At 64.5% G+C, this 56951-nt stretch carries 53 protein-coding genes (2 of these 53 running past the window's edge); 22 read left to right on the top strand and 31 right to left on the bottom strand.

Annotation, left to right across the window (positions count from 1 at the left end):
* The 4 genes from FIV34_RS04400 to FIV34_RS04385 all read right to left on the bottom strand — a co-directional run.
* Positions 1 to 100, bottom strand: partial view of a glycosyltransferase gene (locus FIV34_RS04400; protein ID WP_139980057.1) — the 5' portion only. Its footprint begins 3509 nt before the window's first position; the window shows 100 of its 3609 coding nt (coding positions 1–100); the start codon lies at positions 98 to 100; its stop codon lies off the left edge, out of view.
* On the bottom strand, positions 48 to 800 hold the full coding sequence (locus tag FIV34_RS04395) for an ABC transporter ATP-binding protein (RefSeq protein ID WP_139980055.1): 753 nt from the start codon (positions 798 to 800) through the stop codon (positions 48 to 50). The genes FIV34_RS04400 and FIV34_RS04395 overlap by 53 nt, the downstream gene beginning before the upstream one ends.
* A gap of 9 nt (positions 801 to 809) precedes the next feature.
* A complete protein-coding gene (locus FIV34_RS04390) occupies positions 810 to 1592 on the bottom strand; it encodes an ABC transporter permease (RefSeq protein ID WP_139980053.1) in 783 nt (260 codons plus the stop codon).
* Between the two features lie 144 nt (positions 1593 to 1736).
* Complete coding sequence (locus FIV34_RS04385) at positions 1737 to 2903, bottom strand: trans-sulfuration enzyme family protein (protein ID WP_139980051.1); 1167 nt, start codon at positions 2901 to 2903, stop codon at positions 1737 to 1739.
* Between the two features lie 178 nt (positions 2904 to 3081).
* Here FIV34_RS04385 and rfbB point away from each other — a divergent pair, with 178 nt between their 5' ends.
* Genes rfbB through FIV34_RS04355 form a run of 6 tightly spaced genes read left to right on the top strand, consistent with a single transcriptional unit; the run spans position 3082 to position 9192 of the window.
* Complete coding sequence (gene rfbB / locus FIV34_RS04380) at positions 3082 to 4131, top strand: dTDP-glucose 4,6-dehydratase (protein WP_139980049.1); 1050 nt, start codon at positions 3082 to 3084, stop codon at positions 4129 to 4131.
* Positions 4128 to 5012 (top strand): glucose-1-phosphate thymidylyltransferase RfbA, encoded by an 885-nt coding sequence (gene rfbA, locus FIV34_RS04375; protein ID WP_139980047.1) that lies wholly within the window; start codon positions 4128 to 4130, stop codon positions 5010 to 5012. The genes rfbB and rfbA overlap by 4 nt, the downstream gene beginning before the upstream one ends.
* Positions 5009 to 5566, top strand: coding sequence for a dTDP-4-dehydrorhamnose 3,5-epimerase (gene rfbC, locus FIV34_RS04370; protein WP_139980045.1), 558 nt, complete (start codon positions 5009 to 5011; stop codon positions 5564 to 5566). The genes rfbA and rfbC overlap by 4 nt, the downstream gene beginning before the upstream one ends.
* Positions 5563 to 6483 carry a dTDP-4-dehydrorhamnose reductase gene (gene rfbD / locus FIV34_RS04365; protein WP_139980043.1) on the top strand — a complete coding sequence of 307 codons (921 nt, stop codon included), beginning with the start codon at positions 5563 to 5565 and terminating at the stop codon, positions 6481 to 6483. Before rfbC ends, rfbD begins: the two co-directional genes overlap by 4 nt.
* 7 nt (positions 6484 to 6490) lie before the next feature.
* The gene (locus tag FIV34_RS04360) at positions 6491 to 7903 is read left to right on the top strand and encodes a mannose-1-phosphate guanylyltransferase/mannose-6-phosphate isomerase (protein WP_139985680.1); all 1413 of its coding nucleotides are present in this window, start codon (positions 6491 to 6493) and stop codon (positions 7901 to 7903) included.
* 56 nt (positions 7904 to 7959) lie between these two features.
* Entirely contained in the window at positions 7960 to 9192 is a 1233-nt protein-coding gene (locus tag FIV34_RS04355) for an acyltransferase family protein (RefSeq protein ID WP_139980041.1), read from the top strand.
* A 33-nt stretch (positions 9193 to 9225) separates the two neighbouring features.
* Here FIV34_RS04355 and FIV34_RS04350 read toward each other — a convergent pair whose 3' ends face one another.
* The 7 genes from FIV34_RS04350 to FIV34_RS04320 form a co-directional block, all read right to left on the bottom strand.
* On the bottom strand, positions 9226 to 9612 hold the full coding sequence (locus FIV34_RS04350) for a GtrA family protein (protein ID WP_139980039.1): 387 nt from the start codon (positions 9610 to 9612) through the stop codon (positions 9226 to 9228).
* Positions 9609 to 10970: a phosphohexomutase domain-containing protein gene (locus FIV34_RS04345; RefSeq protein ID WP_139980037.1), complete on the bottom strand. Its 1362-nt coding sequence runs from the start codon at positions 10968 to 10970 to the stop codon at positions 9609 to 9611. Before FIV34_RS04345 ends, FIV34_RS04350 begins: the two co-directional genes overlap by 4 nt.
* Positions 10967 to 12796 carry a glutamine--fructose-6-phosphate transaminase (isomerizing) gene (glmS, locus tag FIV34_RS04340; RefSeq protein WP_139980035.1) on the bottom strand — a complete coding sequence of 610 codons (1830 nt, stop codon included), beginning with the start codon at positions 12794 to 12796 and terminating at the stop codon, positions 10967 to 10969. The genes FIV34_RS04345 and glmS overlap by 4 nt, the downstream gene beginning before the upstream one ends.
* Positions 12797 to 12812: 16 nt before the next feature.
* Entirely contained in the window at positions 12813 to 14183 is a 1371-nt protein-coding gene (locus tag FIV34_RS04335) for a pyridoxal-phosphate dependent enzyme (protein WP_139980032.1), read from the bottom strand.
* Between the two features lie 184 nt (positions 14184 to 14367).
* The gene (locus FIV34_RS04330) at positions 14368 to 14598 is read right to left on the bottom strand and encodes an HP1242/YdcH family protein (protein WP_139980029.1); all 231 of its coding nucleotides are present in this window, start codon (positions 14596 to 14598) and stop codon (positions 14368 to 14370) included.
* Positions 14599 to 14862: 264 nt separating this feature from the next.
* On the bottom strand, positions 14863 to 15528 hold the full coding sequence (locus tag FIV34_RS04325; RefSeq protein WP_170207514.1) for a DUF4398 domain-containing protein: 666 nt from the start codon (positions 15526 to 15528) through the stop codon (positions 14863 to 14865).
* Complete coding sequence (locus FIV34_RS04320) at positions 15528 to 16103, bottom strand: DUF4398 domain-containing protein (protein ID WP_139980027.1); 576 nt, start codon at positions 16101 to 16103, stop codon at positions 15528 to 15530. Before FIV34_RS04320 ends, FIV34_RS04325 begins: the two co-directional genes overlap by 1 nt.
* A gap of 93 nt (positions 16104 to 16196) precedes the next feature.
* Between FIV34_RS04320 and FIV34_RS04315 the strand changes: the two genes are divergently transcribed.
* On the top strand, positions 16197 to 17306 hold the full coding sequence (locus FIV34_RS04315; RefSeq protein WP_139980025.1) for a PilT/PilU family type 4a pilus ATPase: 1110 nt from the start codon (positions 16197 to 16199) through the stop codon (positions 17304 to 17306).
* Positions 17307 to 17387: 81 nt separating this feature from the next.
* On the opposite strand, the gene maiA is transcribed toward FIV34_RS04315, so the two are convergent.
* Positions 17388 to 18035, bottom strand: coding sequence for a maleylacetoacetate isomerase (gene maiA, locus FIV34_RS04310; RefSeq protein WP_211352709.1), 648 nt, complete (start codon positions 18033 to 18035; stop codon positions 17388 to 17390).
* A gap of 95 nt (positions 18036 to 18130) precedes the next feature.
* Between maiA and FIV34_RS04305 the strand changes: the two genes are divergently transcribed.
* The 5 genes from FIV34_RS04305 to FIV34_RS04285 all read left to right on the top strand — a co-directional run bounded on the left by FIV34_RS04305 (position 18131) and on the right by FIV34_RS04285 (position 22955).
* Positions 18131 to 19297: a phosphoglycerate kinase gene (locus tag FIV34_RS04305; protein ID WP_425462917.1), complete on the top strand. Its 1167-nt coding sequence runs from the start codon at positions 18131 to 18133 to the stop codon at positions 19295 to 19297.
* On the top strand, positions 19297 to 19929 hold the full coding sequence (locus FIV34_RS04300) for an HAD hydrolase-like protein (protein ID WP_139980018.1): 633 nt from the start codon (positions 19297 to 19299) through the stop codon (positions 19927 to 19929). The genes FIV34_RS04305 and FIV34_RS04300 overlap by 1 nt, the downstream gene beginning before the upstream one ends.
* A 62-nt stretch (positions 19930 to 19991) precedes the next feature.
* Complete coding sequence (locus tag FIV34_RS04295) at positions 19992 to 21197, top strand: glycosyltransferase family protein (protein ID WP_139980016.1); 1206 nt, start codon at positions 19992 to 19994, stop codon at positions 21195 to 21197.
* Between the two features lie 425 nt (positions 21198 to 21622).
* A complete protein-coding gene (locus FIV34_RS04290) occupies positions 21623 to 22153 on the top strand; it encodes a hypothetical protein (RefSeq protein ID WP_170207513.1) in 531 nt (176 codons plus the stop codon).
* 247 nt (positions 22154 to 22400) lie between these two features.
* Positions 22401 to 22955 carry a hypothetical protein gene (locus FIV34_RS04285; RefSeq protein ID WP_139980013.1) on the top strand — a complete coding sequence of 185 codons (555 nt, stop codon included), beginning with the start codon at positions 22401 to 22403 and terminating at the stop codon, positions 22953 to 22955.
* 13 nt (positions 22956 to 22968) lie between these two features.
* Here FIV34_RS04285 and FIV34_RS04280 read toward each other — a convergent pair whose 3' ends face one another.
* The gene (locus FIV34_RS04280) at positions 22969 to 24963 is read right to left on the bottom strand and encodes an acyltransferase family protein (RefSeq protein WP_139980010.1); all 1995 of its coding nucleotides are present in this window, start codon (positions 24961 to 24963) and stop codon (positions 22969 to 22971) included.
* Between the two features lie 278 nt (positions 24964 to 25241).
* On the opposite strand from FIV34_RS04280, the gene FIV34_RS04275 reads away from it, so the two are divergent.
* Positions 25242 to 25727 carry a hypothetical protein gene (locus FIV34_RS04275; protein ID WP_139980008.1) on the top strand — a complete coding sequence of 162 codons (486 nt, stop codon included), beginning with the start codon at positions 25242 to 25244 and terminating at the stop codon, positions 25725 to 25727.
* 80 nt (positions 25728 to 25807) lie between these two features.
* Here the strand turns inward: FIV34_RS04275 and tkt are convergent, their stop codons facing one another.
* Complete coding sequence (tkt, locus tag FIV34_RS04270; RefSeq protein WP_139980006.1) at positions 25808 to 27820, bottom strand: transketolase; 2013 nt, start codon at positions 27818 to 27820, stop codon at positions 25808 to 25810.
* Positions 27821 to 28046: 226 nt separating this feature from the next.
* Between tkt and FIV34_RS04265 the strand changes: the two genes are divergently transcribed.
* Positions 28047 to 28775: a porin family protein gene (locus FIV34_RS04265; protein ID WP_139980004.1), complete on the top strand. Its 729-nt coding sequence runs from the start codon at positions 28047 to 28049 to the stop codon at positions 28773 to 28775.
* Between the two features lie 174 nt (positions 28776 to 28949).
* On the top strand, positions 28950 to 29534 hold the full coding sequence (locus FIV34_RS04260) for a porin family protein (RefSeq protein ID WP_139980002.1): 585 nt from the start codon (positions 28950 to 28952) through the stop codon (positions 29532 to 29534).
* A gap of 57 nt (positions 29535 to 29591) precedes the next feature.
* Here the strand turns inward: FIV34_RS04260 and FIV34_RS04255 are convergent, their stop codons facing one another.
* The 4 genes from FIV34_RS04255 to FIV34_RS04240 all read right to left on the bottom strand — a co-directional run bounded on the left by FIV34_RS04255 (position 29592) and on the right by FIV34_RS04240 (position 33631).
* Positions 29592 to 30620 carry a class I fructose-bisphosphate aldolase gene (locus FIV34_RS04255; protein ID WP_139980000.1) on the bottom strand — a complete coding sequence of 343 codons (1029 nt, stop codon included), beginning with the start codon at positions 30618 to 30620 and terminating at the stop codon, positions 29592 to 29594.
* Positions 30621 to 30709: 89 nt separating this feature from the next.
* Positions 30710 to 31153 carry an energy transducer TonB gene (locus FIV34_RS04250; RefSeq protein WP_139979998.1) on the bottom strand — a complete coding sequence of 148 codons (444 nt, stop codon included), beginning with the start codon at positions 31151 to 31153 and terminating at the stop codon, positions 30710 to 30712.
* A gap of 139 nt (positions 31154 to 31292) precedes the next feature.
* Positions 31293 to 32762: a pyruvate kinase gene (gene pyk, locus FIV34_RS04245; protein ID WP_139979996.1), complete on the bottom strand. Its 1470-nt coding sequence runs from the start codon at positions 32760 to 32762 to the stop codon at positions 31293 to 31295.
* A gap of 44 nt (positions 32763 to 32806) precedes the next feature.
* On the bottom strand, positions 32807 to 33631 hold the full coding sequence (locus FIV34_RS04240) for a S1/P1 nuclease (protein ID WP_139979994.1): 825 nt from the start codon (positions 33629 to 33631) through the stop codon (positions 32807 to 32809).
* 220 nt (positions 33632 to 33851) lie between these two features.
* Between FIV34_RS04240 and gap the strand changes: the two genes are divergently transcribed.
* Positions 33852 to 34868 (top strand): type I glyceraldehyde-3-phosphate dehydrogenase, encoded by a 1017-nt coding sequence (gene gap / locus FIV34_RS04235; protein ID WP_139979992.1) that lies wholly within the window; start codon positions 33852 to 33854, stop codon positions 34866 to 34868.
* A gap of 69 nt (positions 34869 to 34937) precedes the next feature.
* Here the strand turns inward: gap and FIV34_RS04230 are convergent, their stop codons facing one another.
* The 3 genes from FIV34_RS04230 to hppD are packed head-to-tail and all read right to left on the bottom strand — an operon-like array spanning position 34938 to position 38360.
* Entirely contained in the window at positions 34938 to 35918 is a 981-nt protein-coding gene (locus FIV34_RS04230; protein ID WP_139979990.1) for a fumarylacetoacetate hydrolase family protein, read from the bottom strand.
* Between the two features lie 15 nt (positions 35919 to 35933).
* A complete protein-coding gene (gene hmgA, locus FIV34_RS04225; RefSeq protein ID WP_139979988.1) occupies positions 35934 to 37244 on the bottom strand; it encodes a homogentisate 1,2-dioxygenase in 1311 nt (436 codons plus the stop codon).
* Between the two features lie 27 nt (positions 37245 to 37271).
* On the bottom strand, positions 37272 to 38360 hold the full coding sequence (gene hppD, locus FIV34_RS04220; protein WP_139979986.1) for a 4-hydroxyphenylpyruvate dioxygenase: 1089 nt from the start codon (positions 38358 to 38360) through the stop codon (positions 37272 to 37274).
* A gap of 89 nt (positions 38361 to 38449) precedes the next feature.
* On the opposite strand from hppD, the gene FIV34_RS04215 reads away from it, so the two are divergent.
* Positions 38450 to 38896 (top strand): MarR family winged helix-turn-helix transcriptional regulator, encoded by a 447-nt coding sequence (locus FIV34_RS04215; RefSeq protein WP_139979984.1) that lies wholly within the window; start codon positions 38450 to 38452, stop codon positions 38894 to 38896.
* 15 nt (positions 38897 to 38911) lie between these two features.
* Here the strand turns inward: FIV34_RS04215 and FIV34_RS04210 are convergent, their stop codons facing one another.
* Together FIV34_RS04210 and FIV34_RS04205 are read right to left on the bottom strand one after the other, a co-directional pair.
* Positions 38912 to 40417 carry a peptide MFS transporter gene (locus FIV34_RS04210; RefSeq protein WP_139979982.1) on the bottom strand — a complete coding sequence of 502 codons (1506 nt, stop codon included), beginning with the start codon at positions 40415 to 40417 and terminating at the stop codon, positions 38912 to 38914.
* 61 nt (positions 40418 to 40478) lie between these two features.
* On the bottom strand, positions 40479 to 41327 hold the full coding sequence (locus FIV34_RS04205) for a tryptophan 2,3-dioxygenase (protein WP_139979979.1): 849 nt from the start codon (positions 41325 to 41327) through the stop codon (positions 40479 to 40481).
* A 224-nt stretch (positions 41328 to 41551) separates the two neighbouring features.
* On the opposite strand from FIV34_RS04205, the gene pdhA reads away from it, so the two are divergent.
* From pdhA to FIV34_RS04185, 4 genes are all read left to right on the top strand, one after another.
* Complete coding sequence (gene pdhA, locus FIV34_RS04200) at positions 41552 to 42631, top strand: pyruvate dehydrogenase (acetyl-transferring) E1 component subunit alpha (protein ID WP_139979977.1); 1080 nt, start codon at positions 41552 to 41554, stop codon at positions 42629 to 42631.
* Between the two features lie 12 nt (positions 42632 to 42643).
* Positions 42644 to 43624 carry an alpha-ketoacid dehydrogenase subunit beta gene (locus FIV34_RS04195; RefSeq protein ID WP_139979975.1) on the top strand — a complete coding sequence of 327 codons (981 nt, stop codon included), beginning with the start codon at positions 42644 to 42646 and terminating at the stop codon, positions 43622 to 43624.
* A gap of 13 nt (positions 43625 to 43637) precedes the next feature.
* Positions 43638 to 45026, top strand: a complete 1389-nt coding sequence (locus FIV34_RS04190) for a dihydrolipoamide acetyltransferase family protein (protein ID WP_139979973.1) — start codon at positions 43638 to 43640, stop codon at positions 45024 to 45026.
* 78 nt (positions 45027 to 45104) lie between these two features.
* Complete coding sequence (locus tag FIV34_RS04185) at positions 45105 to 45569, top strand: YehS family protein (RefSeq protein WP_139979971.1); 465 nt, start codon at positions 45105 to 45107, stop codon at positions 45567 to 45569.
* Here the strand turns inward: FIV34_RS04185 and FIV34_RS04180 are convergent.
* The 7 genes from FIV34_RS04180 to paoA all read right to left on the bottom strand — a co-directional run bounded on the left by FIV34_RS04180 (position 45538) and on the right by paoA (position 53170).
* The gene (locus tag FIV34_RS04180; RefSeq protein ID WP_139979969.1) at positions 45538 to 45891 is read right to left on the bottom strand and encodes a hypothetical protein; all 354 of its coding nucleotides are present in this window, start codon (positions 45889 to 45891) and stop codon (positions 45538 to 45540) included. The two genes, FIV34_RS04185 and FIV34_RS04180, sit on opposite strands and share 32 nt — an antisense overlap.
* Positions 45892 to 45895: 4 nt before the next feature.
* Positions 45896 to 47263 (bottom strand): tryptophan--tRNA ligase, encoded by a 1368-nt coding sequence (locus FIV34_RS04175; protein WP_139979967.1) that lies wholly within the window; start codon positions 47261 to 47263, stop codon positions 45896 to 45898.
* A gap of 47 nt (positions 47264 to 47310) precedes the next feature.
* Positions 47311 to 48231: an arginase gene (rocF, locus tag FIV34_RS04170; RefSeq protein WP_139979965.1), complete on the bottom strand. Its 921-nt coding sequence runs from the start codon at positions 48229 to 48231 to the stop codon at positions 47311 to 47313.
* Between the two features lie 76 nt (positions 48232 to 48307).
* Positions 48308 to 49324, bottom strand: coding sequence for an XdhC family protein (locus FIV34_RS04165; protein ID WP_139979963.1), 1017 nt, complete (start codon positions 49322 to 49324; stop codon positions 48308 to 48310).
* Positions 49324 to 51528 carry an aldehyde oxidoreductase molybdenum-binding subunit PaoC gene (paoC, locus tag FIV34_RS04160; protein ID WP_139979961.1) on the bottom strand — a complete coding sequence of 735 codons (2205 nt, stop codon included), beginning with the start codon at positions 51526 to 51528 and terminating at the stop codon, positions 49324 to 49326. Before paoC ends, FIV34_RS04165 begins: the two co-directional genes overlap by 1 nt.
* A complete protein-coding gene (locus FIV34_RS04155) occupies positions 51525 to 52481 on the bottom strand; it encodes an FAD binding domain-containing protein (RefSeq protein ID WP_139979959.1) in 957 nt (318 codons plus the stop codon). Before FIV34_RS04155 ends, paoC begins: the two co-directional genes overlap by 4 nt.
* On the bottom strand, positions 52478 to 53170 hold the full coding sequence (gene paoA, locus FIV34_RS04150; RefSeq protein WP_139985678.1) for an aldehyde dehydrogenase iron-sulfur subunit PaoA: 693 nt from the start codon (positions 53168 to 53170) through the stop codon (positions 52478 to 52480). Before paoA ends, FIV34_RS04155 begins: the two co-directional genes overlap by 4 nt.
* Positions 53171 to 53439: 269 nt before the next feature.
* On the opposite strand from paoA, the gene FIV34_RS04145 reads away from it, so the two are divergent.
* Positions 53440 to 54846, top strand: coding sequence for a tyrosine-type recombinase/integrase (locus FIV34_RS04145; RefSeq protein ID WP_170207512.1), 1407 nt, complete (start codon positions 53440 to 53442; stop codon positions 54844 to 54846).
* A 1-nt stretch (position 54847) separates the two neighbouring features.
* On the opposite strand, the gene FIV34_RS04140 is transcribed toward FIV34_RS04145, so the two are convergent.
* A protein-coding gene (locus FIV34_RS04140; protein ID WP_139979955.1) for a bifunctional DNA primase/polymerase crosses the window boundary here: on the bottom strand, positions 54848 to 56951 show its 3' portion. Its footprint extends 53 nt past the window's final position; 2104 of the gene's 2157 nt are visible here — the last part of the coding sequence; the start codon falls outside the window, past its right edge — the gene reads right to left on this strand; it ends in the stop codon at positions 54848 to 54850.

Raw genomic sequence — 56951 nt, 5'->3', positions numbered from 1 at the left:
TGTCGGCTGCCCGTGCCGCTGTATCCGCTCTGCTGCGTGTCGCTTCTTCAGGAACTGACGAAGGCCTCGTAGGCCGAGACGACCTCTTCCGTTGGCCCAAACATCCTGACGCCGCCGTTATCCATCCAAAGTACCTTGTTGCACGTACGCCTGATTTCGGCGTTCGAATGCATGGCCAGCACCACGATTTCCGACCGGCGGTGCAAGTCAGCCAGGCGCGCCTGCGCCTTGTGCATGAACGACGCGTCGCCCACGCCCATCACTTCATCCAAGAGCAGGATCTCGGCGTCCACCGCCGTGGAGATCGCAAACGCGAGGCGAACCCGCATGCCACTCGAATAGGTGCGGATCGGAAGGTCGAGGTAATCGCCCAGCTCGCAGAACTCAGCGATCTCCTGCTGTTTGGACTTGATCTCGCTGTCTGTCATGCCGAGCAGCAGCCCGCGCAGACGGATGTTCTGCAAGCCCGTCGAGTTGTCGTCCATGCCCAGGCTGATGTCGAGCAGGGGAACGACCTTGCCCTCCCGGGCAACCTCGCCCACCGTCGGGGCATAGATGCCTGCCATCACGCGAAGGATGGTGGACTTGCCGGCACCGTTGTGGCCAATAAGACCAATACGATCGCCGCTCTCGAATCGGACCGTCACATCGGAAAGCGCGCGTACCACGACGACGCCATCATTGCCTTCGGCAATGGCGTTCTTGCGTCCGAGGCGCATCATCTGGCGCTTCAGTGAGCGGCCGTGCACTTCGTAGATCGGCAGGTCGAGCGTGACGCCCGTGAGTTGGATGAAAGCCATGAACGTACCTCAAACCCAATAGGAGATGCGCTTCAGGTACCGATTGGTAACCGCAAGCGCGAAGAGCCAGCCGACAATAGCCATCGCAATGGTGACCATATAGGTATGGGTGCTGGGAATCTGCCCGAGCAACGGCTGCCGTACTACGTCCAGCAGGTACGCCAGAGGATTCCAGCGCACCAGGAACGAAAAGCGCGTGAGCGCCTCGGGGCGGTACATGATCGGGGTCACGTAGAATGCCACCTGCACCAGCGAGGCCACGATCTGCGGGAGGTCACGGAACCGGGCGGAGAACAGGCCCGTGAGCATCGCGATCCACGTCGCATTGAGCGCAAGGATGACCAGCCCCGGGACGAAAAGCGGCAGGGAGACCCAGCTGGGCACGCCGAAGATCGCCAGAAGCAACACGATGATGACGAAGTTATGCGCGAGGATCAGCAGGTTGCGCCAAGGCACCTGGAGCACGTAGATCAGCTTGGGCGTTGCCGCCTGGCGAATATAGGCAGCGTTCGCGATGTAGGCCGTACTGCCCTCCTGCACCGTACTCGCGAACATGCCCCACGTGACCAGGCTGGCGGCCAGGTAAGGGAGGTATTCACTCATCTTCTGGCCGAACAGCGTGCCGTACACCACGCCGATGGACGTGATGATGACGCCCATGCTGATGGTCAACCAGAAGGGTCCGACGCGCGAGCGTGCGTAGCGCTGCCGGATTTCAATCCAGCCAAGGAGCATCCAAAGCCGCCAGGAAGCGAGGCTCTGCTTCAGGTCGGTCGCGGCGAGTTTCAACATGTATGAGACCCTAGGTAAATCGAGAGGGGACCGTGCCAGCACCCGGCTGGCGACAACGACCGGGTAGTGTGCGGCACCCGTGCTGAATCGGCACGGCACCCGGCCACCGGTGGTGGCGCGGAGACCCAGTGATACGGGTGGATGTCACGCCGACAGGGCGGCGTCCAGTTCCCGGCGCAGATCGGCCAGGTCTTCCACACCGACGGACAGGCGGATGAGATTGTCGTCAATGCCCAGGCGCTTGCGCTGCGCGGGCGGAATCGACGCATGCGTCATGATGGCCGGGTGTTCGATCAGGCTCTCGACGCCGCCCAGCGACTCCGCCAGAGCGAAAAGTTCGCATCGTTCCAGCACGCGGCGCGCCTTACGCAGGCCGCCCTTCACGCGCATGGAAATGATGCCGCCGAACCCATCCATCTGCCGGCGCGCCAGGGCATGCTGGGGATGGCTCTTCAGGCCGGGGTAGATAACGTTCTCGACCACGGGGTGGCGTTCAAGCCAGCGGGCCAGGTCCAGCGCGCCCTCGCAATGCGCGCGCATGCGCAAATGGAGGGTCTTCAGGCCGCGCATGGCCAGGAACGAGTCGAACGGACCACCGACCGCGCCCACGCTGTTCTGCAGGAACGCCATCTGGCCGGCCATGTCGTCGTTACCGGCGACGACGATCCCGCCCACCATATCTGAATGGCCATTCAGGTACTTCGTCGCCGAATGCAGCACCAGGTCGGCTCCGTACTCGAGCGGACGCTGCACCATGGGCGAGCAGAACGTATTGTCGACGACAAAAATCAGCCCGTGCTTGCGTGCAAAGGCGCCCATTTTCTTCAGGTCAACCAGCTTCAGCATGGGATTGGTCGGCGTTTCGACCCAAAGCATGCGGGTGGTCGGCTTCAGGGCCGCCTTGAGGGCCTGCTCGTCGTTGAGGTCGACAAAGCTGAAGTCCAGGCCTGCCGAGCGGCGACGCACGCGCTCGAAAAGCCGGTAGCTACCGCCGTAAAGGTCATCCATGGCAATGACATGGCTGCCAGTGTCGAGGATGTCGAGCACGGTGGCCGCCGCGGCCAGGCCGGACGCGAAGGCAAAACCTGCCACGCCGCCCTCGAGGTCTGCCACGCAGCGCTCGTAAGCCATGCGGGTGGGGTTCTGGGTGCGGGAGTATTCATAGCCCTTGTGCTTGCCTGGGCTTTCCTGGACATACGTCGACGTGGCATAGATCGGGGTCATGATCGCGCCCGTCGACGGATCCGGATGTTGCCCCGCATGAATCGCCCTGGTACCCAGGCCAAGAGGCTCGATATGCTTTTTTGCCATGTCTATCAACAAGTTAGGTTGGCTCAGCGAAGAGCGGATGACGCACCAATTCGCTAGTTTAGCCGATTAGCCCCACTCACCTCGCTGAGACCCCCAGCGGGTCCCGGAAGCACCCATTTACCGATCTTTCGCAGGCTCAGGCACAATGACAGGTCCGAGTCCTGCCCATAAAGGATCCATGAAGACATTGCTCGTCACCGGCGGCGCCGGCTTCATTGGGGCGAACTTCGTCCTTCAGGCCATCAAGGCCGGCCATACCGTCGTCAACCTGGACAAACTCACGTACGCAGGAAACCTGCGCACGCTCGCTTCGCTGGAAGGTAATGCACGCCACGTTTTCGTCCACGGCGACATCGGCGACCGGACGCTTGTCGCAGGCCTGCTCGCGGCGCACCGCCCCGATGCCGTGGTGCATTTCGCCGCGGAGTCGCACGTTGACCGCTCGATCGATGGCCCCGCCGCTTTCATCGAGACCAACGTCGTCGGCACCCTGGGCCTGCTCGAAGTATCGCGCGACTACTGGCGTGGCCTGGAGGGCGAAGCAGCCGACGCGTTCCGCTTCCTGCACATCTCCACTGACGAAGTGTACGGGTCGCTGGGCGCGGAAGGCCTTTTCACGGAGACGACGGCGTTCGCGCCTAACTCGCCGTACTCGGCGTCCAAGGCAGCATCTGACCATCTTGTCCGTGCGTTTCACCATACGTACGGGCTGCCCACGCTGACCACGAACTGCTCGAACAACTACGGCCCGTTCCAGTTCCCCGAAAAGCTGATCCCGCTGGTTATCCAGAAGGCGCTGGCAGGCGAAGCGTTGCCCATCTACGGCGACGGCCTGAATATCCGCGACTGGCTTTACGTCGAAGATCACTGCAGCGCCATCGCGCGCGTGCTCGAAGGGGGCCGACTGGGCGAGACGTATAACGTCGGCGGCAATTCGGAACGTACCAACCTCACCGTCGTGAAGACGATCTGCGCCATTCTCGACGAGCTCCGCCCGCTCGATGGCGGCAAACCGCACGAAACACTCATCACGTATGTGCGCGACCGCCCCGGACACGATCGTCGATATGCGATCGATGCCAGCAAGCTGAAGGATGAACTGGGCTGGACGCCAGCGCACACCTTTGAATCCGGCATTCGGGCGACGGTCGACTGGTACCTCGCGAACGAGGCCTGGGTGCGCGGCATTCTCGATGGCAGCTACCAACTGGAGCGACTTGGCGCATGACGACGAAGGGCATCATCCTTGCCGGCGGTTCCGGAACGCGTCTCTACCCGATCACGCAGGCGGTGAGCAAGCAGCTCCTGCCTGTCTACGACAAGCCCATGATCTACTACCCGTTGGCGACCCTGATGCTCGCGGGGATCCGCGATGTCCTGGTCATCAACACGCCCCATGAGCAGCACCTGTTCCAGCGCCTTCTCGGCGATGGCAGCCAATGGGGCATCAACATTACGTACGCCGTGCAGCCGTCACCCGATGGCCTCGCACAGGCGTTCGTCATCGGTAAGGACTTCATTGGCGGAGACCCCAGCTGCCTCGTCCTGGGCGACAATATTTTCTATGGCGTGGGCCTGACCGAGCGGATGAAACGCGCCGCATCCAGGGACCACGGCGCTACGGTCTTCGGCTATTGGGTGCGTGATCCGGAGCGATACGGCGTCGCTGAGTTCGACGCCCATGGCAAAGTGATCGGACTCGAAGAAAAGCCCGAAACACCAAAGTCGCACTACGCGGTGACAGGGCTGTATTTCTACGATAACCGCGCCGTGGATTTCGCCGGGTCGCTACGTCCCTCGGCGCGTGGCGAACTGGAAATCACGGACCTGAACCGGTGCTACCTGGACGACAATACGCTGCATCTGGAGCAGCTCGGCCGTGGTTACGCATGGCTGGATACCGGTACGCATGAATCCCTGATGGAAGCCGGTGAGTACATCCAGACGATCGAGAATCGCCAGGGCCTCAAGGTGTGCTGCCCGGAAGAGATCGCATACATCAACAAGTGGATCGACGCCGAGCAACTGCTTCGCCTTGCGGAGCCGCTTGCCAAGACCGGCTACGGCCAGTATCTGCAGAACCTGACCAGGCAGGGCTACGTCGGATGAAGTTTATCGAAACATCGTTGCCCGGCTGCATCGTCATCGAGCCGCAGGTGTTCGGCGACGCGCGCGGTTTCTTTTACGAGAGCTACAACGAAGACAAGTACCGTGCTGGCGGCATCGATTGCCGCTTTGTGCAGTCCAACGTCTCGCGCTCGGCCCGAGGCGTCCTGCGCGGCCTGCATTTCCAGTGGCCGAACCCGCAGGGCAAGCTGGTTAGCGTGCTTGAGGGCGAGGTCTTCGACGTAGCCGTCGACATCCGCCGTGGTTCGCCTACCTTTGGGCAGTCGGCCAGTGTGATGCTCACGGCCGAGAACCACCGGCACTTCTGGATCCCGGAGGGCTTCGCTCACGGTTTTTGTGTGGTTTCGGAACATGCGACGTTTTCGTACCAGTGCACGAACCTGTATGACGCCAAGGCGGATGGCTCGATCCGCTGGGACGATCCGGCTATTGGGATCGACTGGCCGGTATCGGCACCGTTACTCTCGGACAAGGATGCCAGGGCGGTGTTTCTGGCCGACATGCCTGCTGAACGCCTTCCGGAGTACGTGGGTTGAAGATCCTCCTGCTAGGTGCGCAAGGCCAGCTTGGCCAGACGTTCCTCAGTGACGGTGGCCTCGCTGCGCGCGGTGACCTGGTCGCGGGGTCCCGCGAAGGCACGGCGGCGCCCGGTGCACGCGGCGCCCTTGCCGACCTCAGCGACAGCGCAGCCCTCGAAGCGCTTCTCCATAGTGAGCGCCCTGACGTGATCGTGAACGCCGCGGCGTATACCGCCGTGGACAAGGCCGAGGGCGACGAAGCGCTAGCGACACAGGTCAATGGTGACGCCGTCGGCGTGCTCGGCCGCTGGGCTGCGGCGCATGGCGCACTGGTCGTGCATTTTTCGACAGACTACGTCTTCGCCGGCGATTCGCCGACGCCCTACGCCGCCGACGATGCAACGGATCCTCAGGGCGCTTACGGCCGGAGCAAGCTCGCCGGCGAGATCGCACTGCGCGAAAGCGGCGCTCGTCACTTCCTGTTTCGTACGGCGTGGGTGTATTCACCAGTCGGGCACAACTTCCTGAAAACCATGCTTCGCCTGGGCGCGGAGCGCGATGAACTCAGCGTCGTCGCCGATCAGCACGGAACGCCGACCACCGCGGCGCTCATCGTGGCCGGGACGCTCGCCGCGCTGGATGCTTACACGGCCGCCAACGATGGCGCGCTGACCGGCACCTACCACCTGACCGCCAGTGGCGAGACGACGTGGCACGGCTTTGCCGACGCCCTGTTCGATGATGCCGTTGAAGCAGGCGTCCTTGCGCGCCGACCCGTCGTGCGCGCTATCAGCACCGATCAATTCCCTACGCCCGCCCGGCGGCCGGCCTACTCCGTCCTCAACAATCGTTCCTTCGTGCAAGCGTTCGGCCACGCCTTGCCGGACTGGCGCGAAGGCCTCCGCGATACCATCCGCGCGCTTCGCGCATCGTGAGGCCATGATGCTGATTCCACTCATCCTAAGCGGCGGCAGCGGCACGCGCCTTTGGCCGATTTCGCGGCGTAACCTTCCGAAGCAGTTCCTCTCGCTTTCCGGCAACCGGACGCTGTTCCAGCAAACGGCCACGCGGGTGATGGCCCTGGATGACGTGGCAGCGCCCATCGTGGTCGCTGCCGCTGATCACCGCTTCCTGGCGGCAGAACAGCTTCAGGAACTCGGCATCAACGGAGCGAGCATTCTGCTGGAGCCAGTGGCGCGCAACACCGCGCCCGCCATCGCCGTCGGCGCCTTCCAAGCACTTAAGCGTGATGCCGATGCGCTCGTGCTCGTTCTTCCTGCCGACCACCTCATTGGCGACGAAGTCAGTTTTTCCGACGCTGTCGCACAGGCACGACCGGCTGCGATCGCCGGTTCACTGGTCACCTTCGGCATCCGCCCGGACCGCCCCGAGACAGGCTTCGGCTACATACGCCGGGGCGACGCGCTAGACGCTACGACGTTCCGGGTCGCTGAATTTGTTGAAAAGCCCGCTCAGGACGTAGCCCAGCGTTATCTCGACAGCGGTGAGTACGACTGGAACTCGGGTATGTTCCTGTTTCGGGCCGACCGCTACCTCGACGAGCTCGCGGAACACGCACCTGCCATGCTGGAGGCAGCGCGAGCCGCCTTCGAGAAGGCGCATGTGGATCTCGACTTCATACGGCTCGATGCCGAGGCATTCGCCGCCGCGACGAACGACTCCATCGACTACGCCGTCATGGAAAAGACCGCGCACGCCGCCGTCGTACCGGTCTCCTGCGGCTGGTCGGACATCGGCTCGTGGGATGCGCTGTGGATGGCGGCAGACAAGGATGCCCAGGGCAACCGCCTCGAAGGCGATGTCATCGCGCTGGATACGCGCGGCTCGCTCATTCGCTCCCATGACCGCCACCTCGTGGCCACCATCGGCCTCGATGACGTGGTGATCGTGACTACCCCCGACGCCACCCTCGTGGCACGGCGCGACCGCTCGCAGGATGTCAAGAAGATCGTTGATCAGCTGAAAGCCGCTGGCCGCACCGAGCACGACCTCCATCGCGTCGTGCGGCGCCCGTGGGGCTCATACGATTCTCTGGAATCAGGCGACCGCTTCCAGGTGAAACGCATCGTGGTCAAGCCCGGTGCGGCACTCAGCCTGCAGATGCACCACCATCGCGCCGAGCACTGGATCGTGGTCAAGGGCGTCGCTGAGGTCACCTGCGACGATAAGGTGTTCCTGCTCGCTGAGAACCAGAGCACCTATCTTCCACTGGGCAGCCGGCATCGCCTGCGCAATCCGGGCAAGGTGCCGGTGGAACTGATCGAGGTTCAATCGGGGAGCTACCTGGGCGAAGACGATATCGTCCGCTTCGACGACGTTTACGGCCGGGCCTGACTCATCCATGTCCGCAAGGTGCGGAACGTAAATCGCCTCAAGGAAAGGCAGTCTTCATGCAAGTAGAACCTCTAAAGATGCCGGCGCGCCGCAAGGACACGGGACTTGACGGCCTGCGCGGCCTCGCTGCGCTCGCCGTGGTCTTTTCCCATGCCATGTTCGGGTATTTCCCGTTCACGCACACGGGTGCGGCCGCCGATCTTCGCGAGACGTGGGAACCGGGCCTCTTCAATAGCCCGCTATACATTCTGTACTCCGGCGGGTTCGCCGTGAGCCTCTTCTTCGTCTTGAGCGGCTATGTGCTCGCCAAGCGCTTTTTCGAAGGCGCAGATATCGACTACCTTCGCGGCTCGGCCATCAAGCGTTATTTCCGCCTCGGCGTTCCAGTGGCTGCCGCTGTCATGTTCGGCTACCTGCTCATGGCCGCGCATGCGTTTCATACGGTGTCACCTGAGTTGCCGCATAGTTTCGTCTGGGATTCCTATCGCGGCCCACATAGCTTCGTACAGGCGCTCAACGAAGCGGTCTACGGCTCGCTGCTACTTGGCCACACCAGCTACGACTACGTGTTGTGGACCATCCAGCTGGAGTTCTATGGCTCCATGCTTCTATTCGCATTTCTCGCGCTGTTCGGTCGTTTCCGTTACTCGGGCCTTGCTGCGGCAGCGGCAGCCTTGCTGTTGTGGCACATCTCAAGCAATCCCGGTACCTACTTTGCCATGTTCATCGTGGGCGCTTACATCGGCAGGTTGCCCGCCCTATTCCGCACGCGCTGGTTTGCGGCAATAGCAATTCCCTTAGGCATTTTTGTCGCCAGTTACAAATCGAACGCACCTCTCTACGTGCCACTCGTCGTCTTGGCAAACTGGATACAAGAGCACGCCGGACTTTCATGGAACTGGCCGGCACTATATGAACTGCTCGGCGCCTGGCTCCTCGTAGCGGGCGTGGTAGCAAGCCCGTTGGCTCACACGATTCTTACGGCGCGACCGGTGGCATGGCTCGGGCGTGTGTCGTTCACTGTGTACCTGATCCACACGCTGATCCTGGGGTCGGCCGGAGCAGCCGTGTTCAAAGCCGTCGCGCGCCATGCGAGCTACTCCACGGCAGCCTGGTCGGCAATCGCCGTTGTAGTGATCTTGACGCTTATCCTTGCTGAGCCGTTCCGCCGAATTTTCGATGAGGGCGCTATCCGCCTGGCAAACCGCGTCGGTAAGTGGGCCACCCGAGAAAGCCAGTCGGCGAGAGATCGGGCAATTGTCGCGCCGACTGAAGCCACCACTCAGTAGAGACAGCCAAAACTCAGCCTATTTCGAGGCCGCTCAACGCCCCCGGAACACCCAGAACCGCGCGCTGATGAAATTGACGACCATGCCGGCCAGCGACCCGGCCGCTACCGCGAATAAGGGAGTGAGCTGGGACGACGGCGCCCGGAGCACGACGACCGTATAGGCAAGATAGTTCACTACCCCGCCCAGGCTCATCGCAGCCAGGTAGTGCCACCACTCAAGCCACACGGACTCGCGGCGCCCCTCGGCAAACGCAAAGCGTCGATTGGCCTGCCAGGTGGCAAATACGGCGCAGAGGAAGGAAACGGCGCGCCCCGCGTAATAGCCAAGGCCTGCCCACAACGCGACGTAGAGGACACCAGTGTCTATGAGGAAGCCCAGCACGCCCGCAGCCGCGAACTGAATCGCCTGTCGCTTCACGCGCTACCCGCTCCCTGGATAATGCGTGCGATTTCGTCGGCCTTCGCGTGCATCAGCGCCGAATCGCCACGCGACTCGACATTGAGTCGCAATAACGGCTCGGTATTGGATGAGCGCAGGTTAAAGCGCCATGTGCCGAAATCCGCGCTCACGCCATCTACCCGCTCCACGCTAGGCGATTGCCCCGCATAAAACGCCATCACGCGCGCCACCGCGGTAGCCGCGTCATTCACGACGAAGTTGAGTTCCCCACTGCACGGGAAGGCGGCGATGCGCGCCGCTAGCATGTCGGCCAGGCCCAGCCCCGTTGCCGAGACACGCTCGGCCAACAGCAACCACGGAATCATCCCCGAATCGCAATACGCGAACTCACGGAAATAGTGATGCGCGCTCATCTCGCCACCGTAGACCGCATCCTCGGCACGCATCCTTTCCTTGATAAACGCATGGCCGGTCTTGCTCTCGATCGGTATGCCTCCTGCGGCTTTCACCATATCAATGGTGTTCCAGGTCAGGCGAGGGTCATGGATGATCTTCGCGCCGCGATGCGTCTCCAGGATCTGCGCTGCGAGAAGTCCCACGATGTAGTAGCCCTCGATGAACGCGCCGTCGGCATCGAAGAAGAAGCAGCGATCGAAGTCGCCGTCCCAGGCAATCCCGAAGTCCGCGCCATGTTCGCGCACGGCCTCGGCGGTCGCCGCACGATTCTCGGGCAGCAGCGGGTTGGGGATGCCGTTCGGAAAGCTGCCGTCGGGTTCGTGGTTGACGCGGATGAACTCGATCGGCAGGTGCTTTTCCAGCAGGTCGATCACCGCACCGGCACCGCCATTGCCTGCATTCGCCACGACCTTCAGCGGCTTGAGCGCCGCCGGGTCGATGTAGGTGAGCAGGTGCGCGATGTACGCCGACTTGTCGTGATCCACCAGGACGCGGCCCCGGGTGGCAACGGGCGCACCAAAGGCATCCGCCTCCACCAGGCGCTCGATATCGCGCAGGCCCGTGTCGCCACTGATGGGCCGCGCGCCTTCACGCACCAGCTTCATGCCGTTGTAGTCGATGGGATTGTGGCTGGCCGTCACCATCACGCCGCCGGCGACGCCGCGATGGAAGGTCTGGAAATACACCTCTTCCGTGCCACACAGCCCGATGTCGATGGCATCGCGGCCTTCGTCGTTCAGGCCACGGATAATGGCCTGCGCAAAGGCCGGGCTGTCGCGGCGAATGTCATAACCCACCACGACGGGGCCCTCGCCCACGGTTCGCGCGAAGGCGCGGCCTAGTCGATAGGCCACGCTTTCGTTTAGCTCGTCGGGAACCCGTCCGCGGACGTCATACGCCTTGAAACACTTCACGCTTATTCCACCGTCACCGACTTGGCCAGGTTACGCGGCTGGTCAACGTCGGTGCCGCGCTGGACAGCAACGTGATAGGCGAGCAGCTGCATCGGCACGGTAAAGACCGCGGGCGCGATCAGGTCGCTGCCGCCATCCACGAAAACCGTGGCAAGGCGCTCGGTATCCGTATCCATCTCAACACGCTCGTCGGCGAACACGATCAGCTCGCCACCGCGTGCCCGCACTTCCTGCAGGTTGGATTTCAGCTTGTCGAGCAGCGGACCGTTCGGCGCCACGGCGACGATAGGCATGTTTTCGTCCACGAGCGCCAGCGGGCCGTGCTTCAGCTCGCCAGCCGGGTACGCCTCGGCGTGGATGTAAGAGATCTCCTTAAGCTTCAGCGACCCTTCCAGGGCAACCGGATACTGCGCGCCTCGCCCGAGGAAAAGGGCGTGCTGCTTCGTGATGAAGTGATCCGCGATCTTGATGATCTCACCTTCGCTCTTCAGCGCGTTCTCGATGTAGCGCGGAAGCGACTGGAGCTCCTGGCAATGCGCCAGGTACTGTGCGTGATCCAGCCCACGGCGACGCCCCAGGTCCAGGGCCAACAGCGCAAACGCGGCCAGCTGGGTGGTAAACGCCTTGGTGGAGGCCACGCCGATCTCGGGGCCGGCGCGCGTCATCAGGCGCAGATCCGATTCACGCACCACCGAAGACTCGGGCACGTTGCAGATGGCGAACGTGGCCAGATAGCCGCGTCGGCGCGATTCGCGCATCGCCGCCAGGGTGTCGGCCGTTTCGCCGGACTGCGAGATGGCCACGAACAGCGTGTCGTCGGGCACGACGACGTCGCGGTAGCGATACTCACTGGCCACTTCAACCACGACCGGGATGCGCGCGAACTCCTCGATCCAGTACTTGGCGACCATGCCTGCGTGATAGCTGGTGCCGCAGGCGACGATGTGGATGCCGCGCGTCTTGTCGAGGATCGGATCGGCATCGATGCCAAAGATGTTCGGCAACACACCGTGCGGACCGATCCGCCCTTCCAGCGTATCGGCCACGGCACGCGGCTGTTCGAAGATCTCCTTCTGCATGTAGTGGCGGTACTCGCCACGCTCGACGGAGTCAGCGCTGATCTCGCTCTCGTGTGCCGCGCGATCCACCGGATTGCCTTCGATATCGAAGACTTCGACGCCGCCGCGAGTGATCTCGACGATGTCGTCTTCTTCCAGGTACATCATCCGGTTGGTGACCTTGATGAGCGCCTGGGCATCGGAGCCAAGGAAGTGCTCACCGATGCCAATGCCGACCAGCAGCGGGCAACCGCGGCGGGCGCCGACGATACGGCCCGGCTCATCCAGGCTCATGACCGCGATGGCGTACGCGCCTTCCAGCTGACGCACGGCGGCGGTGACGGCATCACGCAGCGATTTACCCGCTTGCACGTGCTCGTCGATCACCGCCCCCATCACTTCGGTGTCGGTCTGCGAATGGAACGTACGGCCCTTCGCCTGGAGGCCTTCGCGCAGGCTGGCGTAGTTCTCGATGATGCCGTTGTGCACGATGGCGATGCGGCCCTGCACATGCGGGTGCGCATTCACTTCGCTGGGCACGCCATGCGTCGCCCAGCGCGTGTGTGCGATGCCCGTGCCACCCGGAATCGGGTCGGCGTCGTACAGCGCTTCCATTTCGCGCACCTTGCCCTTCGCACGGACGCGGCGAATTTCGCCCTCGTCAGCGATGGCCATGCCCGCGGAATCGTAGCCGCGGTATTCGAGGGCCTTGAGGCCCGCGATCAGGATAGGAGCAATATCACGCTGCGCTACAGCGGCAACGATTCCACACATGGTCGTGTCTTCCTTATCAGTTAACTTTGCGGCGCAGGTAATTGAGCAGATCGATGCGGGTAATCAGGCCGAGGAATTGCTCTCCGTCGACCACGATGGCCACATGACCTTTTTCAAATACCTGCAGCAGGGATTCAATAGGCGACGTCACTTGCAGCATCTCCGGCGACGCAATCATCGCCGTAGCCACCACGTCGCGGAATTTCGACTCATCCGCGTGCACGTGCAGCAGGACGTCCGATTCGTCGAGGATGCCGACGATGCGGTCGCCCTCCATCACCGGCAGCTGCGAGACGTCGTACAGCTTCATCCGGTTGTAGGCGGTGATCAGCATGTCGTCCGGCTTCACCACCACCGTGTCACGGCGGGCGTAGGGACGCAGGATCAGGTCGCGCAGGTCGCCGTAGTGCTCGCGCTCGATGAAGCCGTTGTCGAGCATCCAGTAGTCGTTGTACATCTTCGACAGGTACTTGTTGCCCGTGTCGCAGACGAGGGTGACGACGCGCTTGGGCGTGGTCTGCTCGCGGCAGTACTTCAGCGCGGCCGAGAGCAGCGTACCCGTGGACGAACCACCCAACACGCCCTCCTTCGCCAGCAGCTCGCGCGCGGCCAGGAAGCTTTCCTTGTCGGTGATGGCGTAGGCCTTCTTCACCATGGAGAAATCGCTGATCGACGGCAGGAAATCTTCGCCGATACCTTCGACCATCCACGAGCCGGACTTCTCCGAAAGCGTGCCCTCGTTGATGTACTCGGCCAGGATGGAGCCGACCGGATCGGCCAGGACGATCTCGGTGTTCGGCGAGTGCTCGCGCAAATAAGCGGTGAGGCCGCTCATGGTGCCTGACGAGCCGCAGCCGACGACGATGGCGTCGACGTGGCCGTCGAGCTGGTCGAGGATTTCCGGGCCGGTGGTCTGGACATGCGCCAGCGGGTTGTCCGGGTTACCGAACTGGTTGATGAAGTACGCACCCGGGGTCTCGCGCGCAATGCGCTCGGCCATGTCCTGGTAGTACTCCGGATGGCCCTTGGCCACGTCCGAACGTGTGAGCACCACTTCGGCACCCATCGCCTTCAGGTTGAAGATCTTTTCCCGGCTCATCTTGTCGGGCACCACCAGGATCAGGCGGTAGCCCTTCTGCTGGGCGACCAGGGCCAGGCCCAGGCCGGTGTTGCCGGCGGTGCCCTCGACCAGGGTATCGCCGGGCTTGATCTTCCCGGCGCGCTCGGCGCCTTCGATCATCGATTTGCCGATGCGGTCTTTCACCGAACCGCCCGGGTTGGCGCTCTCCAGCTTGAGGAAGAGCTCGCAACAGCCGGTATCCAGGTGCTGGGCCCGCACCATGGGGGTGCGGCCGATCAGATCGAGGACGCTGTCTTGAACCTTCATTCGAACTCCGTAGATGACTCTCTGGGCGCCCATGATAATGGGTGCCGCGCCTGTTCGAATCCCGCTGTTAAGGCTACGGCGAAACGATGTAGGCAAGACCACGGGTTCGGCAGGCAGGTTCCCTTAATGCGGCGCAACAAAAAGGGCGCGACAGGCGCGCCCTTTGCTGTACTCGATGGCGGCGTCAGTGTTGCCGCGTGGATTGCCAGGTATCCCACATTCGTTCGAGCTTCTCTTTCGCCTGCAGCTTTTCCTGTTTCAGCGTGCGGAGCTCGATGTCGCTAAGCGGAAGGCAGCCGCGGCTGGCTTCCTCGACTTTGTCGTTGAGCTCCTGGTGTCGGAAGTAGAGACGACGGGTGTCCTTGTCGGCACCGATAAATTTTTCAACGTCGTCGCGCTGCTGGTTTTCGAACATTGCGGTACTCCTCGCGGTGGGGCCGACCCGCGACGCGGGGCGGTCGTGAGGGGAGCCATGCGGACGCGAAGGCGCGAGGCATGCTCCGGCAGAACCCCGTCAGGTGTTTTTTCAGTGACGGGAAGTCCAACCTACTCCGCTGTCCGGAGGGTCGCAAGAGCGAAAAACCTCAAAGATCCTGCGAAAAACGGTTGCATCAGCAACGGTTTACGCCACAGCCATGGGCGGCGGGGCTTCCCGGCCGCCCATGCTGCGCCGTCGCGCTCAGTTACCGCCCGAAGACCGCTTCTTCGACGAGGAGCCGGTGGCGGGGGTGTTGGCGGGGGCACCGCCATCGGACGAGCCCATGTCACGCATGGCGCGTGCGGCGGCCTCGGCCAGCGCGGCCTGCTTCTTCGCGGCATTGGCCACCTTGGCCTGTGCCGCGGCGACCTGGCGGGCCTTGTCGCCCTCGGCCTTGGCCTGCTCCAGCGCCTGGGAATATTCCACGCCCTGCTGCTGCAGGCGGGCGGCTTCTTCCTGGATCATCTGGTTCTGCTGGCGCTGCTGCTCCAGCTGGCGGCGGGCCATTTCGGTGTCGAGGCGGCTGGCTTCGAGCAGGATGGCGTCGTGCTCGCGGTCCAGCTGGGCGCTCTTGGCCTGGGCGTCCTGCAGCTGCGCCATCGCCTTGGCGATGTCCACGCGGCGCTCGGCGACGTACAGGTAATGGGCGTGTTCCTTGTCCTTCGGCTTGAACTGGGCCATCTGGCTGATGGCCTCGCGCGCCCGGGCCTGCTCCGCCTGCGCGTAGTTGCCCAGGGTGGGGTCGGTCGAGAGCTGATCCAGGCTGGTGTTCAGGCGGCGGACGTCGAGGTCGTCGGTCGCGGCCATGGCCGTGCCGGCCGAGACAGCCAGCGCCAGGGCGGAGAGGAGGACGGTATAGCGGTTCATTACTGGCCTCCCTGGTTGTTCTGCTGGGGCTGCGGATCGTTCTGCGGCTGCACGTAGCCGCCCTGGTCATTCAGCGGCTGGGTCTGGCCACCGACCGGGGGCGGCGTGGTGTCCGTCGCCTCGGGCAGGACCGATTCGGTTTCCTGCACGTTGTTCGGGATCGGCACCGTGTCGTTCTGGTGGTTGTCGATCATTTCGACGCGCATCTGCGCGTTTTCCTTGCTCTTGGCCGAGTTCTGGGCGCGGGCGGCCCCCAGGCGGGCCTTGGCGCGGGCGAGCTCGCTGTCCGCGCGCGACTCGTCGGCAAGCACCGACGCCTCGTCGTACTTCTTGGCCGCCATGGCGGCCTGCGCCTGGCGGAACTTGCTCTGGGCATAATCCAGGTCAACCGGATCATAATCGGCAGCACCCGCATCGCGGGCAGCCTGCAACTGGGCCAGGGCCTGGTTCATGGAACCATCCGGCGGGGGAACGCTCGCGCAGCCCGCAAGGGTGGCGAAAACCAGGGCCAGGGCGGCCTGGCCAAGGCGCCGGCGGCCCTTCGGCAGGGCGTTCGACGGCAAGTTGTGCACCATCACTCGTTCCTCATACAGCTTTGCGGGATATTGTCGATATAGAAGGTCGGGAGACCGTCGTCTCGATTGTAATGCGAACCAACGGGGGTTTAGGTGGATATCGGTTATTTCCTGAAACTGATGGTGGACAAGGGCGCGTCGGACATGTTCCTGACGACCGGTGCCCCGGTGAACATCAAGGTGGAAGGCAAGCTTTACCCGCTTGGCAACACGGGCCTGCCCAGCGGCATGGTCAAGAAGATCGCCTATTCCCTGATGGACGAAGGCCAGGTGCCCCAGTTCGAGCGCGACCTTGAGCTGAACATGGCGCTGGCCGTGAAGGAAGCGGGCCGCTTCCGTATCAACGTGTTCAAGCAGCGTGGCGAGATCGGCATGGTCATCCGTGCCATCAAGAGCGAGATTCCCTCGCTGGAAGAGCTGCGCCTGCCGTCGATCTTCCGCGACCTGATCATGGAGCCGCGCGGCCTGATCCTGGTCGTCGGTGCCACCGGTTCGGGCAAGTCCACCACCCTGGCGGCCATGCTCGACCACCGCAACACCAACAGCTCGGGCCATATCCTCACCATCGAGGACCCGATCGAATACCTGCACCGGCACAAGCGCTCCATCGTCAACCAGCGTGAGGTGGGCCTTGATACCCACAGCTATCACGAGGCGCTGAAGAACGCGATGCGCGAGGCGCCGGACGTGATCATGATCGGCGAGATCCGCGACACCGAGACCATGGAGGCCGCCATCTCGTTCTCGGAAACCGGCCATCTCTGCCTGGCTACCCTGCACTCCAACAACGCGGACCAGACGCTGGAGCGCATCCTCAACTTCTTCCCGGAATCGGCACACAAGAACGTGCTGATGAACCTGGCCCTGAACCTGCGCGCGGTCATCAGCCAGCGCCTGGTGCTGGGCAAGGAAGGCCGCCGCATCCCGGCGACCGAGGTGCTGCTCAACACCCCGCTGATCCGCGACATGATCCGCCGCGGCCAGATCCACGAGGTGAAGGACGCCATGGACCGCAGCCTGCAGGAAGGCATGCAGACCTTCGACCAGTCGCTGTACCGCCTGTACCGCGAAGGCCAGATCACCCTCGACGAGTGCCTGAACAAGGCGGACTCGCGCGATGGCCTGGCGCTGAAGATCCGCCTGTCCGAAGGAGCGACGGGGACGGAGTTTGCGTCCAGCGATCCTTATGGGATTGGGGTTTAGCGCCTACACCGCGTTGTTGGCTTTTCGCGCACAGGGTGCGCTCCTACATTTGCATGTAGGGGCGCATTTTTTTATTGGGGGTTACGGGGCGTCGGGCTGGGACTCGGGGGCGGCTTTCTGGAAGGCCTCCAGGGCGTTGCAGTTTTCGACGACGCGGCGGATCAGCGGGTACGGGCCGAGGTCCAGCTCCCAGCGAACGGCGTTGTAGTACTGCGGCACCAGGCAGACGTCGGCAAGGGTCGGGGTGTCGCCCCAGCTGAACGTGCCACGCGGCCCCTGCGCCAGCAGGGCCTCGATCCCATCGAAACCACCGCCGATCCAGCGCCGGCTCCACGCCGCCTTGGCCGCGGCGTCCGCCCCGAACCGCCCCTCGATCTCCTTGAGCACCCGCAGGTTGCCCAGCGGATGGATATCCGTGCTCACGGCCAGGGCCAGCTCACGCACGCGGGCGCGGTGGCGGGGGTCGGCGGGGAGCAGCGCCGGCGTCGGCCGGGTCTCTTCCAGGTATTCAAGGATGGCCATGGACTGGCGCACCACGAAATCGCCGTCCACCAGGGTCGGCAGCTGTCCCTGCGGCGATACCTCCCGATATGCCGGTTTCAGGTGCTCCCCACCCTCGTTGAGCAGGTGCACGGGCCGGGCCTCGTAGGCCAATCCCTTCAGATTCAGGGCGATACGGATGCGGTAGGCGGCGCTGGAGCGCCAATAGGTGTACAGGGCGAGGGCCATGGCGATTCCTTCGGTGGTCGGCCGATTCTAGCGGGGACGTTACAATCAGGGTTTCCCCGCACCCGAAGCTGGAGCTCATCGTGTCCGTTATCCGCATGCAAGACCTCGACCTGCGCGGCAAGCGCGTGCTGATCCGCGAAGACCTGAACGTACCGGTCGAGAACGGCAAGATCACCTCCACCCAGCGCCTCGACGCCTCCCTGCCCACGATCGTCGCCGCCCGCGACGCCGGCGCAAAGGTCATGGTCATCTCTCACCTGGGCCGCCCGAAGGAAGGCGAGTTCGATGAAGCCTCCTCGCTGAAGCCGGTGGCCGAATGGCTTGGCCAGAAGCTGGGCAAGGACGTGCGCCTGGTCCGCGATTACCTGGATGGCGTGGACGTGGCCGACGGCGAAGTGGTGGTGCTCGAAAACTGCCGCATGAACGTCGGCGAGGGCAAGGACGACGAGGCGCTGTCGAAGAAGTACGCCGCGCTCTGCGACGTCTTCGTCATGGATGCCTTCGGTACCGCCCACCGCGCGCAGGCCTCCACCCACGGCGTGATCCGCTTCGCGCCGGTGGCCGCCGCGGGTCCGCTGCTGGCGAAGGAACTGGACGCACTGGGCAAGGCGCTTGAGCATCCGGCCAAGCCGCTGCTCGCGATCGTGGCCGGCTCCAAGGTCTCGACCAAGCTGGAGCTGCTGCAGAACCTGGTGGGCCGCGTCGAGCAGCTGATCGTGGGTGGCGGCATCGCCAACACCTTCATCCTCGCCGAGGGCCATAAGGTCGGCAAGTCGCTGGTCGAAGCCGACCTGCTGGATACCGCGAAGAAGATCATGGCCGACGCCAAGGCGCGCGGCGCCGAAGTCCCGGTTCCGACGGATGTCGTCGTGGCCACCGAATTCTCTGCCACGGCCAAGGCCACGGTGAAGGCGGTCGGTGACGTCGCGGACGACGAGATGATCCTGGACATCGGCCCCGAGACCGCGAAGCGCTACGCCGAGCTGATCGAGAAGGCCGGCACGGTGGTGTGGAACGGCCCGGTCGGCGTGTTCGAGTTCGACGCGTTCGGCAAGGGCACCGAGACCCTCGCCCGCGCGATCGCCGCCTCGAAGGCGTTCTCGATTGCCGGTGGTGGCGACACCCTGGCCGCCGTCGACAAGTACGGCATCGAGGACGGCGTGTCCTACATCTCCACCGGTGGCGGCGCCTTCCTCGAATTCCTCGAAGGCAAGGAACTCCCCGCCGTGGCGGCCCTCAAGGCACGGGCGGACGCGAAGTAATGTTGTTTCTCTTCGACCTTGACGGCACGCTGATCGATTCTGAAGTGGGCATCTTCGCCGGCATCCGCCATTCCATGGCGGCGGTCGGCGCGGAAGCACCCGATGACGCCACGATGCGCTCGTGGATCGGGCCGCCGCTGCGCGTGAGCTTCGGCGGCGTACTGGACGGCAACGCCGAGCGCGTTGAGGCGGCCGTCGCTGCCTACACGGATCGCTTCCACGACGTGGGCTGGTCCGAGCACCGCGTGTACGACGGCATCCCCGAGCTCATCGCCGCCCTCGCCGCCCGCGGCCATCGCCTCGCCGTGGTGACCAGCAAGACGCGCGAGCACGCCGAGCGCATCCTCAACCACCTGCCCTTCGGCCCGACGTTCGAGCGGCTGTACGCGCCCGACCCGAGCAGCGCGCGCAGCGAGAAAGCGGAAATGGTGGCGGCGGCCGTTGCCGACTTCGGGCACGACCCAGCGGATACCTTCATGATCGGCGACCGCCGTTACGATATGGAAGGCGCCGTGGCGAACAGCGTGCGCGGCATTGGCGTGCTCTGGGGCTTTGGCGATCGCGAAGAGCTCGAGACGGCGGGTGCATGGGCCATCGCTGCCAAGCCCACCGATATCCTGTCGCTGGCTTGAAACGGTAGGACCGGCCCTGCCCGCGTAGTATCCTGCGCCCCTGTTTGTCGGGGGCTCAGGACATGAATTCGGTTGCCGCGGAGAAAACCATCCCGGTTGCGCCGCCGCGCGCGTGGCCCGCGGCGACGATTGCTGCCTTCAGGCGGGTACTGGTGCCCTTCCTGCTAACTCGCCTCGTTATTCTGTTTATTTTCGGCGTGACGCCGGCCATGACTGCCGTATCGGTCAGTCAGTGGAATAGCGACGACGGCACCGCCATCCGCCTGTCTAAAGCAACCTTGGCGAAAGGCGTGAGCGCGGTCGCCATCGGTAATGACTCGGCCTGGTACTACACCATTGCCCACGACGGCTACGAAAAGCGCCCGTTCGATACGTCGCATCAGGCGAATTGGGCGTTCTTCCCGCTTCATCCGCTTTTGTGGCGCGCCGTAGCGACCATCACCGATGAATGGATATGGTCGGGTGTGCTACTTGCCAATGTGCTGATGCTCATCGGATTGTGTGTCCTTTGGCGACTCGCCTACGATCTCACCGGCAAGCGTGAGACGGCCGATGCCAGCGTTGTCTTCGCGTGCCTCTGGCCCGCCAGCTATTTCATGTCGCTTCCGCACACCGAGGCGCTGTTCTTCACCCTCGCGTGCCTCTCGCTTCTTGCAGCGCGGCGGGGTGCCTTTCCCGCCGCCGGGATCGCCGGCGCCCTTGCGTCCGCCACGCGTTTCAATGGACTGTTCCTGATCCCGTCGCTGCTGGCGGCATGGATCGGCAGCGATCGTCGGAAACACCACCTCCCGTGGATAGCCGTGGCGGTTGCAGGTACCGCGCTGTATGCCGTTTACCTTTGGTCGATCACCGGCAATGCGCTTGCCTTCAAGGACATTCAGGTGGCGTGGGGACGGGGACTCGCTGCGCCGTGGGCTGCCATCGCGGATTACATCGGGCATCCGGCCAAGATCGCCGTATCGTGGAATCCGCGACTGATTAACTTCCTTTCCGTGGTAGCAGGCATCGCTAGCGTAGTGGCCTGCTGGAAGCGAGGCTGGCGCGACATCGCGCTATTCACAGCATTGACGATGCTCGCGCCGCTATGCACGGGCACGCTGACTTCGATGACGCGCTACCTGGGCGTGGCGCCAGGCCTCTTCGTTTCCTTTGCCGCCTGGTCTGAAAGGAGCCCGCGCGTCGGGCAGAGCCTGCTGGCGCTTTCGTCTGTCGTGCTCACATTGATGTGCGTCCTGTTTGCCGCTGGCATCGATATCGCGGGCGCCTAGTACGTCGCTGCAAACAGGCAATCGCCCAGAAGGCACTTACCCAGCCTACCCGTGGCCAGGCGCCTGCACCCGTCGGGCGCAGCCCGAACGAAGGCAAGGTAAGTATCGGCCGTTCGCGTGAGACGTCCTCGACGCGGCAACGCGCCGATTATCCACACGCCGTGTGGATACGTACTGCATAAGGGTGTGGATAACTCCCATTCGGTCAGCCACACCATGTACTTACGTCACGCTGGTCACTCACTGACCAGCCCGTCGCCGACGCTCCGGCAAGGAATGCCCTACGCGATCTTTGGCCTGGTGCCGACACGGATCGTCCGCAACACCCTCTGACAGCCTCAGCGACGGACGCATACGCTTCCCCTCCACCAATCCGGTGCCAGGGAAGAGGTACGTGCATGAAAACAGGTCAAAGGATGGCGTGCGTGTTGATCGCCGCAGGGATGGGTCTCGCCAGTGGGAGTGCCACCGCCGAGGTGCTCGGTCCAGGGTACTCGCTGGAAGTCGGCCAGCGGCTGTACTCGGTGACACACGACTACTACGCCTCGCTTGATGCGGATGGCGACTTCGTGATCTATCGCAGTAACGGCACGCGCGGGTGGTCCACTGGGACGCGTGGCTCAGGCGCCGTCAGGGCAACCATGCAGCGCGATGGCAAGTTCACCCTCGTCAACGCGGCAGGCCAGCGCGTCTGGTCGACACCCACCCGCGGACGCCATCGCCTGTTCGGCATCGGCAGCTGGGGCACGGCGATGGTGATCAACGCGCGTAAATGGAAACCGCGCGACAAGAAAGCGGAGCCCTTCGTCGACGAGATCCTGATGCGGCGCGGCAAACTCGACTGGCAGTCGACCGCGTTCGACAGCCCGGCCATACGCCGTGGACAGGCAGGGGCGAAAGACGCTGCGAAGGCGGCCAAGAGCAAACGCCTCCGTCGCCAACGGACGGGCCACTAGCCACCGCGTTATCCACACCGAATGTGGATACACGCTGCATAAGCGTGTGGATAACTCCCCTTCGCACTTTCACGCCAACCACTTAGCTCACCGTGGTCATTCACTGACCACCGCGTCCGCGAGTATCCACAGGGTATGTGGATACACGCTGCATAAGCATGTGGATAACTCCGGATTGACTAACCACGCCTCGAACTTACGTCAACTTGGTCATTCGCTGACCTGTGCCAAGGACGAATCCCAACTCATGAAAGTAAAGCAACGTATGAAATGCGCGTTCCTCGCCGCAGGCCTTGCTCTCGCCAGCGGCACCACGACTGCGGAAGTGCTTGGCCCCGGTCGCTCGATGCTCACAGGGGAGCGCCTATATGCCAGTACGAAAGACTACTACGCCACGCTCGAGCCGGATGGCGACCTTGTCATCCTGCACAAAGACGGAAGGCGCATCTGGTCCACCGGAACGCACGGCAGGGGCGCGGTAAAAGCCACTATGCAACGGAACGGCAAGTTCGTACTCACCACCAACACGGGCCGGACCGTATGGCAAACCCCAACTCGCGGACGCCATCGTGTGTTTGGCGTCGGCGTCGGTGGAACGGCCATGGTAATAAATGCCCGCAAGTGGAAGCCTCGCGACAAGGCAGCGGAGCCTCACGTCGAAGCGATGTTGGCTCGGCGCGCGAGGCTGGAATGGCAGTCACCGACACTCAAGGTGATGGTGCAGCAACAACGGGAGGCGGAAGCTCAGGCAGCCGAGCAGAGGGCACGATCGGAGCGTACGCGTCGCAGGGCGCGCCCGTAGCTGAGTCACATCTTCAGTCGCCACCGACGTCCTTCCATGGCCTGCTGACAACCAAATCCATGAAAGCAGGGAACAAAAGTTCGCTCCCATAGGCACTTAGATGATCAGCATCAAAAAATAGAGGACGGCCACCCCGATACCCGGAGCAAACGACCTCATCCTCAGGGCAAAGGATCGGAAGAGGATCAAACAGACGGACATCAGGTTCCTTCGCGAGGTCCGCCAGCGCGAGCATAACGGGCCGCCGCCGGGCCTCAAACTCTGCCCTTTCAACCAAATGTCCTGGACGACAAACAGCTTGCCACTGAGTCCACCCGTCCGCACAGCGAAATAGCGGAACATTTAAAAGGAGGTTAGGTGCTAAGACGACCACATGTGCGCCGACCGTCCGAAGCTCCCCAAGGATGTTGCGAGCTTCAGCTAGACCACTTGGAATAGCATGCCTGGGCGCGACACTGCCGCCCCACTGGTCGACCCGACGCTCCAAGCGTAGCGATGGAAGGAACACCACATCACCGGGCTGCAGCGCGGCCATCATGTGCTTTCTTGCGGCCTGAAAGCTTCGCTTACAGTGCTCGGACGACTCCCGTTCCAGTTGCAGACTCAGAACCGGGCAACCGCCATTGTTGTAGAGAAAGACGGGAGCGCCAGTCGTTGCGACGTAAGCTGCATACATCGGTCCGAGCGCCAGTGCATGAGAATCTCCTATGGCGAAGACACGAGGCGCCTTCGAAACGGAAGGACATCCTTTGCGGCTGATCGTCTTAACCCAACCGGAACCGACCTCTGCGTTGGCGCGATCTACGCGTCCACATGTGAGATACGAACCTGGCTTCGTCTTCGGAAACCAATCCTCCGCGTGCCGCATGACGGTTGATCGAGACCAGCGGCCCGTCTGATGATGAATGGCGTCAAGCAAAACTGCGCCCACTACCATGGTGGCTATGCCGGAACCAACAACAAAGGAAGGGCGCCACTCTCGTGTTGCGCGCAGGCCATGGGACTCGATGTATCGCCAGGACGCATAGGCAACCCCAGACGCGACAACCAACGCCGCGACCCGCTGCATCGGGCCATCGAGGCCAACCGTCCAACGAAATAGGACGAATACAGGCCAATGCCACAAGTAGAGCGAATACGACATGCGACCGGCAGACGCCAGAGGAAGCCAGCTCAGCAGCGACGAAAGCCTCGTCCGTTCGTGGTGCGCCAAAGAGAAGAGCAGGCATCCCGTTCCCAGCACCGCCGGAATCGCGCCAGGTACCGGAAACTGTTGCGGCGAAGCAGAGCCCAACGAATAGAGAACACCGATAAGTCCCGACGTCCCGAGCACCAGAAGAGCCTTCTTACTCTGCGCGGGTCGCCCCTTCTGTAGAATTTGCCACGTGACCACGCCTGTCAGAAATTCCCAGGCGCGAGCAGGTACTAGATGGAATGCAACGCGAAAGTCGTCGGACGTCGGCAGCAGGCCAAAGGCAAGTGACGTCACCAGCATCCCTGAGCAAATCAGGAATGACACGGTTCTCCATTCTCCACCCTTCAGCCAGCCGGCAATCGCGAAGGGAAATAGAAGGTAAAACTGCTCCTCGAGACCAAGGGACCACGTGTGTACGTACGGATTGAAGTCGTTGGACGGCGAAAAATAGTCATCGCCTCGCGACGCCATAAGCCAGTTACTGGCACCGTAAAACGCCATACGACCCGTTTTGTGGTTGCGATCGCTTAGCCATGCCTCTGGCACCCAAAGCATGCACGCCACACCTGTGGCGATCAGGCATACGACAAGCGCAGGAAGAAGCCTGCGCACGCGGCGGGCAAAGAACGCCCACACCCAGCCTTCGACCAAGCCATGACGACATACCGACGCGCTGACGACGAAGCCAGATACGACTAGGAAGACGTCAACGCCGGAAAAACCTCCGGGCAAGCTTGTAGGCGAAAGGTGATACCACACGACCGCAAGCACCGCCAGCCCACGCAAACCGTCGATAGCGGCAATGCGATCCATCCGTTCGTTTAGCACGTTCTTTCGTCATCCCGTCGAAAGCCGATGAGACTATCAACGCGCTCGTACCGATCGCTATCAGTGAAGTCTGAAAGTCACGTGCGGTTTCTCCCTCGTCGCGCTGATGTTTGCCCGTGAGGGAAGCCCTACACCGACAGGCAGGTTGCCCACGACATACGTCGCTGGACCCTGACTAAGATCGCCATCAAGTCTGATATCGACTCCGAACGAGAGCACATACCTTTGGTTGACACCACGAATGGTGTTTACACGAGACGACTATGACTAGAACGTATTTGAAGGCGGGGCTCGCCAGCGCCGTTACACTCGCCGGGCTTGCTCACGGCGACGTGGCGCATGCCGAGTTACTACGCGCCGGCCAGTCGATCAGCGTTAACCAACGCCTTTACACTGATCGAAACCTGCATTTTGTGACGTTGACCGACGATGGCCGGCTGATGCTCGTTCGAAATGACGGTCGTATCAGCTGGGCGACGAACACACGAGGGTCCGGCGCTGTGATCGCATCGATGCAAACCGACGGCAACTTTGTCATCTACAACGCGCAGAGTCAGCCCGTGTGGTCGACCGGCACATGGGGACCCGACCGCGTCTTTGGCGTCGATCCTGCTGGTCGCGTGTTTGTGATGAAACCAACGAAGAAAAATCGAACGAAGTATCTGCAAGCTACCGAAGCGGCCAGCCTTGGTGCGGCCGGGGGGAAAATGGAGTGGAACACGCCACGCACCAGCTTCCTGCCCTACTGAGCGCCGATCGAAGCGTCAGTTGCGGCCGATCTAACGACACCGTGTAATGTAAGAAGGCCCCCTTTCGGGGGCCTTCTGGCTTACTTGATCACACCCTTCACCGCATCAATCACCGCCGTGGTGGTGATGCCGAAGTGCTCATACAGCTTGTCGATCGGGGCCGAGGCGCCGAAGGTCGTCATGCCGATGACCTTGCCGTCGAGGCCGGTGTACTTGTACCAGAAGTCCACCGAAGCGGCTTCCACCGCGACGCGGGCGCGGCACCACGACGGCAGGACGCCTTCGCGGTATTCCACCGGCTGTGCGTCGAACTCTTCCGTGCAGGGCATCGAGACGACGCGGACCGGAATGCCCTGGTCACCCAGCGACTTCGCGGCATCCACGGCCATGCCCACTTCCGAACCGGTGGAGATGATGATGGCCTTGAACTTCTCGGCCGGCTCGAACAGGACGTAGCCGCCCTTCTCGATGTTCGCCACCTGCTCTTCCGTGCGCGGATTATGCTTGAGGTTCTGGCGCGAGAAGATCAGGCACGACGGGTTGCCCGTGCGCTCGATGGCCTTCTTCCACGACACGGCGGATTCCACGGCATCGGCCGGGCGCCACACGCGGTTGTTCGGGATCAGGCGCAGCGAACCGAGGTGCTCGATCGGCTGATGCGTCGGGCCGTCTTCACCCAGGCCGATCGAATCGTGCGTGTACACGTGGATCGCGTGGGCCGGGATGAGGCACGACATGCGCACCGCGTTGCGGGCGTAGTCGGAGAACACCAGGAAGGTCGCGTCGTACGGCACGAAACCGCCGTGCAGCGCGATACCGTTGGAGATGGCCGACATGCCGAACTCGCGCACGCCGTAATGGATGTAGTTGCCTTCCGCGCCACCGGTGGAAATGTTCTTCGAACCCTTCCAGATGGTCAGGTTGGACGGCGCCAGGTCAGCGGAGCCGCCGATCAGTTCCGGCAGCAGCGGGCCGAACGCATCCAGCGACATCTGCGATGCCTTGCGCGAGGCGACCACCGGGCCATCGGCCTGCAGCTTGTTGATGAACGCCGCGGCGCCATCCTTCCAGTTCTTCGGCAGCTCGCCGGAGAGGCGACGCTTCAGTTCGGCAGCGAGTTCCGGGTGGGCGGCGGCGTAGGCGTCGAACTTCTCGTTCCAGGCCTTCTCGTTCCTGGCGCCGTCGTCCTTCGCGTTCCACGAGCTGTAGATCTCTTCGGGGATGACGAAGGCGGGGTAGTTCCAGCCAAGACGCTCGCGGGTGAGCTTCACTTCCTCAACGCCGAGGGCGGCGCCGTGGGATTCTTCCTTGCCTTCCTTGTTCGGCGAACCGAAGCCGATGACGGTCTTGCAGATCACCAGGCTCGGCTTTTCGCTCTGCGAGATGGCGGCGTTGATCGCGGCCTTGATGGCCTCCGGATCATGGCCGTCGACCGGCTTGTCGTCAGCGCCGACCACGACGTTCCAGCCGTAGGCGCGGAAGCGCTCGGCGGTGTTGTCGGTGAACCAGTCGTGCACTTCGCCGTCGATGGAAATGCCGTTGTCGTCGTAGATGGCGACGAGCTTGCCGAGCTTCAGCGTACCGGCGAGCGAGGACACTTCATGCGAGATGCCTTCCATGAGGCAGCCGTCGCCGACGAAGACGTAGGTGTGGTGGTCGACCACGTCGTGGCCCGGGCGGTTGAAGCGCTCGGCGAGCACCTTCTCGGCGATGGCGAAACCGACGGCGTTGGCGAGGCCCTGGCCCAGCGGGCCGGTGGTGGTCTCGACGCCCGGCGTGTGGCCGAACTCCGGATGGCCCGCCGTGTGATGGTCGAGCTGGCGGAAGTTCTTGATGTCCTCGATCGGCAGCGCATAGCCGGTGAGGTGCAGCAGCGCGTACTGCAGCATCGAGCCGTGGCCGTTGGAGAGGATGAACCGGTCGCGGTTGGGCCAATGCGGGTTCGTCGGGTTGTGGTGCAGGAAATCACCCCACAGCACCTCCGCGATATCGGCCATGCCCATGGGCATGCCCGGGTGGCCCGAATTGGCAGCTTGCACAGCATCCATGGCCAGGGCGCGGATCGCATTGGCGCGTTCGCGGCGTGTCGTCATCGGCGTTCTCCAGTTCAGAAGGCGTGTGAAAGCGTTCATTGTCGCTGATTGCGTATCACGTTGTCGTGGACGTTCATGCCGCAGCCGGGAAGTTAACCTCGGCTTAATCTTTTTGAGCCGGTTTTTGAATTCCTTCATGTACGCACCGCTCTAATCCATACCAGGCCACACGCACTCCCCCTCCCCCATGGCGGGTGGCCTGCCCCAAAATAAGAGGAACATCCCCATGAAAAAGGCAGCTCTTGCCCTTGCGGTTTCTTGCGTCTCGCTTTCGGCTATTCCGGCCTTTGCACAGGACAACCAGGCCATTTCTGGCAACTACCAGCCGAGCCAGGCCGTCGGTAGCGGTAACTGGTTCATTGGCGCCAATGTCGGCCGTACCAACGGCAGCGACACCGGCGGCTTCGGCAGCAACACCGACGGCTTCGACTTCCTGCACGGCGAAAAGGGCCGTCGCACGGGCTATGGCCTCCTCGGCGGTTATCGCTGGAAGGTAGGCCCGGACCTGGGCCTCGGCCTTGAAGCCGGCTACACCGACCTCGGCAACTACCGCGTCAAGAACGTCTTCGAATCCGGCCAGGATGTGGACCAGAAGAGCACTCACAACGCCCTTCGTGGCTGGATGGTTGGCGTGAACGGCAAGATCAACCTCGTGCCGCAGTGGTACATCAGCATGCACGGCGGTTACTTCCGCGCCAACGACAACAACAACAATTACAACAACTCGGTGGGCCAGGATCTCGGCTTCTCCAACGGCGGCCGCGGCAACCGTGGCAGCTTCTACGCAGGCCTGGGTACGGGTTGGGACGTCAACGAACACTTCGGTGTCGGCGTCGCCTACGACTACTTCCATGCCAACGCCGGCAAGATCCGCGACAACGCCACCGGCGAAACCCAGGTGGGCCTGAAACGCTCCACCGGTATCGCTTCGGTGACCGGCGAGTACCGCTTCTAAGCTAAGCCCTTGATCTGAAACGCCTGAGCCGCGGCAGCCGGTCTGCCGCGGCTTAACATCGGCTTAATACTGAACTAAGCGGTATTGAATCTACCCGCTACCGCCTCATCTCAGTGTTCGACGCACGACATCCCCGCCGTGCGGCACAAAAAGAAAAAGCAGGAGAGTTCCACCATGAAGAAGACCCTTATCGCCCTCGCCCTGGTTGCTGCTGGCGCCGTTGCCGCCCCCGCCTTCGCGCAGGACGTGAACCCGGCCGCTGGCTGGTTCGTCAATGGCAACGTGGGCCGCACCTCGGTCGACAAGGACCGCTATAACGGCCACGACACGGGTTATGCGCTCAATGGCGGCTATCGCTGGGGCGTGACCCCGTGGGCGGCCATCGGTGCGGAAGTGGGCTACAACGACCTGGGCAACATCCACGCTAAGAATTTCTTCAACAACGATCGCGTGGTGGATCGCCGCAAGTCGGAGCTGCATGGCTGGACCGCTGGCATCAATGGCAAGTTCAACATTGATCCGCAGTGGTACATCAGCGCGCGCACCGGCCTGTACGCGTGGAAGGGCCACGGCACCAGCAACGACGACCTCGTGCGCCGTAACCTCGACAAGACCAGCTGGTACGCCGGCGTCGGCGTGGGCTACGACTTCAGCAACAACTGGAGCCTCGGCCTGAACTACGACCATTACGATGCGAAGAAGGACAACCTCGACCTGACGACGAACATGACGTCGGTGTCGCTGGAATACCGCTTCTAAGCAACGTGACAGGCACAAAAAAACCGGGCGCCGCAAGGCGCCCGGTTTTTTTGTGGATTACTTCTTCCAGACGCCGCGGGCGGCGTCGCTGTTTTCCTTCGCACGCTCGACCACGGTCTTCTGGGCGGCTTCGTAGTTGGCCTTCGGATCCTTGGCCCAGGTTTCCAGGGCCTTCGACACCAGTGCACGACCGTACGAGAAGCTGATCGGCCACGGGTGCGGATGATCGAGGCCGAGCTTGTTGATCTCGTTCAGGTGCTGGGTGGCCTGCAGGTCGGACTGGCCACCCGAGAGGAACACGATGCCTGCCACGGCGGCCGGCACCGCGTACTGGAACACCGAAACCGTCGCATTGGCGATGTCTTCGGCGTCAGCCTGGTCTTCTTTCGGCGCGAACTTGCCCGGGATCACCATGCTGACCTTCAGGATCAGGGCGCGCAGTTCGACGTTGTTGAGCTCGAGCTGGGCGAACAGGCTCTGCAGCACTTCTTTGTGCACGGCGAAGCTGGTGTCCAGGTCCTGCACGCTGGACGGATCGTCCATCAGGATTTCCGGCTCGACCATCGGCACCAGGCCGGCTTCCTGGCAGAGCGCCGCATAACGGGCCAGCGCATGGGTGTTGGCTTCGACGGCGGCCGAGGTCGGCGTGTCGTCGGTGATCTTGATCACGGCGCGCCACTTGGCGAACTTGGCGCCCAGCTTGGCATATTCCTGCAGGCGCTCGCGCAGGCCGTCGAGGCCTTCGGTCACCACTTCATCCGGGAAGCCGGCGAGCGGGTGCGTGCCCTTGTCCACCTTGATGCCCGGGATGATGCCCGCGGCATTCATGGCTTCGACCATGCTGCGGCCATCGTCGGTCTTCTGGCGGATGGTTTCGTCAAAGAGGATGGCGCCGGAGATGTACTGGCCCAGGCCCGGCGCGGTCAGCAGCAACTGACGGTACTTGCGGCGGTTCTCCTCGGTGTTCTCCAGGCCAACGGCCTCGATGCGCTTCTTGATGGTCGATGCCGACTCGTCGACGGCAATGATGCCTTTGCCGGGGGCGACCATCGCCTGCGCGATTTCTTCGAGGTTTTCGATGCTCATGACAACTCCGTGGAAGTGGGGGTATGCAAAAAACCGGCGGAGTATAGGGGCATACCCCGCGAATGCCGTTGTGCGGCGCGGTCAGGCGATCAGGCGGACGGGTAACCCGGGAGCTCGCACTGCTTGTACAGCGCGGCCTTGCGGGCGGGGTCTTCGGGGACGTTGAAGCCCACCACGTAGTAGGTGGCGACCGGCTCGGCCGTGCGGTTTACGCCGGACGGGGCGTAGCGGAAATCCTTCACGGCGCTCACGCCCACCTGGGCCAGGTCACCGGCCGGGATGGTCTTCGCCGCGGTGACGTTCTGCGGCAAGCCGTTGGAGCCGATGAGGTAGGTGACGGCGACGCAACCGGGCTGGTCGAGGTTCTTGCCGGTGTTCGGCACGTCGGCGTTGACCTGGGTATTGGTCAGGGTCCAGTACGCCGGAAGGCGATCCGGGGAGACGCGGCGGGTGTTCTGCGCCGCGGCGGGGCCGGCGGCAAGCAGGAGGACGGCGGCGGCGATAGCGCCGGCGGGGAGGAATGTGCGGATCATGACGCCCTCGGTGGTTTGCCAGGGCTGAGAGTTTACCTCCCTCTGGCATTCAGGGCGTGTGGAATCCTGCCGTCAAACGCCAGAGGGCGGGTTCCCTGGGAAACCCGCCCTCTGGCGTCGTCCTATGCCGAAGGTCGGCTTAGAGGTCGCGCAGGCTGTCCGCGATGCCGTCGTCGCCGATGACCAGCAGCTTCAGCGTGTTGGTACCGCCGTGGCTGCCAATGTGGTCACCGTGGGTCAGGATCACGCGGTCGCCCTTGCCCAGCTTGCCCAGCGAGAACAGGTGCTGGAGCGCGGCACGGGCCGTGTGGGCCGGGTCGAGCTTGCCGGTTTCGAAGGCCACCGGCTGCACGTCGCGGAGCATCAGCATGCGGCGGCGGGCCACGTCCGACGGCGACATCGCGTAGATGGGCACGGCGAAACGGTAGCGCGACAGCCACTGGGCGGTAGCACCGGACTCGGTCAGCGAGACGATGGCGCGCACGCCCACCTGCGAGGCGAGCTGCATGGCGGCCAGGGCGATGGCCTGGTCGGAGCGGTCCAGCGACTGGACGCTCGGGCGCAGGTCGTCGCGCGGCTCGAACTGGCGCTCGGCACCGAGGCAGATACGACGCATGGCCGCCACGGCCTTGTCCGGGTGGGCACCGGCCGCGCTCTCTTCCGAGAGCATGACGGCATCGGTACCGTCGATGACGGCGTTGGCCACGTCCAGCACTTCGGCGCGGGTCGGGATCGGCGCACGCACCATCGACTGCAGCATCTGCGTGGCGGTAATCACCGAGCGGTTACGCATCACCGATTCACGGATGATCTTCTTCTGCAGGCCCGGGAGCTCGGCATCGCCGATTTCCACGCCGAGGTCGCCGCGCGCCACCATCACCACGTCGGAGGCGTCGATGATTTCGCCAAGCACGGGGATGGCGTCGGCGCGCTCGATCTTCGAGACGATGGCGGCATCGCCACCGGCTTCGCGCAGGAGGCGGCGGGCCTCGTGCAGGTCGGCCGCCGAGCGGACGAAGGACACGGCGAGGAAGTCGGCGCCCATTTCGGCGGCCAGCTTGATGTCGTTGCGATCCTTGTCCGACAGCGCGGAGACGCTGAGGCCACCGCCCTGGCGGTTGAGGCCCTTGCGGTTGGACAGGCGGCCGCCGATGGCGACGCGGGTGTGGATCTCGCTGCCGACGACGTCGATGACGTTCAATGCGACGAGGCCGTCATCCAGCAGCAGGACGTCGCCCGCGACGACGTCGCGCGGCAGGTCGTAGTAGCTGACGCCGACGCGGGTCTGGTCGCCGGCCGGTGCATCCGGGCGACAGTCAAGGACGAAGCTGTCACCGGGCATCAGGTCGATCGGGCCGTCGATGAACTTCTCGATGCGGATCTTCGGGCCCTGCAGGTCGGCGAGGATGCCGACTTCGCGGCCCACCGCGTCGGCGGCGGCGCGCACCGCATTGGCGCGGGCGCGATGGTCGTCCGGCGTGCCGTGGGAAAGATTCAGGCGAACGATATCCACGCCCTCCTCCAGGATCTTCTCGAGCATGCCGGGCACATCGGTGGCCGGGCCGAGGGTGGCGACGATCTTGGTGCGGCGTACCTGGATTTCGGTCATCTTTTCTTACCTTCTCTGGGTTTCTTGAATGGGGTGCGAGCCGGTCAGTCCAGCGTCTTGTTCAGCAGGTCGGCCAGGCGCTTGCCGGCTTCACGCAGGCGCAGCTCGGCCACCGGGAGGTTCTTCGCCACGTAGGCGTCGTCGATCTTGTGGCTGTCGGGGTAGAAGCCCGGCGTGGCGACCACCTGGCAGGATTCTTCCGCCCACTGGGCGTACGCGTTGTCCAGCGGCGGGATGGCGCGCGGCAGCGTCACCGGGCCCTGGGCGGCCAGGCGGTCGGCGTAGGCGTCCCACTTGAGGTCGCGGGTGTACAGCAGCTTCGAATCCCACACGCTGTGCAGGTTGGTGCCCTTGCCGTCGAACTGCACCTGGTACTCGTTGCCGCCCTTGTCATCGCGGTTGCCCGCATGCAGGGGCTGGTGCACGTCGCCGACGAAGTGGACCACGAACTTCAGGGCCTCGGCGCGCTCGGCGTCGGACTTGTGGCGGTCGCCCAGGATGGCGACGTACTTCTCAAGCCCGCCCACCACGCACTTGCCGTCGGCGCAGTCCACCGGCGGGTTGTAATGGCACTTCGGGTCGTGGAAGTCGGCGTAATGCAGGGGGCCGGTGGCCTTGCCCAGGTCGCGGGTCTCCGGGTTGTCGCGCAGGCGGTCCGGCCAGCTGGCGACGTCGGGCAGGGAGTCATCCCCGTCGGCCTTGAGCAGGCGCTCCACCTCGGCCCTGGCCGAGGGATCCAGCTGGCGCCAGGCCAGCTCGGCGACGATGCGGTGGCCAATATCGCCCCAGGCGGCGGCAGTGCCGGCGACGACGGGAAGGGTCAGGGCCAGGAGAATGGCGATGGTGCGGCGCTTATGGGGCGTCTTCATGGGACAGTAAACGTTTCCGTCGCGGGCGAAGGGCGAAGTGTGCCACAGCCGGGCTGAGGCACGAATGACAAAATCGCGGCGGTGCAGCACGGCTGGCCCTTGCCTGAAGCGGACGAGGCACGGCGCCGCAGGATCGAGCGGCCCCCTCCGGTGATCCGTTATGATCCGGGTTTGCGTTTTCCGTCCCTGCTCCACCCGCCCTTTTACCCGGAGGTTTGCAATGACCATCAAGGTCGCCATCAACGGTTACGGCCGCATCGGTCGCAATGTCCTGCGTTCGCTGTACGAGTCGAAGAAGAATGGCCAGGACATCCAGATCGTCGCCGTCAACGATCTCGGCGATGCCGAGACCAACGCGCACCTGACCCAGTACGACACGGCCCACGGCCGCTTCCCGGGCGAGGTCTCGGTGGATGCTGGCGACCTCATCGTCAACGGCGACCGCATCAAGGTCTGCGCCGAGCGCGACCCGTCGAAGCTGCCCTGGGGCGAACTGGACGTGGACGTGGTGCTTGAGTGCACCGGCTTCTTCACCTCCAAGGCCAAGGCCAGCGCGCACATCGCCGCCGGCGCCAAGAAGGTGATCATCTCGGCCCCGGGCGACAAGGACGTGGACGGCACCTTCGTCATCGGCGTGAACGACGACAAGCTGCATGCCGGCCTCGAAGTCATCTCCAATGCCTCGTGCACCACCAACTGCCTGGCCCCGCTGGCCAAGGTGCTGCACGACAAGATCGGTATCGTCCATGGCCTGATGACGACGATCCACGCCTACACCAACGACCAGGTGCTGACGGACGTCTACCATTCGGACCTGCGCCGCGCCCGTAGCGCCACGCACAGCCAGATCCCGACCAAGACCGGCGCTGCCGCCGCGGTGGGCCTGGTGCTGCCGGAACTCAACGGCAAGCTGGACGGCTTCGCGATGCGCGTGCCGACCATCAACGTGTCCGTGGTCGACCTGGTCTTCACCGCCGCGCGCGAGACGACCAAGGAAGAGATCGACGCCGCGATCAACGAAGCGGCCAACGGCAAGCTGAAGGGCATCCTCGGCGTCAACACCAAGCCGCTGGTGTCGATCGACTTCAACCACAACCCGCACTCGTCGATCTACGACGCGACGCAGACCCGCGTCATGGGCGGCAACCTGGTGAAGGTCCTCTCGTGGTACGACAACGAGTGGGGCTTCTCGAACCGCATGCTCGACATGGCCAAGGCGCTGATGGCTGCGAAGTAATCCGCGGCGAGGCGTGACAAAAAAAGGCCCGCGTCTCACGACGCGGGCCTTTTTCTTGCCTGCGTTACGTCAGGCTTTCTGGATGGTCTGCTCGATCGAGCCGAAGATCGAGGCGCCGGCCTTGTCGGTGACGTCGATGCGGATGCGGTCACCGAACTTCAGGAAGGGCGTGGCCGGCTTGCCGTCGCGCAGGGTTTCCACCGTGCGCTGCTCGGCCAGGCACGACGCACCCTTGCCCGTGTCCTCGTTGGCGATGGTGCCGGAGCCGATGATCGTGCCGGCGGTGAGCGGGCGCGTTTTCGCCGCGTGCGCCACCAGCTGCGCAAAGCTGAACTGCATGTCCACGCCGCATTCGGCTTCACCGAACCACTGGCCGTTGATCCACGTACGCATGGGCAGGTGCAGCTTGTTGTCGTACCATGCGCCGTCCAGTTCATCCGGCGTCACGAACACCGGCGACAGCGCGGAGCGCGGCTTGGACTGCAGGAAGCCAAAGCCCTTGGCCAGCTCGGCCGGGATCAGGCCCCGCAGCGAGACATCGTTGACCAGGCCGACAAGCTGGATGTGGCCGGAGGCGACGCTGGCGTCCGATGCCATCGGCACGTCGTCGGTGATGACCACCACCTCGGCTTCCAGGTCGATGCCGTACTCCTCGCTCGGCACCACCACCGGCTCGCGTGGGCCGAGGAAGCCCGCGCTGGTGGCCTGGTACATGAGGGGGTCGCTGTAGAACGATGCCGGCACTTCGGCGCCGCGGGCACGACGCACGCGCTCCACGTGCGGCAGGTAGGCGCTGCCGTCGACGAATTCGTACGCGCGCGGCAGCGGTGCGGCCAGGGCGGCCATCTCCAGCGCGAACGCGCCATCGGCCTTGCCAGCGGCGAGGTCTTCGGCCAGCGCGTTCAGGCGCGGCGCGACAACGTGCCAGTCATCCAGGGCGGCCTGCATCGTGGCGGCGATGCCGGTGGCCTTGACGGCGCGGGACAGATCGCGGCTGACGACCACGAGGGTGCCGTCGCGGCCGCCTTCCTTCAGCGAAGCGAGTTTCATGCGTGTCCTTCGATATCAGCTGGCGTTCGGGTCGAAGTGCTTCTTCAGCCCGCGCCAGCATTCGTAGTAATTGCCCTGCAGCGCCGGGGAGGATAGCGCCTGCTGGCTCGGGCGGATGACCTTGCGCGTCTCAAACATGAAGGCCATCGTGCCGGTGATGTGGTCCGGTTTGGTCACGTCGGCGCTGGAGGCCTTCTCGAAGCTGGCGTTATCCGGGCCGTGGCCGCTCATGCAGTTGTGCAGGCTGGAGCCGCCCGGCACGAAACCACCGGCCTTCGCGTCGTACGCGCCGGTGATCAGGCCCATGAACTCGCTGGCCACGTTGCGGTGGAAATACGGGGGGCGGAACGTGTGCTCGGCCACCAGCCAGCGCGGCGGGAAGATGACGAAATCCATGTTGGCCACGCCCGGCGTATCGCTGGCGGAGGTCAGCACGGTAAAGATCGACGGATCCGGATGGTCCACCGCGATGGACCCGATGGTGTTGAAGCGGCGCAGGTCGTACTTGTAGGGCGCGTAGTTGCCGTGCCAAGCCACCACGTCCAGCGGCGAATGGTCGATGTCGGCTTGCCACAGCGTGCCCTGGAACTTGGCGACGAGGGCGAAATCGCCATCGACGTCTTCGTAGGCCGCCACGGGTGTGAGGAAATCACGCGGCAGGGCCAGGCCATTGGCGCCGATGGGGCCAAGGTCCGGCAGGTGCAGCGGCGCGCCGAAATTCTCGGCCACGTAGCCGCGTGCCTCGCCATCGGGCAGTTCCACCAGGAAGCGGATGCCTCGCGGCACCAGCGCGATCTCCAGCGGCTCCACGTCGAGCACGCCCAGCTCCGTGCGGATGCGCAGGCGGCCCTGCTGCGGCACGATCAGCAGCTCGCCGTCGGCGTTGTAGAAGTAACGGCCTTCCATCGAGCGGTTGGCCAGGTACTGGTGGATACCCACCCCGCCCTGCTCCGCCGCCCCGCCGTTGCCACCCATGGTGAACAGGCCATCGAGGAAGTCGGTGCCCGCGGCCGGCATCGGAAGCGGATCCCAGCGCATCTGGTTCGGCGTGGCCGGGCCTTCGCTGAAACGATTGTGGAACGTCGCGTGCGCCAGCTCGTGGAACGGCGAGTGCTGCGCCGCCGGACGAATGCGATACAGCCAGCTGCGCAGGTTGCGGTGGCGCGGTGCGGTGAACGCGCTACCGGAGAGCTGCTCGGCGTAAAGCCCCTTGCCGACGCGCTGAGGCGAGTTCTGCCCGGTGGGCAGGACGCCGGGCACAGCTTCCGTGGCGAACTCGTTGGCGAAACCGGTCTGATAACCGTGGGTGTCGTCAGTGTGGCTCATCGCTGGTCCTTGATCGATGCTTACCCGTCAGAGGACGCCACGGCGCATCTGGTCGCGCTCGATCGACTCGAACAGCGCCTTGAAGTTGCCGTTGCCGAAACCTTCGTTGCCCTTGCGCTGGATGATCTCGAAGAAGATGGGGCCGATGTTGTTCTGCGTGAAGATCTGCAGCAGCAGCTTCTTCTTGGTCTCATCGTCCGCGTCGATCAGCAGCTTGTTCGCCTGCAGGCGGGCAAGGTCTTCGCCGTGGTCCGGCACGCGGATGTCGATCACTTCGTAGTACGTATCCGGCGTTTCCAGGAAGGCCACTTCCTTAGCGCGCATGGCTTCCACCGACTCGTAGATGTTGTCGGTGAACAGCGCGATGTGCTGGATGCCTTCGCCGTTGTATTCGCGGATGTATTCGTTGATCTGCGACTTCTCATCCGACGATTCATTCAGCGGAATGCGGACCATGCCGTCCGGCGCGGTCATCGCCTTGGACACCAGGCCGGTCTTCGCGCCCTTGATGTCGAAGTAGCGGATTTCGCGGAAGTTGAACAGGCGCTCGTAGTAGTCCGACCACTTCTGCATGTTGCCGAAGTGCAGGTTGTGGGTCAGGTGGTCGATGAAGGTCAGGCCAAAACCCTTCGGGTGACGATCCACGCCCGGCAGCCACTCGAACTCGGCGTCGAACACGTCGCCCTTGGCGCCGTAGGTGTCGATCAGGTACAGCGCGCAGCCACCGATGCCCTGGATGGTCGGGACGTCCAGCGCCAGCGTGTCGGCCTTGTGCGTCACCTTCTCCGCGCCGTTCGACAGCGCGGTGGCCTGCACGTCGGTCGCGGGGCGGGTGAAGCGGATGGCGAAGCCGCAGGCGCTCGGGCCGTGCGCCGCCGCGAAATCCGCCGCAAAGGAGTTCGGCTCCTCGTTGACGAGGAAGTTGCAGTCACCCTGGCGATACAGGGTGATGGCCTTGGCCTTGTGCTTCGCCACGGCGGTAAAACCGAGGCGGGGGAACAGGTTGTGCAGCAGTGCCGCGTCCGGCGCGGCGAACTCGACGAACTCGAAGCCATCGACACCCTGGGGGTTTTCGAAGGTGGTGACTTCCATACCGATATTGGGCTGGGCGCTCATAAGCGATACTCCTGGCTACGGGGTCGGCTTGCGCCGTCTACCGCAACCTTATAGTTTCACTTGTAACCATTTGCAAGGACCGGCGCAGCATGACCCATGTACCCCTTCCCGCCCATGCCCCGCTGGAGCTCGAGCACTTCCTGCCGTACCGGCTGTCGATCCTCTCCAATACCGTCAGCCAGGGCATCGCCGACGAGTACCAGAGCCGATTCCAGCTCAGCATGACGGAATGGCGCGTGATGACGGTGCTGGCCCGGTTCCCGGCCAGTTCGGCCACCCAGGTGGTGGAGCGCACCCGCATGGATAAGGTGGCGGTGAGCCGCGCCGTGGCGCGGCTGGTCGAGGCCGGCCGGGTGGACCGCGACACCTACGACGGCGACAAGCGCCGCTCGGTGCTCAAGCTCTCCGAGGCCGGCTGGGCTATCCACGACGAGGTGGCCCCGATGGCCCGCGAGCACGAGCGCGAGCTGCTGGAGAAACTCTCCGACGACGAAAAGCTCTGGCTGGGCAGGATCCTCGACAAGCTCCTGAGCTAGTCGAGGACCCGGGGATTATTTGATCCCGTGCATCAGCTTGTTGATCAGCGGGGCGATCAGGAACAGCACGATGCCGGCGCCGATCAGCAGCTCGAAGCTGAAGCTGAAGCCGGATAGCGCCGATGCCACCGTCATGCCGCTCTCGCCGCTGATGTGGCCGGCCAGCAGGCCAGACAGGTTGTTGCCGATGGCGGTGGAGAGGAACCAGCCGCCCATGGCCAGGCCGACCACGCGCAGCGGCGCCAGCTTGGTCACCATCGACAGGCCGATCGGCGATAGGCACAGCTCACCGATGGTCTGCGCCACGTAGCAGGCCGCCAGCGGCCAGAACGGGATGAGGCCACGGCCGTCCACCAGGCTCTTCAGCGCGTACATCAGCACCAGGAAGCCAAGGGCGTTGAAGATCAGGCCCAGGCCGAACTTGCGCGGAATCGACGGCTCGATGCGGCGCGAGGCCAGCCACGCCCAGACGATGGCCACGGGCGGCGCGAAGACGAGGATGGCCGCGGAGTTCACCGACTGGAACCAGCCGACCGGGAACTCCCAGTGGAACATCACGCGATCGACGAGGTTCTGCGCCAGGAAGTTGAACGAGCTGCCGGCCTGCTCGAAGAACATCCAGAACAGCACGTTGAACGCGAACAGCACCAGCATCGCGATGACGCGGTGGATCTGGATCGTGTCGTGGCGCATGGCCTCGATCACCAGCATGGCCGCCACGCCGACGAACAGGGCGCCCAGCAGCCAGGCAATGAAGATAGCCCCCGCCTTGGCCATGAGCAGGTAGACCAGCGGCACGGCGACGACGATGCCGATGATCACCGCGAGCAGGCTCTTCCCTTCGTGACGCTCGGGCGGCGGCACGCCAACCCCCTTGAGCTGCTTGCGGCCGATAAGGAACCAGATGAAGCAGATGACCATGCCGACGCCCGTGGAAGCGAAGACGGCGCGGTAGTTCTGCTGCAACGGCGTGTCGGTCATCACCGAGGCGATCCAGCCGGTGACCAGCGGGGCGAGGAAGCCACCCAGGTTGATGCCCATGTAGAACAGGGTGAACCCGCGGTCGCGGCGCTCATCGCCTACCGGGTAGATCTGCCCCACCAGCGAGGAGATGTTGGGCTTGAACAGGCCGTTGCCGACAATGACGGTCGCCAGGCCCGCCAGGAACACATCCTGTTGCGGCACCATCACCATGAACAGGCCCAGGCCCATCACCGCGGCGCCGACCAGGATGGAGCGCTGGTAGCCCAGCACGCGATCGGCCACGTAGCCGCCGAAGATCGCCGAGGCGTAGACCAGTGCGAGGTAGGCACCGTAGGTGCGGCTGGCGTAGCCCTGCCCCGAGGCGTCGCCGTTGAAGAACTCCGCCACGATGTATAGCGCCAGCGCCCAGCGCATGCCGTAGAAGGCGAAGCGCTCCCAGAATTCCGTCATGAACAACATCCACAACGGACGCGGGTGGCCCATGATCTGTGCGTAATCGGGCACGGGCCGTGCCTGGCTGGGGGCGGTCGGAGTCATGGCTTCCCTTGGCGGTGAATCGATGAGCGTGTTTAGCCGGACCGGCCCTACACGTCAAATATTACGTGCCGAGGATCGTCCGCACTTCGATCAGTTCGGGGAAGAAGCTCTGCTCCAGCGCCTTGCGCAGGAAGGCCACGCCGGAGGAACCGCCGGTGCCGGGCCGGAAACCGATGATCCGCTCCACGGTTTTCATGTGGCGGAAGCGCCACAGCTGGAAGTTTTCCTCGATATCCACCAGCAGCTCACTGAGATGATACTCAGACCAGTACGCGGCGGTGTCCTCGTAAATCCGCTTGAGAATGGGCAGCAGCGCCGGCTGGCTGCGCCAGGGCTGGGTGACATCGCGCTCCAGCAGCTCCACCGGCACCGGGTGGCCACGTCGGGCCAGGAAGCGCAGGTATTCGTCGTACAGGCCAGGCGCTTCGTACACCGCGCGCAAGCGCTCATGCGCCGCCGGGTCGTGCTCAAACACCTTCAGCATGTCGCCGTGCTTGTTGCCGAGGAAGAATTCCACCATCCGGTACTGCAGCGACTGAAACCCCGACGACGGCCCAAGCACGTCGCGGAACTGCAGGTATTCGGCCGGGGTGAGGGTTTCCAGCACGCCCCACTGCTCGTACAGCTGGCGCTGGATCTGCTTGACCCGGGCAAGCACTTTCTGGGTGCCGCCCAGGTCGTCGGCGCGCAGGCGGGCCAGCGCCGCGTCCAGCTCGTGGATCATCAGCTTCAGCCACAGCTCCGAGGTCTGGTGCTGGACGATGAACAGCAGTTCGTCGTGGTGCTCGGGCTGGCTCAACGGGTGCTGGGCCGACAGCACCTGGTCCAGCCGGAGGTACTCGCCGTAGGTCAGCCGCCCGTCCAGGTCGGTGCGGATACCGGGCTCGAGGTCTCGCTGCGGGTGGGCCATGGGGGTCTTCACAATAGGGGGTGGAGAGCATGCGAACCGCGCCACGAAGCCGTTTCCGGGCGTGCGCGGTGCCGGGCCATGCTGCGGCGTGCCTTGCCGGGCCATAATACCCCTGATATCTAGTCCGGCTCGCAAGATCAGAAAAGCCGTATGTGCCCCGCTGGATGGGCCGTCCGCTTCCCCACTCGTGCGTGTCATTTCTAAACTTCCCCTGGGAGCGAGTCGTGTCCATCGCCGCCAAGTTCGAAATCGAATACCTGCAATACCTTGACCAGGATGGCAAGGAAACCGGCAAGGAGCTGCCCGCATTCGCCAAGGATCTCGACCACATGGTCGAGCTCTACAAGCTGATGGTTTCCACCCGCGTGTTCGACGCCAAGTCCATCGCCCTGCAGCGCACCGGCAAGCTCGGCACCTATGCCTCCTGCCTGGGCCACGAAGCCGCCCACGTCGGCATCGGCAGCGCCATGCGCCGCGAGGATTCGCTGGCCGTGTCCTACCGCGAGTACGGCGCCCAGCTGTACCGCGGCGTGAAGCCGCGCGAGGTCTACACCTACTGGGGTGGCGACGAGCGCGGCAACGATTTTAAGGACGCCCCGGCGCACGACTTCGCCTGGTGCGTGCCGATCGGTACGCAGTGCCTGCACGCCGCCGGTTCTGCGCTGGCCTTCAAGATCCGCAAGGAACCCCGCGTGGCCGTGTGCACCATCGGTGACGGCGGCTCCTCCAAGGGCGACTTCTACGGCGCCATCAACGTCGCCGGCGCGCAGCAGCTGCCGCTGGTCGCCGTCATCGTGAACAACCAGTGGGCCATCTCGGTGCCGCGTCGCATCCAGAGCGGCTCCGGCACGCTGGCCCAGAAGGGCATCGCGGCCGGCCTGTTCTGCATCCAGGTGGACGGCAACGACATCATCGCCGTGCGCAAGGCCATGGAAGACGCGCTGGAGCGCGCCCGTTCCGGCCAGGGCGGCAGCGTAATCGAAGCGGTGACCTACCGCCTCGGCGACCACACGACCGCCGACGACGCCCGCCGCTACCGTGGCGAGCAGGAAGTGAAGGACGCCTGGGAACGCGACCCGGTGCCGCGCCTGCGCAAGTGGCTCGAGAGCAAGGGCAAGTGGGATAACGCGAAGGAAGAGGCCTGGAAGGCCGAGTGCGACGACTGGATGGACAACGAAGTGAACGCATACCTGGAAACGAAGAACCAGCCGGCAACGGCGATGTTCGACTTCCTGTATGCCGAAGTCCCGGCCGACCTCGAAGCCCAGCGCGAGCTGGTCGCTTCCCTCGATCGCAAGTCGTAAGGAATCCTTCCCATGGCACAAATCACTCTTATTGAAGCGGTGACCCAGGCGCTCGCCTACGAAATGCGCAACGACGAAAGCGTCGTGGTGCTCGGCGAAGACGTTGGCGTCAACGGCGGCGTGTTCCGCGCCACCCAGGGCCTGCAGGAACAGTTCGGCGAAGAGCGCGTCATCGACACGCCGCTGGACGAAGGCACCATCGCCGGCCTCACCATCGGCCTGGCCGTGCAGGGCATGAAGCCGGTGGCCGAAGCCCAGTTCGAAGGCTTCATCTACCCGATGATGGAGCACATCGCCTGCCACGCCGCCCGCATGCGCAACCGCACGCGCGGCCGCATGACGGTGCCCGCCGTGTGGCGTGCCCCGTGGGGCGGCGGCATCCGCGCACCGGAGCATCACTCCGAGGCGAACGAGCACCTGTTCACCAACATCCCGGGCCTGCGCGTGGTCATGCCGTCGTCGCCGGCGCGTGCCTACGGCCTGCTGCTCGCCGCCATCCGCGATCCGGATCCGGTGATCTTCTTCGAGCCCAAGCGCATCTATCGCCAGTACAAGGAAGAAGTGCCCGACGACGGCGAGGCACTGCCGCTGGACGTCTGCTTCGTGCTGCGCGACGGCACCGACGTGACCCTGGTGACCTGGGGCGCGCAGGTGAAGGAATGCCTTGAGGCAGCCGACGAGCTGGCCGAGAAGGGCATCAGCGCCGAAGTCATCGACGTCGCCACGCTCACCCCGCTGGACTTCGACACGATCGCCGAGTCGGTGACCAAGACCGGCCGTTGCGTCATCGTCCACGAAGCGCCGAAGACCGCCGGTTTCGGCGCGGAAATCGCCGCCCGCCTGTCCGAGGAGTGCCTGTACAGCCTGCTCGCCCCGGTGGAGCGCGTGACCGGTTTCGATACCCACATCCCGCTGTTCCGCCTGGAAATGAAGTACCTGCCCAGCGTCGAACGCATCGTCGAGGCCGCCGAGCGCACGCTCGCGGCATCCTGAGGAACCTATCGCAATGGCCGACATCAAGACCTTTTTCCTGCCGGACCTCGGCGAAGGCCTCCCCGACGCGACCGTCGTGGAATGGCACGTCAAGGAAGGCGACACCATCAAGCTCGACGCCCCGCTGGTGTCGATGGAAACCGCGAAGGCCGTCGTCGACGTGCCCTCGCCCTACTCCGGCACCGTGAAGAAGCTGCACGGCGCCGTGGGTGACATCATCGAAACCGGCGCCTCGCTGGCCGATTTCGAAATCGACCCGAACGCGCGCCAGCGTGCCGAAGCCGAATCCACCGGCCACCACCACGGCCCGAAGAAGGGCGTGGGCAGCCAGGCCCCGGACGACGCGTCCAAGGTCATCGCTTCCGATGACGGCGGCGAGATCGATGCCGACGGCCCGGCCCCGGCCCAGCGCGAAGACGAAGGTACCGTCGTCGGCGCCATGGTCAGCGGCAACGCCGTGCACACCGAGCAGGTCTCCAGCGCCGGTGGCGTGAAGGCCGTGCCGGCCGTGCGCGCCCTCGCCAAGAAGATGAAGATCGACCTCACCCGCGTGCAGCCGACCGGCGCCGGTGGCGTCATCACCATGGCCGACGTGAAGAACGCCGCCGCCAACGGCAGCGCCGCCGTGGGTTCGGCCCCGGCACGCCCGGCCGCCGCGCAGCACCTCGCGCCGACGCTTCCGGAGCCGGGCCCGGCACCGACGCGTACGCCGGTGTCGCTGGCCGGCAAGGCCGTCCGTACCTCGCCCCCGGGCAAGGAAACGATGGGCCAGCCGGAACAGCTCAAGGGCGTTCGCCGCAACATGGCGCGCGTCATGGCCGATGCCCACGCCCAGGTCGTGCCGACCTCGATCGTGGACGACGCCGACCTGCACGCCTGGATCGGCAAGCAGGACATCACCGCGCGCCTCATCCGCGCGATGGTTGTCGCCTGCAAGGCCGTGCCGGCGCTCAACGCCTGGTTCAATGGCAAGGACCTCACCCGCACGCTGCATCCGCACGTGGACATCGGCATTGCCGTGGACACGGATGACGGCCTGTTCGTGCCGGCCCTGCGCAACGCCGACGTGCTCGACGGCGCCGGCATCCGCGCCGCGATCAAGCGCCTGCGTACCTCGGTGGAAGATCGCAGCATCCCGGCGTCGGAGCTCTCCGGCTACACCATCAGCCTGAGCAACTTCGGCATGTTCGCCGGCCGCTACGCCACCCCGGTGGTCGTGCCGCCGACGGTCGCCATCGTCGGCGCCGGCAAGCTCAGCCACGACGTCGTGGCGGTGATGGGCGGTATCGAAGTGCACCGCCGCATGCCGCTGTCGCTCACCTTCGACCACCGCGCCGCCACGGGCGGGGAAGCCGCGCGCTTCCTGAAGGCCATGATCGACGACCTGGGTCTGCCGAATTAAGCCACGAACGCCGCGCCGCTCCGCATTTGCGGGGCGGCGTTTTTCTTGGCGTGGGGCAATTGGGGGTATCCTACGCAGATGCTTAACAACGACACCCTCCGCAGCATCCGTTACATGCTCGACCTTGGCGACGTCCACGTCGTCGAGATTCTCGCGCTGACCGGCCAGACCGCCACCCGTGAAGACGTGGAAGGCTGGCTGAAGAAAGACGAAGAAGAGCCCGGCTTTGTCGCCATGCCCGACGTGGTGATGGCCCATTTCCTCGACGGCCTGATCATCCACCGCCGCGGCCGTGATGAAAGCCAGCCCGAGCGTCCGGTCGAAACCCGGATCAACAACAACACCGTGCTGAAAAAGCTGCGCGTCGCCTTCGAACTGAAGGAAGACGATATCGTCGCCATGCTTGGCAACGCAGGCATGCGCGTGACCAAGGGCGAAGTGAACGCCCTCTTCCGCCAGCCCAAGCACAGCAACTTCCGCCTCTGCGGCGATCAGTTCCTGCGCAATTTCCTCAAGGGCCTGACGAACCGCCTTCGCGGGTAAGCACGCGACCCTTCCAGATGACGTGGCGGACAATCAACGCCACGGCCAGCACCGCCACGAACGCGCCGTAGCCGTAGAGCGCCGGCACCACCTGCTGCCAGATGGCACCGCTCTTCGGGCCGAACTGGTCGGCCGCCGGCAGTTCGACGGCGTCATACGCCATCAGCGCCGCCTGGATCGACACGACCACCGCGGCGAGCAACGCCAGCACATCGAAACTGCGCCGCGCGACACCGCGCGGCAGCGACTTCGGGTAGGCCCAATACGCCCAGCCAAGCACGATGAGCCAGGGCGCCAGCAACATCAGTGCGAGGTAGCGCATCGGCTTAGTCCTGGGCGGCGGCCAGCGCGTCGAGCGCGGCGCGAAGGCGGAGGATGGCCGCCGCGCGGGCGACTTCATCCGGATACGACTGGCCGTTGGCGACGACGGCACCATCGAGCAACAGCGCGACATGGTCGCCCTGCGACTCGATGACGGCCGTCGAACCGCCCAGCGTCGACAGCGCCTTGCTCATCTGCCCGGCGGTCTTCGGGTCGGCAAACGGCGCGGAGAGCAGGAGCTCTTCGCCATCCGCGCCGAACAGGCGGAAACGGAAGCTGCCATCGGTCTCGCGGAAGCTGGCAAAGCGCGGCGGCTTCGCCTTCGTCACGGCCTTCGCGACCACCGGCTCGGCCTTCGTCGCCGGACGGAACGTGCGCAGGCCCACCGCCTCGCGCAGCTGCGCCAGCAGGGGCACCGCAATCGCCCGCGCCTTGGCCGCGCCGGCGAGCAGGATGTCCTCCATGTCGTCCGGCCGTGCCATCAGCGAGTCGTAGCGCTCGCGCATCGGCGCCACGTCGGCTTCGATACGCTCGAACAGCACCTGCTTCGCCTCGCCCCAACCGATGCCGCCATGCAGTGCATCGGCGAACGCCGCGGTTTCCGCCGGGGACGCAAACGCCTTGAAGATGGTGAACAGCGCGGAGTCGTCGGTGTCCTTCGGCTCGCCGGGCGCCCGCGAATCGGTGACGATCTTCATGATCGACTCGCGCAAGGCCTTCGAGCCGCCGTCGAACAGCGGGATGGTGTTGTCGTAGCTCTTCGACATCTTGCGGCCGTCGAGGCCAGGCAAGGTGGCCACCTGCTCTTCAATCTGCACTTCCGGCAGCACGAAATACTCGCGGCCGTAGATGTGGTTGAAGCGCTGGGCGATGTCGCGCGCCATTTCGATGTGCTGGATCTGGTCGCGGCCCACCGGCACCTTGTTGGCGTTGAACGCCAGGATATCGGCGGCCATCAGCACCGGGTACATGTACAGGCCGGCGGTGACGCCGGCGTCCGGGTCTTCCTGCTGCTCGACATTGCGATCCACCGCGGCCTTGTATGCATGCGCTCGGTTGAGCAGGCCCTTGCCGGTGACGCAGGTCAGCAGCCACATCAGCTCCGGCACTTCCGGGATATCCGACTGCCGGTAGATCGTGGCGGTGTTCGGGTCCAGGCCGCCGGCCAGCCAGGTGGCCGTGATCTTCATGCGCGACGCGGCGACGCGGTCGGCATCGTCGGCCTTGATCAGGGCGTGGTAGTCCGCCATGAAATAGAAGGCATCCACGTTGGGGTCCCTGCTGGCGACGATGGCCGGGCGGATCGCGCCGGCGTAGTTGCCGAGGTGCGGCGTGCCGGTGGTGGTGATGCCAGTGAGGACGCGGGTACGCATGGGGGCCTTGATTCGAAACGGATGGAAACCGTTTGAGTGTAGCCCGGTCAACGCATCAGGGTCGACTTTCCAAACAGCGACTCCACCAGTTCCACGGCCAGCTTGGCCGTCTGGTTCCGCTTGTCGAACGCCGGGTTCAACTCCACGATATCCAGCGAGCCCACCCGCCCGGTGTCGGCGATCATCTCCATCACCAGCTGCGCCTCGCGGTAGTTCGGGCCGCCGCGCACGGTGGTGCCCACGCCCGGGGCGATGCTGGGGTCCAGGAAGTCCACGTCGAAGCTGACGTGGAGGTGGGTGTCATCGTCCACGCCGGCAAGCGCCTCTTCCATCGCCGCCTTGATGCCGATTTCGTCGATATAGCGCATATCGTAGATATCGATACCCACCTCGTGGACCAGGCGCTTTTCGCCCTCGTCCACCGAACGGATGCCGATCTGGCGGATGACGTCCGGGCTGATCGCCGGCGTGGTGCCGCCGATGCCGGTCAGCGCCTCCGGGCCATGGCCGCACAGGCAGGCCACGGGCATGCCGTGGATGTTGCCCGAGGGGGTGATGTTGCTGGTGTTGAAGTCGGCATGGGCGTCCAGCCACAACACGCGGAGCTTCTTGCCCTTGTCCCGGCAATAGCGGGCCACGGCCGAGATGGAGCCGATGGCCAGGCAGTGGTCGCCGCCCAGCATGATCGGCAGGTGGCCATCGTTGAGCGCGCCGTAGATCGCCTCATGGGTGGCGGTATTCCAGGCGACGGCTTCGTCGAGGTGCCGATAGCCGTTGGTCGGCGGCAGCCAGGGGTTCAGTGGGCCGGTGACATTGCCACGGTCGATGACGTGCATGCCACGCTTCGACAGGCGCTCCGCCAGGCGGGCAACACGCAGGGCCTCGGGGCCCATGGAACTGCCGCGGTGGCCGGCGCCGATATCGGTGGGGACGCCAACAAGGGCGACCGAACGGGTGGTTGGGCTCATCCCGCAAGTTTACACCCCGGCCTGTCTCAGCCACGTTGCAGTGCCGCAGGGGCCGAAGTCCCCATCGACTGGCGCCTCAGTGTATGGCGCCATCCAGATGCCGAAGCGAGCGTCCGTCGCGCCGGTGGCGGTAGGCCAGGGCTTCGGCCACGACGGCCAGGGCAATTTCGGGTGAGGTGTTGGAACCGACGTCGAGGCCAGCCGGCACGTGCAACCGGGTCGAGTCCACGGCGCCCGCCATGAGACCGGCACGTTCGCGGGAACCCAGTGCCCCCAGGTAAAACGCGTGGCCGTCGCGTGCTGCCTGCAGGTAGCCGATATCCCGTTCCAGGTTGTGCGTCATGCTGACAAAGGCAGTGCCGGCGTCAATACGTGCCGAGGCAACCACGTGCTCCGGCCGCGCCACCTGGCATTCCCAACCTTCCGCTGGAAGCACGATCTGTTCGAGCCGCTCCGGGGCGGCATCCACGACCACACCGTGCCACCCCACGAGGCTCGCGGCACGGGCGAGTTCCGCCGCTTCGGGGCTGGCTCCGGCGATCACCAGGCGGATCGGGGGGAGGAACGATTCGTCGAGGACACGACCACCGCCAGGCACCTCGGTGCAGCAGGCTTCGTCACTATCCCCCAACAGACCGGTACTTCCGTTGATCCGACGCACGACGGGGCGTCCTGCGTCGGCCGCTGGAAAGTGCGTCCTCATCCTGAACGGCTCGCGAGACGCGATGGCGTCATCCAGTGCGGCGATGAACGTGGTGATATCGCCACCGACGGACTCGATGAACACTTCCAGCGTTCCACCGCAGCCCATCTCAAGGAGCAGATCGAGGCCGTGGTCTGCGTTGTACGCGACGTAGTGCGAGCGCTCACCCGAGATGACGCGCTGCGCCCGTTCCACGAGATCGCGCTGGGGGCAACCACCCGACAGCGCATTCACCACGCTGCCATCCTCACGCACAAGCATGGCCGCTCCCACCCGCCGAAACGTAGAGCCCGTCGTCGCGACAATCGTGACGAGCGCACAACGGCTCCGCGCGCGGTGCGCCTCGCGCAGCGCCGATGCCAGATGACGCAATTCCGTTATCGATTTCATCAGGAAACGGCCGGAAGCCCCTTGATCAGCTTGTCCCAGGTGACCGGGTAATCGCGCACCCGAACGCCGGTGGCGTTGTAGACCGCGTTGGCAATGGCCGCCGCCACGCCGCAAAGGCCCAGTTCGCCGATACCCTTGGCCTTCATCGGGGATGACGTGGGGTCGGTCTCGTCGAGGAAGACGACTTCTTGATGCGGGATATCGGCGTGTACCGGCACTTCGTAGCCGGCAAGGTCGTGGTTGACGAAGAAACCGAGGCGCTTGTCGACGAAGAGTTCTTCCATCAGCGCCGCACCCACACCCATCGTCATGGCACCAATCACCTGGCTGCGGGCCGACGTCGGGTTGAGGATGCGGCCGGCCGCGCACACCGCGAGCATGCGCCGTACCCGGATTTCGCCGGTGGCTGCGTCGACGCCCACCTCCACGAAATGGCTTCCGAAGGTGGACTGCTGGAACTTCTTCGACAGGTCACCAAACTCGATCGAATCCTCGGCAACCAGCTCCCCCTGCCTCGCCGCATCGGACAAGGCGGCGGTCTTCCCGTTGCTTTTCACGTGGCCGTCCTCGAACACGGCTTCGGCAGGATCCATACCCAGCTTCGCCGCCACCGCCTCGCGCAGTTTCATGCAGGCGGCATACACCCCTGCGGTGGAACTGTTGCCGCCGAACTGGCCGCCCGACCCGGAGGACACGGGGAACGACGAATCACCCAGCGTGACGATCACCTGCTCCATCGGCACACCCAGCATCTCGGCGGCGGTCTGGGCAATGATCGTATAGCTGCCGGTGCCGATGTCGGTCATGTCCGTCTCGACGGTGACCTTACCGTCTGTTCCGAGCCGGACGCGCGCGCCGGATTTCAAGGTAAGGTTGTTCCGGAACGCCGCCGCCATGCCCATACCGACCAGCCAGCGGCCATCACGGCGCGTACCGGGCTTCGCATCGCGCTTGTCCCAGCCGAAACGTTCAGCGCCATCGTGCAGGCACTGCACGAGACTGCGCTGGGAGAACGGTCGCGCCGGCTTTTCCGGATCGACCTGCGTGTCGTTCATCGTGCGGAAAACCACCGGGTCAAGCTTCAGCTTCTCGGCCATTTCGTCCATGGCAATTTCGAGCGCCATCAGCCCCGAGGCTTCACCCGGCGCGCGCATGGCGTTGCCCTCGGGGAGGTCCAGCACGGCGAGGCGCATGGCGGTCATGCGGTTCTCGCCGGCGTAGAGCAGGCGTGTCTGCATCACGGCAGTTTCCGGGCCACCACCGGGCAGGTCGCCGGACCAGCTTTCATGACCCATCGCCGTGATCTTGCCCTCCGCCGTGGCGCCGATGCGGATGCGCTGGATGGTCGCAGGGCGGTGCGTCGTGTTGTTGAACACCACGGGGCGCGGCAGCGTGACGGCCACGGGCCGCCCCGCCGCACGCGAGCCGATCGCAGCCAGCAGCGCATCGCTGCGCACGAACAGCTTTCCGCCGAAGCCGCCACCAATGTACGGCGATACGAGGCGGACGTTATCCGGCGGCAGGCCGAGCGTTTTTGCAACATCCCCCTTGCCCCACGCGAGCATCTGGTTCGATGTCCACAGGGTCACCTTGTCGCCATCCCACGCGGCGATCGAGGCGTGCGGCTCCATCATGGCGTGTGACTGGTCGGGCGTGGTGTACGTGGCATCGAGTTTCACCGGCGCGCTGGCGTAGGCACCTGCAAAGTCACCGACAGAGGTATCCACAGGCGCACCGTCATCGGAGGGCTTCGTCGCGCCCTGCTTCGCGGCAGCAAGGCTGAACTGGCCGTTCTCGCGGGCGTAATCCACGCGGACAAGCGCCGCGGCGGTGCGTGCCTGTTCAAAGGTCTCCGCGACGACGACCGCGAGCGCCTGGTGATAGTGCTGCACCTCGGGTCCACCGAGGAGTGAGGCCGTGTTGTATTTGCCCTTGCCCAGCTTGCCGGCATCCTTTGCCGTGACGATTGCAATGACCCCTGGCGATCGCTTCGCCGCACGCGTGTCGATGCCAAGCACGCGCCCCTTGGCAATCGTGGCCGGCACGATGTAGCCGTAGGCATGGTTCGGTACCGCGTCGTGACGCTCGTACGCATAGCGAGCCGTACCGGTGGTCTTCAGCGGCCCATCGATGCGGTCGTGGGCCTTGCCCACGTACTTCAGGCGGTCAATGGGATTGACGGTGGCAGGCGTATCGAATTTCATGCGCTGGCCCTCGCCTGAAGGAGGACAGAGCCCAGCGTGCGCTCGACCAGGGGAATCTTCGCGGCATTCATGGCCGTGGGCTTTGCACCCGCGAGGAGCTTCGTCGTCACGGCCTGCGCGCCCTGCGGCATGGCCGTATCGGCCGCCTCGACGCGCCAGGGCCGGGGCGCCACGCCGCCCAGCGCGACAACGCCCGTCCCATCCTTCTGCACAATGGCCGCCACCGAGACGAGGGCGAAGGCGTACGACGCGCGGTCGCGCACCTTGTGATAGATGTGAACCCCGCCGGCCGGTTTCGGAAGCGTGACGGCCACGATGAGTTCGCCTGGCTTGAGCGCATTTTCTACCTGCGGCGTTTTACCGGGCAGCGTGTAGAAATCCGCGATCGGGATCCGCCGGGTGGTGCCGTCACCATGCATCGTCTCCACCGTGGCATCCAGGGCACGCATCGCCACGGCCATGTCGCTGGGATGTACCGCGATACAGGCCTGGCTGGCGCCGATCACCGCGTGCGAGCGGCTGAATCCGTCGATCGCCGCGCAACCGCTCCCGGGCAGGCGCTTGTTGCACGGCTGCGCCGTGTCGTAGAAATACGGGCAGCGCGTGCGCTGGAGCAGGTTGCCGGCGGTCGTCGCCTTGTTGCGCAACTGGCCGGACGCACCCGCCAGGAGGGCGCGGGACAGGAGTCCGTAGTCGCGCCGCACGCGTTCGTCGGCCGCAAGGTCGGTGTTGCGCACCAGGGCGCCTATCCGGAGGCCACCTTCCGGCGTCTCGGTGATCTCATCGAGGTCGAGGCCGTTGACGTCCACCAGGTGCGTGGGCTCCTCGATACCCGATTTCATGAGGTCGAGCAGGTTGGTCCCACCGGCGATGAACTTGGCCTGCCGGTTACGCGCGACGGCTGCCGCGGCCTGCGCGGGCGAGGTGGCGCGCTCGTAGGTAAAAGGTTTCATGCCTTGGCCTCCGCCACGTCGGTGATGGCCTCGACGATGTTTGAGTAGGCACCGCAGCGACAGATATTGCCGCTCATGCGCTCGCGGAGTTCGTCGGTGGAAAACGTCGTCTTTGCCGTGAGGTCACTGGTGACATGGCTCGGGATGCCCTGCCTGATCTCCTCGAGCACGGTCACCGCGCTGCAGATCTGGCCCGGCGTGCAATAGCCGCACTGGTAGCCGTCGTGCTTGATGAAGGCGGCCTGCATCGCATGGAGATTACCCGGCGCACCAAGCCCTTCGATCGTCGTGATCTTTGCACCCTGGTGCATCACCGCCAGGGTCAGGCAGCTGTTGATCCGCCGGCCATCGACCATGACGGTGCAAGCGCCACACTGGCCGTGGTCGCAGCCTTTTTTTGTTCCGGTGAGGTGCATGTGCTCGCGCAAGGCATCAAGCAAGGTCGTGCGCGTATCCAGCTGCAGGGATTGGGCGTGGCCGTTCACCTCAAAGGCCACCGGCGCCATGACGGGCGCCGCGCCTGCGTCAGCGCTGGCGGGCTCCGCGAGGAGTGGTGGCATGGCGACAGCGGCGGCGGACGCGGCGCTGAATTTCAGGAACCCCCGTCGGGAGACCTGTATGTCTTTGATGATGTCCAAGGCGTTTTCCTCGATGCCGGCGGGTCTCGATGGGAGGCGCCGGGGGATCATAGGAAAGCGGGTGCATGCATTTCGTGCGTTAAACAAAAAGGCCCGCATCACTGCAGGCCTTTGGTTTCGCTGGTGCCGACACCCGGATTCGAACTGGGGACCTACCGCTTACAAGGCGGTTGAGTGGCCATTTAGTATCGGAACGTTGCACAACACAAAACAGGCTTCAGGCTAGCTGCACCAACGGATTAGGCGATGCCCTAGTTACACGAGATAACATTGCGTAACATTGGCTGACACGACCTTTTGTTGCCTGGAGTTGCCTTGCTGTGGCCGCCCATCCCGCTCTCACACAGAAACACCTCAACGCTATCAAGCCGACCGACAAGCAGGTCGATTACCCAGATGGCGCGGTGCGCGGGCTGGCGCTTCGGGTTTCACCCGGAGGCGCGCGTACCTGGGTGCTGGTCAAACGCATCCCGGACGAGGGCGTGAAGCGGATCCGCCTGGGGCACTACACCGGCGACCCCGGGGATCACACCCCACCGCCGGTCGATCAGTTCCCGACGGGGCTACAGGCCCTGTCGCTGAAGCAGGCACGCGAGGAGGCGACGCGGGTGCTGGCGCTCATCAATGCTGGCCGCTCGCCCTCGAAGGAGCGCAGGAGTCGTCGCCAACAGGCGGCCGTCCACGCGCAACGTGGATCGTTCGCCGACCTGCTCACGGAATACATCGCGCACCGCGAGGAGGGAACGGAGCGCCGGGCTGCGGCCACGGTCCGGCAAGTGGGGGAATGGCGGCGGATCCAAGCGCAGCTCGAGCGTGACGCCGGCGACGTCCTTGCCATGACGGCGCGAGACGTGGAGCCTTCGCATATTGTCGCCCTGCTACGCCCGATCTTTCATCACGGGGTTGCGCGGCCGAAGAAGGGCCGGGGTAGCGCAGGCCGCCGCGCGGCAACGGGAGCACAGGGGAGCGCGGACAAGGTGCACACCTTCCTGCGCGCAGCGTTCGCGTACGGGCTATCGTCCGAGAATTCAGTTGCCCGTCGCGCGGTGACCGTCTACGGTCTGGTCCACAACCCGGTGGATCCCGTACCCCGAGAAGCCCGCAGCACGCCTGGTACGCGCGCGCTGTCGGCCGCCGAGCTGCGACAGTTCTACCTGACGATCGACAAGGCGCCTAAGGTGGGTCCGGTCCTTGCCGAGCTGTTGCGATTCACAATCGCCAGCGGGGGGCAGCGCACGCATCAGCTGGCACGTGAGCCATGGACGGTCTACGACCGCGGTGCTGGCACGGTCACGCTCACAGATCGGAAGGGCCGCGGCGGCGCCCCTCGTCCGCACATGGTCCCGATGTCCAAGCGCATGGCGGCAATCCTGGCGAAGATCGAGAAGATCACTGGCTCGTTCCGATTCCCGTGGGCGACCAACGGCCGGTCGCACGTGGACATCGCGTCGCCCGCAGGCGCGGTGCGTTACTGGCTGGAATCCGACTTCGCCGTCGTCGACGGCAAGCGCGTGGCCCCGTTCACGCCCCGGGACCTCCGGCGCACCTGCACTCAGTTGATGAAGGTGGCCGGTATCCCCGACGATCTGGCGGACCGACTACAGAGCCATGGCGTCTCCGGCATCACGAATGTCCACTACCGGAACAATCCCGAGCTGTACCTGCCGGAGAAGCGCCAGGCCCTACAGAAGTTTGAGACGGCGCTGGGGAGAATCCTGAAAACCTAGATCACCCGGCGTCCCAGGTGATGGGCACCCCGCCGAGGAACCGCTCAAACATCTTCCGCGCGTCCTCCAGAGGCGGCAGCACCGTCGCATATTGGCGTTCCCCGCCGACTCGCAGCTTCGCTGTCCCCAATGCCGCACCGAAAATCTCCCGCAGCTTTTTCCAGAACAGCGCATTGTGGACGGGTCGATATTCGCGATCGACCCGCGACTGCAAAGTGTAGTCGTTGTACGCCGTTTCCTTGGCGAGTTGCACCGGGCCATCCGCCCACTCCGTGCCGGCGACCCAGCCGTTCGATAGCGCGCCATGCAGCCAGCGTAACGGGCCTTCCAGGCTCGCGAGCTTCTGGTCGAGACCCGCTGCCGTTTCCGGGAACTGCCCGATGTTGAACCCGGCAAGGTCATACGCGAGCAAGTCGTGAAGCATGCCGGCCAAGCCGCCGGCCGCCATCTGTGCGCGCAGCCTGGCGAAGAAGGTCCGGTCATTGCGGCGGCAGTCTGAGACATCGAGCACGCAGAACCGGCGCTGGTCTTCGGACGCCGGCACCACCCATTCGTCGTTGCTTGCCATGACCACGTGCGCGCAGTTGCGGACCTTCACCACGTCCACACCCTTCGCCTCCATCAGCATGGTCCCCTGGGTGAGGAGCGCCTTGAGAACAGGCGCATCCTGGCGGTTTCCAGCGAAGAACGCCTCGTCCGCCAGGACCATCACCTTGCAGGCAAGGTGCTTGTTGAAATTGCCGGTCAACTGCTGGCGGCTGTAGATATGCACGAAGTGCTCGCCGAAGATGGAACCGATCGTCTCGCCGAAGGTGCTCTTGCCGGTGCCCTGCCCACCCCGCAGCACGAGCGCTACGCCCGCCGGCTCATAGGGCTGCTGCACCATGTGGGCAAGCCACCCCATCACGTATGCGTCAGCCACAGCGTCGCCGCCGCACACGACATCGCGCACGAGTTCGCGGAAGATAGACCAGTCGCCAGGTGTTGGCCTGACGGCAAAGCCACCCCACAGGTTGAGGACGCCCTCACTCACGCGCTGCTCGGGGGCGAAGTCAACGCCGTTCCGGTAGAACCGCCGGCTCGGCGATCCCAGCCACGCCTCTGCCAACGGCTTGGACGCTCCATCGAACTGTAGCCTGCGATCCTTGAGCACAAGCTCGAATGCACCCTTCCTCATCGGGGTGTACTTCACTTGCCCGCCGGGCAGGTCCTGCTGGCGGTAGACGAGTGCGTCGCCATCGTTGAGCACAACGGCGAACTGCTTGTTGAGCTCGTCGAACGGATGACCCTTGGCGCCAGCGACAGGCGTGTCGGCCTCGTCGATCGGATCGAACTGAGCTTCAGGGGCCTCGGCGCCAGGAGCGTCCTGCATGTACTTTGTGGCGTGGCGCACCTTTTCTGCCAAGCGGTCGGGACTCCACCCACATCCCTCGTCCCAATGCTCGGACAACATGAGGTCCAGGGTTTGCGCCTGCGTGGCGCCGAGCGCCATGCACCGTGCAGCTACCCGGTACGCGCATTGGTCACCGCCCGCGCCCTTGACCGAGCGCTCTGCGGTTTTCAGATACTCAATGACCCGCTGCTCGGCGCGCACCGGATCGATCCCCGGCAGGGCCTCACGGTTGGCGCTGCGGGTACGGGCAGGGCCGCAGGCATCGACCAGCCACTGCGGCGCCGCTGTGGGCGCGCTGGGGCGGTCGGTGAAGTACTCGCCCGCCTCGACGCGGCTCCCTGGAGCGACGACGTAACCACCCTTGGACCGGATATCGAGGCCCTTGGCGAGAACATCCACGCCCTGGCGCAACGCTGCGGGCACACGGTAGATGATGTGGCGTCCGCCGGATGGGGTGACGTGCTCGCACGTCAGGGGAAAATCCTTGCCGTCCATTTCGAGGCGCACGAGCTCGCCCGGACCGTTCTTTCCATGGCCGGCGCCGTCGACATCCACCACCACCAACGCGTCGCTGTCACCGTACGCTGATGTGCTGATACCCCAGTTGCACCCAGGGAAACGATCGGCCCAACGCTGGATGCGCTCGGGATCGCGCGTGGCGCGGGTCGGGAATGCCTCGATCGCCGGCAGCTTGGTCAGCGGGCGGATCGGA

This window comes from Luteibacter pinisoli, from assembly GCF_006385595.1.
Classification (GTDB): Bacteria; Pseudomonadota; Gammaproteobacteria; order Xanthomonadales; family Rhodanobacteraceae; genus Luteibacter; species Luteibacter pinisoli.
Note: the sequence above shows the minus strand (reverse complement) of the source record. Positions and strands in the feature narration are given on the sequence as shown.

Coding starts and splice junctions, on each gene's coding strand:
- FIV34_RS04395 (WP_139980055.1), bottom strand. CDS start 800: ATGGCTTTCATCCAACTCACGGGCGTCACGCTCGACCTGCCGATCTAC.
- FIV34_RS04390 (WP_139980053.1), bottom strand. CDS start 1,592: ATGTTGAAACTCGCCGCGACCGACCTGAAGCAGAGCCTCGCTTCCTGG.
- FIV34_RS04385 (WP_139980051.1), bottom strand. CDS start 2,903: ATGGCAAAAAAGCATATCGAGCCTCTTGGCCTGGGTACCAGGGCGATT.
- rfbB (WP_139980049.1), top strand. CDS start 3,082: ATGAAGACATTGCTCGTCACCGGCGGCGCCGGCTTCATTGGGGCGAAC.
- rfbA (WP_139980047.1), top strand. CDS start 4,128: ATGACGACGAAGGGCATCATCCTTGCCGGCGGTTCCGGAACGCGTCTC.
- rfbC (WP_139980045.1), top strand. CDS start 5,009: ATGAAGTTTATCGAAACATCGTTGCCCGGCTGCATCGTCATCGAGCCG.
- FIV34_RS04360 (WP_139985680.1), top strand. CDS start 6,491: ATGCTGATTCCACTCATCCTAAGCGGCGGCAGCGGCACGCGCCTTTGG.
- FIV34_RS04355 (WP_139980041.1), top strand. CDS start 7,960: ATGCAAGTAGAACCTCTAAAGATGCCGGCGCGCCGCAAGGACACGGGA.
- glmS (WP_139980035.1), bottom strand. CDS start 12,796: ATGTGTGGAATCGTTGCCGCTGTAGCGCAGCGTGATATTGCTCCTATC.
- FIV34_RS04335 (WP_139980032.1), bottom strand. CDS start 14,183: ATGAAGGTTCAAGACAGCGTCCTCGATCTGATCGGCCGCACCCCCATG.
- FIV34_RS04330 (WP_139980029.1), bottom strand. CDS start 14,598: ATGTTCGAAAACCAGCAGCGCGACGACGTTGAAAAATTTATCGGTGCC.
- FIV34_RS04325 (WP_170207514.1), bottom strand. CDS start 15,528: ATGAACCGCTATACCGTCCTCCTCTCCGCCCTGGCGCTGGCTGTCTCG.
- FIV34_RS04320 (WP_139980027.1), bottom strand. CDS start 16,103: ATGGTGCACAACTTGCCGTCGAACGCCCTGCCGAAGGGCCGCCGGCGC.
- maiA (WP_211352709.1), bottom strand. CDS start 18,035: ATGGCCCTCGCCCTGTACACCTATTGGCGCTCCAGCGCCGCCTACCGC.
- FIV34_RS04305 (WP_425462917.1), top strand. CDS start 18,131: ATGCAAGACCTCGACCTGCGCGGCAAGCGCGTGCTGATCCGCGAAGAC.
- FIV34_RS04300 (WP_139980018.1), top strand. CDS start 19,297: ATGTTGTTTCTCTTCGACCTTGACGGCACGCTGATCGATTCTGAAGTG.
- FIV34_RS04295 (WP_139980016.1), top strand. CDS start 19,992: ATGAATTCGGTTGCCGCGGAGAAAACCATCCCGGTTGCGCCGCCGCGC.
- FIV34_RS04285 (WP_139980013.1), top strand. CDS start 22,401: ATGAAAGTAAAGCAACGTATGAAATGCGCGTTCCTCGCCGCAGGCCTT.
- FIV34_RS04280 (WP_139980010.1), bottom strand. CDS start 24,963: ATGGATCGCATTGCCGCTATCGACGGTTTGCGTGGGCTGGCGGTGCTT.
- FIV34_RS04275 (WP_139980008.1), top strand. CDS start 25,242: ATGACTAGAACGTATTTGAAGGCGGGGCTCGCCAGCGCCGTTACACTC.
- tkt (WP_139980006.1), bottom strand. CDS start 27,820: ATGACGACACGCCGCGAACGCGCCAATGCGATCCGCGCCCTGGCCATG.
- FIV34_RS04265 (WP_139980004.1), top strand. CDS start 28,047: ATGAAAAAGGCAGCTCTTGCCCTTGCGGTTTCTTGCGTCTCGCTTTCG.
- FIV34_RS04260 (WP_139980002.1), top strand. CDS start 28,950: ATGAAGAAGACCCTTATCGCCCTCGCCCTGGTTGCTGCTGGCGCCGTT.
- FIV34_RS04255 (WP_139980000.1), bottom strand. CDS start 30,620: ATGAGCATCGAAAACCTCGAAGAAATCGCGCAGGCGATGGTCGCCCCC.
- FIV34_RS04250 (WP_139979998.1), bottom strand. CDS start 31,153: ATGATCCGCACATTCCTCCCCGCCGGCGCTATCGCCGCCGCCGTCCTC.
- pyk (WP_139979996.1), bottom strand. CDS start 32,762: ATGACCGAAATCCAGGTACGCCGCACCAAGATCGTCGCCACCCTCGGC.
- FIV34_RS04240 (WP_139979994.1), bottom strand. CDS start 33,631: ATGAAGACGCCCCATAAGCGCCGCACCATCGCCATTCTCCTGGCCCTG.
- gap (WP_139979992.1), top strand. CDS start 33,852: ATGACCATCAAGGTCGCCATCAACGGTTACGGCCGCATCGGTCGCAAT.
- FIV34_RS04230 (WP_139979990.1), bottom strand. CDS start 35,918: ATGAAACTCGCTTCGCTGAAGGAAGGCGGCCGCGACGGCACCCTCGTG.
- hmgA (WP_139979988.1), bottom strand. CDS start 37,244: ATGAGCCACACTGACGACACCCACGGTTATCAGACCGGTTTCGCCAAC.
- hppD (WP_139979986.1), bottom strand. CDS start 38,360: ATGAGCGCCCAGCCCAATATCGGTATGGAAGTCACCACCTTCGAAAAC.
- FIV34_RS04215 (WP_139979984.1), top strand. CDS start 38,450: ATGACCCATGTACCCCTTCCCGCCCATGCCCCGCTGGAGCTCGAGCAC.
- FIV34_RS04210 (WP_139979982.1), bottom strand. CDS start 40,417: ATGACTCCGACCGCCCCCAGCCAGGCACGGCCCGTGCCCGATTACGCA.
- FIV34_RS04205 (WP_139979979.1), bottom strand. CDS start 41,327: ATGGCCCACCCGCAGCGAGACCTCGAGCCCGGTATCCGCACCGACCTG.
- FIV34_RS04195 (WP_139979975.1), top strand. CDS start 42,644: ATGGCACAAATCACTCTTATTGAAGCGGTGACCCAGGCGCTCGCCTAC.
- FIV34_RS04190 (WP_139979973.1), top strand. CDS start 43,638: ATGGCCGACATCAAGACCTTTTTCCTGCCGGACCTCGGCGAAGGCCTC.
- FIV34_RS04185 (WP_139979971.1), top strand. CDS start 45,105: ATGCTTAACAACGACACCCTCCGCAGCATCCGTTACATGCTCGACCTT.
- FIV34_RS04180 (WP_139979969.1), bottom strand. CDS start 45,891: ATGCGCTACCTCGCACTGATGTTGCTGGCGCCCTGGCTCATCGTGCTT.
- FIV34_RS04175 (WP_139979967.1), bottom strand. CDS start 47,263: ATGCGTACCCGCGTCCTCACTGGCATCACCACCACCGGCACGCCGCAC.
- rocF (WP_139979965.1), bottom strand. CDS start 48,231: ATGAGCCCAACCACCCGTTCGGTCGCCCTTGTTGGCGTCCCCACCGAT.
- FIV34_RS04165 (WP_139979963.1), bottom strand. CDS start 49,324: ATGAAATCGATAACGGAATTGCGTCATCTGGCATCGGCGCTGCGCGAG.
- paoC (WP_139979961.1), bottom strand. CDS start 51,528: ATGAAATTCGATACGCCTGCCACCGTCAATCCCATTGACCGCCTGAAG.
- FIV34_RS04155 (WP_139979959.1), bottom strand. CDS start 52,481: ATGAAACCTTTTACCTACGAGCGCGCCACCTCGCCCGCGCAGGCCGCG.
- paoA (WP_139985678.1), bottom strand. CDS start 53,170: ATGATCCCCCGGCGCCTCCCATCGAGACCCGCCGGCATCGAGGAAAAC.